This is a genomic window from Lamprobacter sp., assembly GCF_034860625.1.
In the GTDB taxonomy this organism is placed as follows: domain Bacteria; phylum Pseudomonadota; class Gammaproteobacteria; order Chromatiales; family Chromatiaceae; genus Lamprobacter.
This window is the reverse complement of the sequence record NZ_JAYESN010000010.1, coordinates 1-57,526: the sequence shown is the minus strand read 5'-3', so window position 1 is coordinate 57,526 and position 57,526 is coordinate 1. Positions and strand designations below refer to the sequence as shown.

Annotated in this window: 50 protein-coding genes (1 of these 50 cut by a window edge); 28 read left to right on the top strand and 22 right to left on the bottom strand. The window is 62.1% G+C overall.

Features of this window, described 5'->3' with window-relative positions:
- The 5 genes in view from VBE63_RS04495 to VBE63_RS04475 are tightly spaced (at most 11 nt apart) and all read left to right on the top strand, a layout consistent with a single transcriptional unit that may run on beyond the window.
- Positions 1–1,859 carry the 3' portion of a DNA methyltransferase gene (locus VBE63_RS04495; RefSeq protein WP_323681800.1) on the top strand. The gene continues 952 nt to the left of window position 1, outside the view, so 1,859 of the gene's 2,811 nt are visible here — the last part of the coding sequence; the start codon falls outside the window, past its left edge; it ends in the stop codon at positions 1,857–1,859.
- A 7-nt stretch (positions 1,860–1,866) separates the two neighbouring features.
- Entirely contained in the window at positions 1,867–3,537 is a 1,671-nt protein-coding gene (locus tag VBE63_RS04490) for an AIPR family protein (RefSeq protein ID WP_323681799.1), read from the top strand.
- An 8-nt stretch (positions 3,538–3,545) separates the two neighbouring features.
- Positions 3,546–3,758, top strand: coding sequence for a hypothetical protein (locus VBE63_RS04485; protein WP_323681798.1), 213 nt, complete (start codon positions 3,546–3,548; stop codon positions 3,756–3,758).
- On the top strand, positions 3,751–5,763 hold the full coding sequence (pglZ, locus tag VBE63_RS04480; protein WP_323681797.1) for a BREX-3 system phosphatase PglZ: 2,013 nt from the start codon (positions 3,751–3,753) through the stop codon (positions 5,761–5,763). The genes VBE63_RS04485 and pglZ overlap by 8 nt, the downstream gene beginning before the upstream one ends.
- 11 nt (positions 5,764–5,774) lie before the next feature.
- Complete coding sequence (locus VBE63_RS04475) at positions 5,775–6,527, top strand: hypothetical protein (RefSeq protein ID WP_323681817.1); 753 nt, start codon at positions 5,775–5,777, stop codon at positions 6,525–6,527.
- Positions 6,528–6,686: 159 nt separating this feature from the next.
- Here VBE63_RS04475 and VBE63_RS04470 read toward each other — a convergent pair whose 3' ends face one another.
- Both VBE63_RS04470 and VBE63_RS04465 read right to left on the bottom strand, forming a co-directional pair.
- Positions 6,687–8,426, bottom strand: coding sequence for a DEAD/DEAH box helicase (locus VBE63_RS04470; protein ID WP_323681796.1), 1,740 nt, complete (start codon positions 8,424–8,426; stop codon positions 6,687–6,689).
- 345 nt (positions 8,427–8,771) lie between these two features.
- Positions 8,772–10,607, bottom strand: a complete 1,836-nt coding sequence (locus tag VBE63_RS04465; RefSeq protein WP_323681795.1) for a DEAD/DEAH box helicase — start codon at positions 10,605–10,607, stop codon at positions 8,772–8,774.
- Between the two features lie 155 nt (positions 10,608–10,762).
- Here VBE63_RS04465 and VBE63_RS04460 point away from each other — a divergent pair, with 155 nt between their 5' ends.
- Positions 10,763–11,233, top strand: a complete 471-nt coding sequence (locus tag VBE63_RS04460; RefSeq protein ID WP_323681794.1) for a YaiI/YqxD family protein — start codon at positions 10,763–10,765, stop codon at positions 11,231–11,233.
- Positions 11,234–11,294: 61 nt separating this feature from the next.
- On the opposite strand, the gene VBE63_RS04455 is transcribed toward VBE63_RS04460, so the two are convergent.
- Both VBE63_RS04455 and VBE63_RS04450 read right to left on the bottom strand, forming a co-directional pair.
- Positions 11,295–12,068, bottom strand: a complete 774-nt coding sequence (locus VBE63_RS04455) for a lysophospholipid acyltransferase family protein (RefSeq protein WP_323681793.1) — start codon at positions 12,066–12,068, stop codon at positions 11,295–11,297.
- 115 nt (positions 12,069–12,183) lie between these two features.
- Positions 12,184–14,391, bottom strand: coding sequence for a primosomal protein N' (locus VBE63_RS04450; RefSeq protein WP_323681792.1), 2,208 nt, complete (start codon positions 14,389–14,391; stop codon positions 12,184–12,186).
- 204 nt (positions 14,392–14,595) lie between these two features.
- Here VBE63_RS04450 and VBE63_RS04445 point away from each other — a divergent pair, with 204 nt between their 5' ends.
- From VBE63_RS04445 to VBE63_RS04435, 3 genes are all read left to right on the top strand, one after another.
- Positions 14,596–15,192: an HNH endonuclease gene (locus VBE63_RS04445; RefSeq protein WP_323681791.1), complete on the top strand. Its 597-nt coding sequence runs from the start codon at positions 14,596–14,598 to the stop codon at positions 15,190–15,192.
- A gap of 24 nt (positions 15,193–15,216) precedes the next feature.
- On the top strand, positions 15,217–16,095 hold the full coding sequence (locus VBE63_RS04440) for a fructosamine kinase family protein (protein WP_323681790.1): 879 nt from the start codon (positions 15,217–15,219) through the stop codon (positions 16,093–16,095).
- Between the two features lie 101 nt (positions 16,096–16,196).
- Positions 16,197–16,796: a SixA phosphatase family protein gene (locus VBE63_RS04435; protein ID WP_323681789.1), complete on the top strand. Its 600-nt coding sequence runs from the start codon at positions 16,197–16,199 to the stop codon at positions 16,794–16,796.
- Positions 16,797–17,069: 273 nt separating this feature from the next.
- On the opposite strand, the gene pufA (VBE63_RS04430) is transcribed toward VBE63_RS04435, so the two are convergent.
- The 7 genes from pufA (VBE63_RS04430) to ppsR form a co-directional block, all read right to left on the bottom strand.
- A complete protein-coding gene (gene pufA / locus VBE63_RS04430; RefSeq protein ID WP_323681788.1) occupies positions 17,070–17,240 on the bottom strand; it encodes a light-harvesting antenna LH1, alpha subunit in 171 nt (56 codons plus the stop codon).
- A gap of 61 nt (positions 17,241–17,301) precedes the next feature.
- Positions 17,302–17,442 carry a light-harvesting antenna LH1, beta subunit gene (gene pufB / locus VBE63_RS04425; protein ID WP_323681787.1) on the bottom strand — a complete coding sequence of 47 codons (141 nt, stop codon included), beginning with the start codon at positions 17,440–17,442 and terminating at the stop codon, positions 17,302–17,304.
- Positions 17,443–17,543: 101 nt separating this feature from the next.
- Positions 17,544–17,765 carry a light-harvesting antenna LH1, alpha subunit gene (gene pufA / locus VBE63_RS04420; protein ID WP_323681786.1) on the bottom strand — a complete coding sequence of 74 codons (222 nt, stop codon included), beginning with the start codon at positions 17,763–17,765 and terminating at the stop codon, positions 17,544–17,546.
- Positions 17,766–17,816: 51 nt separating this feature from the next.
- Positions 17,817–17,960 carry a light-harvesting antenna LH1, beta subunit gene (gene pufB, locus VBE63_RS04415; protein WP_323681785.1) on the bottom strand — a complete coding sequence of 48 codons (144 nt, stop codon included), beginning with the start codon at positions 17,958–17,960 and terminating at the stop codon, positions 17,817–17,819.
- A gap of 630 nt (positions 17,961–18,590) precedes the next feature.
- Complete coding sequence (locus VBE63_RS04410; protein WP_323681784.1) at positions 18,591–19,829, bottom strand: geranylgeranyl diphosphate reductase; 1,239 nt, start codon at positions 19,827–19,829, stop codon at positions 18,591–18,593.
- A gap of 112 nt (positions 19,830–19,941) precedes the next feature.
- A complete protein-coding gene (chlG, locus tag VBE63_RS04405; protein WP_323681783.1) occupies positions 19,942–20,859 on the bottom strand; it encodes a chlorophyll synthase ChlG in 918 nt (305 codons plus the stop codon).
- Between the two features lie 172 nt (positions 20,860–21,031).
- Positions 21,032–22,474 carry a transcriptional regulator PpsR gene (gene ppsR, locus VBE63_RS04400; protein ID WP_323681782.1) on the bottom strand — a complete coding sequence of 481 codons (1,443 nt, stop codon included), beginning with the start codon at positions 22,472–22,474 and terminating at the stop codon, positions 21,032–21,034.
- Between the two features lie 483 nt (positions 22,475–22,957).
- On the opposite strand from ppsR, the gene bchF reads away from it, so the two are divergent.
- The 13 genes from bchF (at position 22,958) to bchJ (ending at position 38,473) form a co-directional block, all read left to right on the top strand.
- Complete coding sequence (bchF, locus tag VBE63_RS04395; RefSeq protein WP_323681781.1) at positions 22,958–23,467, top strand: 2-vinyl bacteriochlorophyllide hydratase; 510 nt, start codon at positions 22,958–22,960, stop codon at positions 23,465–23,467.
- Positions 23,468–23,475: 8 nt separating this feature from the next.
- Positions 23,476–24,777: a ferredoxin:protochlorophyllide reductase (ATP-dependent) subunit N gene (locus VBE63_RS04390; RefSeq protein WP_323681780.1), complete on the top strand. Its 1,302-nt coding sequence runs from the start codon at positions 23,476–23,478 to the stop codon at positions 24,775–24,777.
- Positions 24,778–24,799: 22 nt separating this feature from the next.
- Positions 24,800–26,389: a ferredoxin:protochlorophyllide reductase (ATP-dependent) subunit B gene (bchB, locus tag VBE63_RS04385; protein WP_323681779.1), complete on the top strand. Its 1,590-nt coding sequence runs from the start codon at positions 24,800–24,802 to the stop codon at positions 26,387–26,389.
- The gene (locus VBE63_RS04380) at positions 26,364–30,182 is read left to right on the top strand and encodes a magnesium chelatase subunit H (protein WP_323681778.1); all 3,819 of its coding nucleotides are present in this window, start codon (positions 26,364–26,366) and stop codon (positions 30,180–30,182) included. The genes bchB and VBE63_RS04380 overlap by 26 nt, the downstream gene beginning before the upstream one ends.
- Positions 30,179–31,174, top strand: a complete 996-nt coding sequence (bchL, locus tag VBE63_RS04375) for a ferredoxin:protochlorophyllide reductase (ATP-dependent) iron-sulfur ATP-binding protein (RefSeq protein ID WP_323681777.1) — start codon at positions 30,179–30,181, stop codon at positions 31,172–31,174. The genes VBE63_RS04380 and bchL overlap by 4 nt, the downstream gene beginning before the upstream one ends.
- 22 nt (positions 31,175–31,196) lie before the next feature.
- Positions 31,197–31,907 carry a magnesium protoporphyrin IX methyltransferase gene (gene bchM / locus VBE63_RS04370; protein ID WP_323681776.1) on the top strand — a complete coding sequence of 237 codons (711 nt, stop codon included), beginning with the start codon at positions 31,197–31,199 and terminating at the stop codon, positions 31,905–31,907.
- 2 nt (positions 31,908–31,909) lie between these two features.
- Positions 31,910–33,385, top strand: coding sequence for a BCD family MFS transporter (locus tag VBE63_RS04365; RefSeq protein WP_323681775.1), 1,476 nt, complete (start codon positions 31,910–31,912; stop codon positions 33,383–33,385).
- Between the two features lie 27 nt (positions 33,386–33,412).
- The gene (puhA, locus tag VBE63_RS04360) at positions 33,413–34,186 is read left to right on the top strand and encodes a photosynthetic reaction center subunit H (protein WP_323681774.1); all 774 of its coding nucleotides are present in this window, start codon (positions 33,413–33,415) and stop codon (positions 34,184–34,186) included.
- A complete protein-coding gene (gene puhB, locus VBE63_RS04355; RefSeq protein WP_323681773.1) occupies positions 34,183–34,881 on the top strand; it encodes a photosynthetic complex putative assembly protein PuhB in 699 nt (232 codons plus the stop codon). Before puhA ends, puhB begins: the two co-directional genes overlap by 4 nt.
- Positions 34,882–34,979: 98 nt before the next feature.
- Positions 34,980–35,483, top strand: coding sequence for a photosynthetic complex assembly protein PuhC (puhC, locus tag VBE63_RS04350; protein WP_323681772.1), 504 nt, complete (start codon positions 34,980–34,982; stop codon positions 35,481–35,483).
- Between the two features lie 15 nt (positions 35,484–35,498).
- Positions 35,499–36,290, top strand: coding sequence for a putative photosynthetic complex assembly protein PuhE (gene puhE / locus VBE63_RS04345; RefSeq protein ID WP_323681771.1), 792 nt, complete (start codon positions 35,499–35,501; stop codon positions 36,288–36,290).
- Between the two features lie 199 nt (positions 36,291–36,489).
- Positions 36,490–37,857, top strand: coding sequence for an oxygen-independent coproporphyrinogen III oxidase (hemN, locus tag VBE63_RS04340; protein ID WP_323681770.1), 1,368 nt, complete (start codon positions 36,490–36,492; stop codon positions 37,855–37,857).
- A gap of 13 nt (positions 37,858–37,870) precedes the next feature.
- Entirely contained in the window at positions 37,871–38,473 is a 603-nt protein-coding gene (bchJ, locus tag VBE63_RS04335; protein WP_323681769.1) for a bacteriochlorophyll 4-vinyl reductase, read from the top strand.
- Positions 38,474–38,585: 112 nt separating this feature from the next.
- Here bchJ and VBE63_RS04330 read toward each other — a convergent pair whose 3' ends face one another.
- Genes VBE63_RS04330 through argE form a run of 3 tightly spaced genes read right to left on the bottom strand, consistent with a single transcriptional unit; the run spans position 38,586 to position 43,460 of the window.
- Positions 38,586–39,776, bottom strand: coding sequence for a class I SAM-dependent rRNA methyltransferase (locus VBE63_RS04330; protein WP_323681768.1), 1,191 nt, complete (start codon positions 39,774–39,776; stop codon positions 38,586–38,588).
- Positions 39,715–42,144 carry a tRNA(Met) cytidine acetyltransferase TmcA gene (locus VBE63_RS04325; protein ID WP_323681767.1) on the bottom strand — a complete coding sequence of 810 codons (2,430 nt, stop codon included), beginning with the start codon at positions 42,142–42,144 and terminating at the stop codon, positions 39,715–39,717. The genes VBE63_RS04330 and VBE63_RS04325 overlap by 62 nt, the downstream gene beginning before the upstream one ends.
- An 11-nt stretch (positions 42,145–42,155) precedes the next feature.
- A complete protein-coding gene (gene argE, locus VBE63_RS04320) occupies positions 42,156–43,460 on the bottom strand; it encodes an acetylornithine deacetylase (protein WP_323681766.1) in 1,305 nt (434 codons plus the stop codon).
- A 280-nt stretch (positions 43,461–43,740) separates the two neighbouring features.
- On the opposite strand from argE, the gene VBE63_RS04315 reads away from it, so the two are divergent.
- The 4 genes from VBE63_RS04315 (at position 43,741) to galE (ending at position 48,545) form a co-directional block, all read left to right on the top strand.
- Positions 43,741–45,417, top strand: coding sequence for an RsmB/NOP family class I SAM-dependent RNA methyltransferase (locus tag VBE63_RS04315; protein ID WP_323681765.1), 1,677 nt, complete (start codon positions 43,741–43,743; stop codon positions 45,415–45,417).
- Between the two features lies 1 nt (position 45,418).
- Positions 45,419–46,840 carry a magnesium transporter gene (gene mgtE, locus VBE63_RS04310; RefSeq protein ID WP_323681764.1) on the top strand — a complete coding sequence of 474 codons (1,422 nt, stop codon included), beginning with the start codon at positions 45,419–45,421 and terminating at the stop codon, positions 46,838–46,840.
- Positions 46,841–46,869: 29 nt separating this feature from the next.
- A complete protein-coding gene (locus VBE63_RS04305; RefSeq protein WP_323681763.1) occupies positions 46,870–47,313 on the top strand; it encodes a hypothetical protein in 444 nt (147 codons plus the stop codon).
- A 212-nt stretch (positions 47,314–47,525) separates the two neighbouring features.
- Positions 47,526–48,545 (top strand): UDP-glucose 4-epimerase GalE, encoded by a 1,020-nt coding sequence (gene galE / locus VBE63_RS04300; RefSeq protein ID WP_323681762.1) that lies wholly within the window; start codon positions 47,526–47,528, stop codon positions 48,543–48,545.
- Here the strand turns inward: galE and VBE63_RS04295 are convergent.
- Positions 48,542–49,354, bottom strand: coding sequence for an HAD-IIB family hydrolase (locus tag VBE63_RS04295; protein WP_323681761.1), 813 nt, complete (start codon positions 49,352–49,354; stop codon positions 48,542–48,544). The two genes, galE and VBE63_RS04295, sit on opposite strands and share 4 nt — an antisense overlap.
- 142 nt (positions 49,355–49,496) lie before the next feature.
- Here VBE63_RS04295 and VBE63_RS04290 point away from each other — a divergent pair, with 142 nt between their 5' ends.
- Positions 49,497–49,685 carry a CPXCG motif-containing cysteine-rich protein gene (locus VBE63_RS04290; RefSeq protein ID WP_323681760.1) on the top strand — a complete coding sequence of 63 codons (189 nt, stop codon included), beginning with the start codon at positions 49,497–49,499 and terminating at the stop codon, positions 49,683–49,685.
- A gap of 125 nt (positions 49,686–49,810) precedes the next feature.
- Here VBE63_RS04290 and VBE63_RS04285 read toward each other — a convergent pair whose 3' ends face one another.
- From VBE63_RS04285 to VBE63_RS04270, 4 genes are all read right to left on the bottom strand, one after another.
- Positions 49,811–51,049, bottom strand: a complete 1,239-nt coding sequence (locus VBE63_RS04285; RefSeq protein WP_323681759.1) for a diguanylate cyclase — start codon at positions 51,047–51,049, stop codon at positions 49,811–49,813.
- Entirely contained in the window at positions 51,049–51,663 is a 615-nt protein-coding gene (locus VBE63_RS04280) for a hypothetical protein (RefSeq protein WP_323681758.1), read from the bottom strand. The genes VBE63_RS04285 and VBE63_RS04280 overlap by 1 nt, the downstream gene beginning before the upstream one ends.
- The gene (locus VBE63_RS04275) at positions 51,663–52,028 is read right to left on the bottom strand and encodes a response regulator (RefSeq protein ID WP_323681757.1); all 366 of its coding nucleotides are present in this window, start codon (positions 52,026–52,028) and stop codon (positions 51,663–51,665) included. The genes VBE63_RS04280 and VBE63_RS04275 overlap by 1 nt, the downstream gene beginning before the upstream one ends.
- Before the next feature lie 201 nt (positions 52,029–52,229).
- Positions 52,230–53,984 (bottom strand): alpha-amylase family glycosyl hydrolase, encoded by a 1,755-nt coding sequence (locus tag VBE63_RS04270; protein WP_323681756.1) that lies wholly within the window; start codon positions 53,982–53,984, stop codon positions 52,230–52,232.
- Positions 53,985–54,338: 354 nt separating this feature from the next.
- Here VBE63_RS04270 and VBE63_RS04265 point away from each other — a divergent pair, with 354 nt between their 5' ends.
- Positions 54,339–54,860 carry a hypothetical protein gene (locus tag VBE63_RS04265; RefSeq protein WP_323681755.1) on the top strand — a complete coding sequence of 174 codons (522 nt, stop codon included), beginning with the start codon at positions 54,339–54,341 and terminating at the stop codon, positions 54,858–54,860.
- Here VBE63_RS04265 and VBE63_RS04260 read toward each other — a convergent pair whose 3' ends face one another.
- The 3 genes from VBE63_RS04260 to VBE63_RS04250 form a co-directional block, all read right to left on the bottom strand.
- Entirely contained in the window at positions 54,861–55,196 is a 336-nt protein-coding gene (locus VBE63_RS04260) for a DUF3127 domain-containing protein (RefSeq protein ID WP_323681754.1), read from the bottom strand.
- A gap of 277 nt (positions 55,197–55,473) precedes the next feature.
- On the bottom strand, positions 55,474–55,671 hold the full coding sequence (locus VBE63_RS04255) for a DUF3782 domain-containing protein (protein WP_323681753.1): 198 nt from the start codon (positions 55,669–55,671) through the stop codon (positions 55,474–55,476).
- A gap of 253 nt (positions 55,672–55,924) precedes the next feature.
- A partial coding sequence (locus VBE63_RS04250; RefSeq protein ID WP_323681752.1) for an exonuclease domain-containing protein occupies positions 55,925–57,526 on the bottom strand: 1,602 nt, incomplete at its 5' end.

Sequence of the window (57,526 nt, the reverse complement as noted above, 5' to 3'; positions counted from 1 at the left end):
CATGGGTTTCATCATATGACAAATATATTAGTTCAACAATAAAGCAGGCGCAGCAGGTGCCTGTTCTTCTTAACTACTCTGTTGGCACAAAGACTTATGAAAAAAAGCCAGATACGTCCGACCTGAATACCCTAAGCAAAATTAATGACATTCATCTGCCATCCTGGATTCCTACTTATGAACTACCTAATGGCTACAATACTGCACAGCCGATCAGATCCCATGGTTTCACACATGTGCATCACTTCTATGACAAAAGGTCGTTAAGGTGGGCTTCTGATTTATTCGGCAAGTCTGGTCAAGCAAAATCAATACTCTTAATCCCGTTTTCATTATTGAATACAGTCACTAAGCTTTACAGGTATGTTGTTAAGAAACCAGATTACAAAGGGCAAGGAGGTGGTTTGTTGACGGGAACTCTATATGTTCCGTCGCTGATTAGGGGTCTGAGCGTTGCTTCATCTTTTAAGCGGTCAATATCAAGAATATCCAGGATTTTTTATGGGACGGGCGCATTTAGCGCCAATAGTAGATTGATTACCTGCCAAGCATCTCAAGCGGTGGCACTGCCATCTTGTTCTGTTGATTACTTATTTCTAGACCCTCCCTTCGGTGCAAACTTAAATTATTCGGAGCTGAATTACATATGGGAGTCATGGCTAAAAGTTAGAACAAACATTGAAAAAGAAGCCATCGAAAATAAGGTTCAAGGCAAGGGGACAGATGAATATCGAAAGCTAATGATAGAGTGTTTTGCCGAGGCCCATAGAATACTTAAGCCAGGCCACTGGATGACCGTTGAGTTTTCTAATACGAAAGCATCTGTCTGGAACAGCATTCAAACCGCTCTCACTGAAGCTGGTTTTATTGTGGCTAATGTGTCAGCCCTCGATAAAAAACAAGGTAGCTTCAAGGCTGTGACCACCCCAACAGCCGTCAAGCAAGATCTCGTCATCTCAGCTTACAAACCCAATGGCGGCTTTGAAGAGCGCTTCCAGAAAGAGGCGCAAACCGAAGAAGGTGTTTGGGATTTTGTTCGCACCCACTTGAAGTATCTGCCGGTCACGAAACAACAGGGAACCTTGCTGCAATTCGTCCCGGAACGTGATCCGCGCATCCTGTTCGACCAGATGGTGGCTTACTACGTTCGCAAGGGCTACCCAGTTCCCATCTCCAGCCAGGAGTTCCAGATCGGGCTTTCGCAGCGTTTCATCGAGCGTGACGGAATGTTTTTCCTGCCGGACCAGGTGGCCGAATACGACCGTAAGAAGATGACCTCGGGCGAACTCAAGCAGATGTCCATGTTCGTTTCCGACGAAGCATCCGCCATTCAGTGGCTCCGCCAGCTCATCAGGGAAAAGCCGCAGACCTTCTCCGACATCAACCCGCAGTTCATGCAGCAACTGGGCGGCTGGAGCAAGAACGAGGCCCAGCTCGACCTGCGCGAACTGCTGAACCAGAACTTCCTCTGCTACGACGGCAAAGGCCAGGTGCCCGAGCAGATCCACACCTACCTCTCCACCAACTGGAAAGAACTGCGCAACCTTCCCAAGGATGATCCGGCGCTGGTCACCAAAGCCCGCGACCGCTGGTACGTGCCCGATCCCAACAAGGCAGGCGACCTTGAGAAATTGCGCGAGAAGGCGCTGCTCAAGGAGTTCGAGGAATACAAAGAGGTCAAGAAGAAGCTCAAGGTCTTCCGCCTGGAAGCTGTACGCGTCGGATTCAAGAAAGCCTGGCAGGAGCGCGACTACGCCGTCATCGTCGCCGTGGCGGACAAGATCCCCAACAACGTCCTGGAAGAAGATCCCAAGCTGCTCATGTGGTACGACCAGGCCGTCACCCGGCTGGGAGGTTGAGCCAACGATGGACATCAATGCCAGTATTATTGATCAGCAACTGACTGGGCTGTTGGAGAAGCATTCCGACTGGCTTCCGGCAGGAGATCCAAACAAGAAACGCTCAGCCGCCTTTGTCTTGCTGTGCATCGCTAATTGTCTCGATATTCCGTTGGAAGAGGCGGTTGATCTGCTAACTGAGGGTGGAAATGATGCCGGAGTCGATGGTTTAGACATTGGCGAGGTTGAGGACGGCGAATTTCTGGTGACCCTGTTTCAAGGAAAATACAAGATCAACAACCTCGATGGTGCAGCCAACTTCCCTGAGAACGGCGTCCAGAAGGCGGTCAACACGGTCCAGACACTGTTTGACCCAGCCAAGGAGATCGACCTCAATCCCTTGCTGAAACCGAAGGTCGAGGAAATTCGCTCTCTGGTGCGGGATGGGTATATCCCGAATGTTCGAGTGGTGTTGTGTAATAACGGCGCAAAATGGACGGAACAGGCGCAACGCTGGATTGACCAGTCGGGGCTGCCCGAGAAGCAGACGCTTTGGATACATTTCAACCATAACTCAATCGTTGAGATTCTGCGCAGAGCAAAGACCGTTAATGACACGCTCAGGTTGGTGGGCGACGCGGTGTTTGAAAATTTTAACTTTCGCCGTGTGGTGATCGGTAAGGTTCAGGTTTCTGAAATTGCCGAGCTGTTTAACCGACATCATGATCAACTGCTGCAACGTAACATTCGGCGCTACTTGGGGTTGAACGAGAACCGAGTCAACGCAGATATCCACCGCACGCTAGCTGATCCAACGAGTCGCGAAAACTTCTATTTTTTCAACAACGGCATCACGATCATCTGCAAAAGTTTTCGTCACAATGCGCTACAGGGTGCGAACTATCAATTAAAATTGGAGAACATGCAGGTGATTAACGGTGGGCAGACTTGCAAGACCATCCAGCAGACGCTGAGCTCACCTGATTTGCTGGCTGATTTTGAGCATACTTATGTCATGGTGCGGGTTTACGAGCTGGCTGATGATGATCAGGGTTTCGTGACCGATATTACCTATGCAACGAATAGCCAGAATCCGGTCGATCTGCGTGACCTTCGCTCGAATGACGAGATACAAAAGAACCTGGAGTTGGGAATCAAGGATCTGGGGTTTGCTTACAAGCGCCAGCGTGAAGAAGGCGGTGGCGGTTCAAATGTGATTACTAGTTCGATTGCCGCTGAGGCAACCCTTGCGGTCTGGAGGCAGAGACCGCATCAAGCCAAATTTCGACGTAAGGAGCATTTTGGCAAGCTTTATGATCTTATTTTCCAAAATCTCAATGCCGCTCAGGCAATCCTTGCCGTCCTGATTTTTCGTGAAGTCGAAAACGAACGTAAGCGACCTTCAGATGTGGCTCCACCGTTATTCATGCCCTATGCATCCCACTATCTTTCAATGCTCATTGGCACAGCTTTACTTGATGATGAAGGGCTTCGTCTGGAGGACGTGACCCATCGTCACTTTACGCAACTTCAGGAGCGGCTTAGGAATCATGCGGCACAGTATCACACTCAAGCTGTGGCGAAAGTGACCGAAGCGCTGACGCAATGCTATGGAAAGCGAGACATTTCATTGCAGCAGCTCTCTGCAACCTTCCGGCGTGGCGATCTTCTTGAAATGCTTGGTGTTGACGGGGCTTGAGCTTGGAAGTGCTCTGGCACTACAGCAGCCTTCATAACTGCGCCTGCAAGGTCATCGAAGAACAGACCCTGTGGGGGCAGACGGTGTGCCGCGTCTGGTTGCCGAACCAGGACGCAGTGGTGCGCGTACCCCGTTCCGCCTTGCGGTCGCTAAGTGCCGACCTGCTGCCGGAGATTAGGCCCTTGCTATTGCTGCGCATTCTGCCTGCTGAAGATGGCTAGTTGGCGCGACCGCATTCTCGATGCCTTCGTGCCCCAGGTCAGCAAGCTGACGCTGGTGGCCGATCCGGACTGCTTGCTGACCGAGGAGCGCCTGGCGCTGGCGCTGCGCGAGCGCGGCTTCGAGCTGATCGAATTCGATGATCCGGTGGCCTTTCGCTACGCCTACGAGTCCAGCTATCGCGCACGCTGGGATCAGGGGGTACAGACTGATCTGGTGGTGATCCTCCGGTTGCAAGATGCCGAGTTCGAGCGCCTGCCCTACGATCTGCTGCAGGCCGGGCGGCCCCTGTCCTTCAATCTCGGCGAGCTGTTTCCGCGGCTGAGCTACCCGGTGATCGAGACGCTGGATCGCAGTCTACTGGATGCGCTCTATGCGGCTCAGGCCAGTGCGAGTCCGGATGATCGGCTGGGTGACAACGCGACCAAGGATTTCATCCTGCGGCATCTGTTCGGCGTCGCCGCGGAGCTGATCTGCAACGATGTCGACCTGCTGCGGGCGTTGCTCCGCTTGCACGACGGCCAGCGGGTGCTTTCCGCAACCCTGGCTCAGCGCTTGATTCAGTTGCTCGAGACGCGGACCGATTTCGAGTCGTGGCCACTTGCTGAGATCGTGCCGGATGCCGAGGCCTTCTTCGCCTTCCTGCAAGAGCGCTGGCCGGCCTTTCTGCGACAGCACGCCACGGCGGATCGCGTGCAAGATGCAGCGAGCACATCGCAACCGCCGGAAACCGGCTTCAGCTACGCTGGACCGACACTGCTGCCGTTCGACCATCAGGACATCCGTGTCTATATCGATGACCTCTTCCTGGAAGGGCGGTTGGCACCGGTCGCAGTCCAGGGCGCCCGTGTGGCGGCCGGCTCTTGGATGCGCAGCGGGATCATCAGGCCGGAAGCAGACGATGAGGCGGTCCGAATTGCTAGGCTCTTTGAACGCCTTGAGCGGGCACTCCCAGCGCCGGATTGGCGCCACGGAGATTGGACCGCCTGCGCGCTGAAGTGGGCGGAGCTGGCAGCCAAGGTCTACGGCGGTCAGCGCAGCGCGGATCAGGTTCGACTTGGTGCACTGAGCGAAGCGCTGAACATGGTCTTCGGTCAGTGGCTCCGGCAGCACTACGCCAGTCTGATCAATCTGCCGCCGACTCAGCCGGTGATGCTGCACCATGTGGCGCGGCATCTAGCGCGCCGACTCGAGGACGCGGACACCCAGCGGCTGGCGCTGATCCTGGTCGATGGTCTGGCGCTGGATCAATGGGTGAGCATCCGGCAGATCCTGCAGCAGCAGGACGCCGGCCTACTGACACGCGAAGCAGCGGTCTTCGCCTGGATTCCCACCCTGACATCGGTCTCCCGACAGGCGCTGTTCGCCGGCAAGCCGCCACTGTATTTCCCCGCCTCCATCCAATCGACGCATCGCGAGGAGGCGCTCTGGAAGCAATTCTGGGAGAGCCACGGGCTGTCGCGGCTGGACGTGGCCTATCAACGGTCGCTTCGCGATGGCGACCCGGCGCAGGTGCTCGACGCGCTGGTCCATCCAGGCAAGACTCGCGTGTTGGGGCTGGTCGTGGACAAGGTCGACAAGATCATGCACGGCATGCAGCTCGGTGCCGCGGGGATGCACAGTCAGATCAAACAATGGTGCCACGGAGGGTTCCTAACCAGCCTGGTCGGCAAACTGCTGGCTGACGGCTACGAGGTCTGGCTGACGGCCGATCATGGCAACATCGAATGCGACGGCAAAGGCCGACCGTCTGAAGGTGTGATTGCCGAGACTCGCGGCGAGCGGGTTCGTGTCTATCCCACGCCGGAACTCCGCGCTCAGGTGGCTGATGCCTTCCCATTTGCTCGCGAGTGGCAGCCGGTCGGATTGCCCGCGGGCTATTTCCCCCTGGTGGCCGGTGGCCACGACGCATTCGTGGAGCCGGGAGATGCCATTGTCGGTCACGGCGGGGTCGCCATCGAAGAAGTCATCGTGCCCCTGGTGAAGTTTGAAAGGAGGGCGGGGTGATGGGCGGCTCGATCAGGAGCCGGCACGAAGCCATTGGCATCAAGCAGGCGATCCGTTTCGAGTGGATGCAGAAAGCAGCCAACCTGCTGCTGGCGGGACTCGACGCTAAAACCATTCGCCAGGAGCTGCATGAGTTCCTCGCGGACCGAAAAGGCAACGGCTCCGACGGGGAACGCAGTGATCAGACCCGGACCTTTGTGGTCAACAACCTGATGAAGATCTGGGTCTCTCCTGACCCCGAGTTGTGTCCCTTCCGGGATGCCTCGCTGGCGTTTCTGCGGGAAACCCCGTCCATGGCTATGGCAGTCCACTGGGGGATGATCTCGGCAGTCTATCCATTCTGGTTCAACCTGGCCCGACAGACCGGCCGTCTGCTGGCCTTGCAGGATCAGGTGACCCAGACCCAGATCATCAACCGCCTGAAGGAACAGTACGGTGACCGGCAAACCCTGAGTCGCTACGCGAAATTTGTCATCCGCTCCTTTGTCGCCTGGGGAGCCCTGAAGGATTCTGAGGCCAAGGGCTGCTACGAGAAAGCCGCCCCGGTGAGCATTGCCGAGCCAAACCTGGCCATCCTGATGTTCGAGTCCGCACTCCTGGCTACGCCGGAGGCCAAGGGCACATTGGGACTGCTCCTGAACAACCCGGCGTTCTTCCCATTCCAGCTCCCTGTGATGACCGGTGATTGTGTCTCCCGTTGCTGCGACCGGATCGACGTGGTTCGCTATGGACTGGACGATGAGCTGTTGACGTTGAAAGCATAGCGACACAAGGCAAAGTTCAGCGATGCGGGCTATATCGAGATCATGAATCGCGGCACGGAGCTGCCGTAAAGTGGGCCCATGTCAGCCGAGACTGCCTCAGTGCCATTGCCGGCTCGGAGGCGTGACTCGGGTACTGCGGCTGGTCTCGGCTGAACTGCTCTAGTCGTCGCGACCACCGAGCAGCGCAGCGGTCTCCTGTGAGCGGCCCCGTCGCGGATGACGGTGGTTGCTCGGGCGGCTGGTGTCAGCGCCTTGGCGGCGGCCGTGGCCGCGTTTGGCGGCGGCGGAGCCGGGCCTTGGTGGAGTGCCAGCGCTGTCTCTGGTTGTGTCCGCTGCTCGCTGAGCCGTCTGCCCCGTCTGAACGCCCGCTGAGCGACGGCCGGCTTGGCCGTCAGCCCGGTGATGATTGCCGTTGGTCGCGCCGCGACCACCGTCGCTCGCTACGCTGCGGCCGCCTTGGCTGCGACGCTCATCGGCCCTGCCGTTGCCGTTGCCGTTGCCGGCACCCGCGCGGCGCGGTCGTTGTCCTGGGGCTGCGGCGGTGTTACGACCCTCTCCGCGACGGCCGCCGGCTGGCGACGGACGTGGCCCACTGCGACCATTCTTGATCGGCTCCGCCGGGATGCTGGGGTCGGGATCATAGCCGGGCTGGATGATCTTCGGCACCTCGCGCTTGAGCAGGCGTTCGATGTCGCGTAGCAGCCGGTGCTCGTCGACACAGACCAGCGAGACGGCCTGGCCCTCGCGTCCGGCACGGCCGGTGCGGCCGATGCGATGCACATAGTCCTCGGGCACATTCGGCAGCTCGTAGTTGACCACATGCGGGAGCTGGTCGATATCGAGCCCGCGCGCGGCGATGTCGGTGGCGACTAAGACGCGGACATCACCGCTCTTGAAGCCAGCAAGCGCGCGGGTGCGCGCACCCTGGCTCTTGTTGCCATGGATCGCGGCGGCGCTGAGGCCATCGGTCTCGAGCTGCTCGGCAAGCCGGTTGGCGCCATGCTTGGTGCGGGTGAAGACCAGCACCTGGCGCCAGTCGTTGGCGCCGATCATGTGACTGAGCAGCTCGCGTTTGCGATGCCGATCGACCGGATAGACGACCTGGTTGATGCGCTCGGCGGTGGTGTTGCGCGGCGCGGCCTCGATCAACTCGGGGTTGTTCAGCAGCCGCTCGGCGAGGCGCTTGATGTCGTCGGAGAAGGTGGCCGAGAACAGCAGGTTCTGGCGCGCATGATTCGGCGGCAGCAGTGCCAGCACCTTCTTGATGTCGTGGATGAAGCCCATGTCGAGCATGCGGTCGGCTTCGTCCAGGATCAGGGTCTCGACCTGGGAGAGATCGACTGTGCCCTGGCCGGCATGGTCGAGCAACCGGCCCGGCGTGGCGACGAGGATGTCGACGCCGCGGCGCAGTTGGTCGATCTGCGGGTTGATCTTGACCCCGCCGAAGATCACCGTCGAGCGCAGCGGCAGATATTGGCCGTAGGTCTGGATGCTCTCCTGGACCTGGGCCGCGAGTTCGCGGGTTGGGGTCAGCACCAGCGCGCGAATCGGGCGGTTGGTCGCGGCGGCGCGGCCATGGGACGGTCCGGCGGTCTGCCTAGCAGGTTGTTTGCCCGCTTGGCCGTGCGGCCGTCCGCTGGCTGCTCGCTGCGTTGCTCCGTCGGCGACCACGCCTTCGGCGCTGGTGCTGTGGCGCGAGGTGCCCGTGCTCAGCCGCTGCAGCAGCGGCAGGGTAAAGCCTGCGGTCTTGCCGGTGCCGGTTTGCGCCGCGGCCATCACATCGCCACCGCTGAGGATGGTCGGAATGGCCTTGGTTTGAATCGGGGTGGGTTGGGTGTAGCCCTGCTCGCGAACCGCGCGCAGAAGCTCGGCCGAGAGGCCAAGGTTGTCAAATGACATCGGGGTTTCTAACTCCAGATGGGCCCTCCCGTCCTCAATGAGGCGGGAGCCGGTCCGGGCTGGATTGTGGGGTGCCAGTGTGGCGATGCTTGCGGGTCAGCGAGTCGCCCTGCTCAGGGCGGTGATCCATGGTATGACGCCAATTAACGAGCGTCATGACCTTGAGAGCAATGGCCATCGGACGATGGGCCCCAGGGTGATAGCGGGGCGGTCGTCTCGAGATGAGCAGGGAAAGCAGCGAACGGCCCAAGCGAGTTTTCGGCAACCGCGGCTGTCATGGAACAGCTGGTTGCGAGCGGTGCCGACCGGTCCAGGCACCCGAAGCCGCTAAGTCTAACCCAAAACCTAGTCTGATGATCTGTTTTTCTTTCCAGGCCGCTTTGAGGGACGGCCGCGATCGGCCCCGGGTGGACCTGAGCGACTGGTCCTTGGTCGCTGCGGACCACCTGGCCCGCGGCCAGCCTCTGCGTCATCATCAGCGGGGCCGTTGCCCTCAGCCGGGGCGTTCGGGTCAAGCCGAGCGATCGCCAGCGGCCGGCCGCAGACGCGGACCTTGCGCAGGTCCTGCAGCAGTTCGCGCGGCATGCCGGTGGGCAGGTCGACCAGGCTGAACTCGTCATGGATGTCGATGCGGCCGATATGCTGGGCATCCAGGCCCGCCTCGTTGGCGATGGCGCCAACGATGTTGCCGGGCTTGACCCCGTTGCGATGACCAACGGCGATGCGGAAGCGCTCCATGCCCTGATCCGGCTGCGATGGCGGTCGGCGTTGCTGACGTGGCTGGTACCGATCAGCGTCATCGCGGCGCGGACCACGACCGCGCTCGGGACGTTCCTCGGAGCGCTCAGGGCGCTTCGGTGCGGTCAGCAGCAGTGGCTGATCGCCGATCGAGAGCTTGGCGAGGGCGGCGGCAATCTCGACCGCAGGGACGTCATGTTCTTCCTGATACTGCTCGATCAGTCCTTGCATGAAGCTGAGTTCGCCGGCTGCTAGGGTGTCGGTGATGCGCTGCTTGAAGTCGGCGATGCGCTTGTTATTGACGGTCTCAGTCGAGGGTAGCGTCAGCGGCTCGATGCGCTGGCGCGTCGCGCGCTCGATGGCGGCGAGCATGCGCCGCTCGCGCGGGGCGACGAACAGGATCGCCTCACCGGCACGGCCGGCGCGACCGGTGCGGCCGATGCGGTGGATGTAGGCCTCGGTGTCGTAGGGGATGTCGTAGTTGACGACATGGCTGATGCGCTCGACATCAAGCCCGCGCGCGGCGACGTCAGTGGCAACCAGGATATCGAGCGCGCCGCTGCGCAGCTGATCCACCATCTGCTCGCGCTGTTGCTGCGGCATGTCGCCGTTGAGCGCGGAGGCGGCCCAGCCACGGGCGCTGAGACGAGCGGCCAGCTCGGTGGTCGCGGTCTTGGTGCGCACGAACAGCAGCAGCCCTTCGAACGGCTCCACCTCGAGGATGCGGGTGAGGGCATCGAGCTTATGCATGCCGCTGACCAGCCAATAGCGCTGGCGGATGGTCTCGGCAGTTGCGGTCGCCGCCTTGATGCTGATCGACTGCGGATCATTCAGGTGGCGTTGGGCGATGCGCTGGATCTGGCTCGGCAGGGTGGCCGAGAACAGCGCAATCTGGCGTTGCGGCGGCGTCTGCTCCAGAATCCACTCGACGTCGTCGATGAAGCCCATGCGCAGCATTTCATCGGCCTCGTCGAGCACCAACGCCTGCAACGTATCGAGTCGCAAGGTACCCTTACGCATGTGGTCCATGATGCGCCCCGGGGTTCCGACCACCAGGTGCACGCCGCGTTTGAGCTGGCGGATCTGTCCGCCATAGTCAGAGCCGCCATAGATTGGCAGCACATTGAAGCCGCCGAGCGCGCTGGCATAGCGTTGACATGCCTCGGCGACCTGTAAGGCCAGCTCGCGGGTGGGTGTCAGCACCAGCACCTGGGGCGTGCGCTGGGCGAGATCGATGCGCGCGAGTAGCGGCAGCGCGAAGGCCGCGGTCTTGCCGGTGCCGGTGGGCGCGTGGCCGAGCAGGTCACGGCCGGCGAGCAGGTGCGGGATGGTCGCGGCTTGGATCGGCGAGGGCGTCTCGTAGCCAACGCTGTCGAGCGCGGTCAATAGGGCGGGCGGCAGCCCAAGCTCGGCGAAGCTCGGGGTGGATGAAGCGTCTGACATGTGGCAGGGCCTAAGGGCGGGAAGAGGAAGGCAGGTCGACGGGCGCATCGGCGCCACGCATGGGGCCTGCAAGTCGAATCAGCCCAACAGTGTAGCGCAGCTTGGCTGCCGAGCTTGTAACAATCGTCACGGGGTTGCTGTGGCGGGGAGAGCACATGCAGATCTGGGTTGATGCCGACGCCACGCCGAATCCGGTCAAGGTCATCCTTTATCGGGCTGCGGAGCGCGTGGATCTGCCGTTGACGCTGGTCGCTAACCAGCCGCTGCAGGTGCCGTCGCTGGCGCGGATCAAGGCGGTGCGGGTGGGCGCCGGCTTTGATGTGGCCGATGACTATATCGTCCAGCATGCGCGCGCCGGCGATCTGGTTATTACTGCGGACATTCCGCTGGCAGCGGAACTCGTCGCGAAGGGCTGTCAGGTCTTGAGTCCGCGCGGCGAGCTGTTTACGACGGAAACGGTGCGTCAGCGTCTCAATATGCGCGACTTTCTCGACACCATGCGCGCCAGCGGTCTAGATACCGGTGGGCCACCGGCCTATAGCCAGGCAGACCGCCAAGCCTTCGCCAACGCGCTCGATCGCATTCTGGCGCGGGCGAAGCCTGATGAGCCTGATGCCTCGCGATGAGGCTATTCAGGCTGTCGCCTATCGCGTTCAGCTGCGCCATGCTGACCATCGGGCGCGGATCTCAATCCGCGGCAACGGCGCGCAGCTCTCCCGGATAATGCTGGCGAATCCAGGCCTCGACCTCAGCCGAGATCTGCTTCGGCGACTTGCCCTCGGTTGCAATGGGCTTGCCGATGCGCAGTCTGATGGTCCCGGGCAGGCGCAGCAAGGAGCGGCTGGGCCAGCAGTCGCCGCTGTTGTGGGACATCGGTAAGACCTCGACTCCCGCGCGCGCCGCGAGCATCGCGCCGCCGAGGTTGAATTGGCCGATGGTGCCGGGCGATTGACGGGTTCCCTCCGGATAGATGACGACGCTGATTCCCTCCCGCAGCCGTTCTTGGCCGACGCGCAACAGCGTTTTGAGCGCCTGCGAGCCTTTCGAGCGGTCGATCGCGATCGGTCGCAACAGGATGAGCGCCCAGCCGAAGAACGGCACCCATAGGAGCTCGCGCTTGAGGATGGTGGCCTGTGGTGAGACAAGGATCTGGAGATAAAAGGTCTCCCACTGGCTCTGGTGGTTACTCATGACCACGACAGGCCGTCCCCTCGGGATGTTCTCCAGCCCTTCGACCCCGATGCTGACAGCATTCAGCCGCTGCAAGAGCGACATGGTGGCCCTTGACCAGAGATTGACGAACCAATAGCGCTGCTCGAAGGTTTGAAAAGGGGCCACGCTAAGCGAGATCAGGCTGTGGACGATGCCCATGAGGTTGTAGAGGCCGAAGAACAACAGGCTTAGGAGCCAGGTCTTGATGCTGATCGGGGGCGAGGCATTGGGGGACGAAGCGGTGGGCATCTGGTCCAACTGAGATCGGTGGTGGATGCTCGATTATCCCCTGGCATCTCGTCCGCTGAAAGGGCGATGCGTCCTGAGCTAAGCCACCCGGCCGCCGATTCGCTGTCGGCAGGGTTCACAGGCTCTCTTGCGGGTCGATGTCGATGCTCCAGCGCAACCTGCGATGGCCTTCATGGGCTCGGAGCGCGGGGAGCAACCGATCGATCAGCGCGTGCAGCGGTCCACGCTGGCTGCACTGCAACAGTAGCTGGGCACGGAAGCGACCGGCTCGGCGCTCCATGCTCGCCGGTGCCGGCCCCCAGAGCTCGACTGGTCCAGGCTCGAGCGCTAAGGCGAGCGCCCGCGCGTCGCGGAGAAAATCGAATCCGAGCTGCTCGGTGCGGCTATCGGCGCGCAGCAAGGCTTGGAAGCTGAACGGGGGCAGTCGAGCCTCGGCACGCTCGTTCAGTGCCGCGGCAGCGAAGGAGGAATAACCTTGCCGCAGCAGCCGGATCAGCAGTGGATGATCGGGATGCCGCGTCTGCACCAGTACAGTGCCCGGTCGCTCGGCACGCCCGGCACGCCCGGCCACCTGGATCAAGAGCTGCGCCATGCGCTCGGTAGCGCGAAAGTCACTGCCATACAGCCCGTGGTCGAGGTCCAGAATACCGACTAGAGTCACGCCGGGCAGGTGATGGCCCTTGGCCAGCATCTGGGTGCCGAGCAGGATCGGATAGGCGCCATCCCGTGCTGCGGCCAGCAGGCGTTCCAGTTCGCCTTTGCGGCGCGTATTGTCGCGATCGATCCTGGCCAAGGGGATGCCGGGGAAGCGTTGCCTTAGGCTGTCCTCGACGCGCTCGGTGCCTTGCCCGAGTGGCCGCAGATCGGGCGATTCGCAGTAGGGACATTGCACCGGCAGCGGACGCTGATCCCCACAGTGGTGGCAGATCAACTGGCCATGGCCTCGGTGCAGCGTCATGCGCGCATCGCAGTGCTGGCAGACGCTGATCCAGCCGCAGTCATGGCAGGTCAAGACCGGTGCGAAGCCGCGCCGATTGAGGAATAACAGCACCTGATTGCCGGCCTCGATCACCTCGGCCATGCGCGTCAACAAGGCGTGCGAGAGGCCGGTGATCAAGGGCTGAGCGCGGATATCGGCGAGCAGGAAGCGCGGTGCCTGCGCGCCACCCGCCCGGCGGTGCAGTTGCAGGTGCTGATAACGCCCGCGCTCAGCATTGCGCAGGGTCTCGAGCGATGGCGTTGCCGAGCCCAGCAGCACGGGGCATTGACTCATTTGGCCGCGGCGCACCGCAAGGTCGCGGGCCGAGTAGCGGAATCCATCCTGCTGCTTGAGCGAGACATCGTGCTCTTCGTCGACAATCACCAGGCCAAGCTCGGGCAGTGGGGTGAAGATGGCAGAGCGGGTACCGAGCACCAGGCGCGCTTGGCCGCAGGCGGCACGTCGCCAAGCGATCTCGCGCTCGCGCTCGGCGAGCCCGGAGTGCAGCACCACAGACTCGGCACTGATGCGGTGCGAGAAACGTTCGGCGAGCTGCGGCGTCAGGCCAATCTCAGGGACCAAGACTAGGATCTGCTGTCCCCGCTCGAGGGTGCTATTGATCAGCCGGATATAGACCTCGGTCTTACCGCTGCCGGTGACGCCATCGAGCAGAAAGCAGTTGAAGCCGCTGGCTTGGTTAAGGGTCTCAACTGCGCGCTGCTGTTCGTCGTTGAGCCTTGGGATCAGCATCGAGTCTGCGGCTGGATCGGGTCGTGCTGGTCCATCGGTGGGCTTCGATACCGGGCATCGCTCAATCAGGCCTTTTGCCTCCAGGGCCTTGAGTGCGGCTCGGCAATCGCCGAGCTGGCCACGCAGAGCAGCATCGTCGAGTCCCAAGGGGCGGGTCAGCAAGGCCGCCAGTGTTGCGGCTTGGCGTGGTGCGCGCGAGAGCTGTTGCAAGCGGCCGTTATCGCTCGCTGCTGTCGGTCGCCAGCCCTTGAGCGCTTGCTCGCTGCTCGGGACTGGGCGGCGCAGACGAGAGGGGAGGGCGCTGAACAGGGCCTCCCCGGGCGGGCAGCGATAGTAGTCGGCTGCCCATCGGATCAAAGCGAGATCGGCGGCCGAGAGCAATGGCGCTTGGTCAAGACAGCGTTCGATGGGCTTGAGCCGATCCGGAGCGATCGCTGACTCACTCCGGCAGCCGACGATGATCCCAACCCGGCGGCTCCGACCAAAAGGAACGACGACGCGCTGTCCGATGTCGTAGTCGCTGACATCCGGCGGGGGGAGATAGTCGAAGACCTCGGGCAGTGGTGCCGCAACGGCCACTTGAACGATTGCCAAGACAGGTTCTCTAGCAGCGCTCATCGCGCAGTGCTAGGCGCAGTGCTAGCCCGGAAGATGAATGGCGTGTCATTCACGATGAAGACATGACGCTTGGTTGATGGCTTGTCCGATAGCTTGCCCGAGATCGCTGAGCGTGTATTATTGCCGCGACGATCTGGTCGCTGTCGAATCCTTATCGATCCCGAGCGCGGTTTCCGAGCTATGTTGTCACTGAGCCAACAGATCCTGCGTACTGATCTTGCCGGTATGCCACTGGAGTGGATCGACTACAAGGCCGCCGCTCGACTCTATTTTCTCGGGCAGGTAGCCTATTCTTGCGGCAACCCGATGATCTTGCTACGCGGTGGCATCAACGCGCTCACGCGCCTGCGAAGCGAGCTGCAGATCCATTCGATCATCGCGACCCAGGGCACGCATCACGGACCGACCAAGTTCGCTGAGGATTATGTGCCGCCGTTGTCGAATCGGACCCTCTTCCAGCGGGACGACCACCTCTGTCTTTACTGCGGTGGACGGTTCTCGGCAAGCTACCTCTCGCGCGACCATGTGCGGCCAGTCAGCAAGGGTGGTCAGGATGATTGGAGCAACGTCGTCACGGCCTGTATTCGGTGCAATAACTACAAGGCCGGCCGCACCCCTGAAGATGCGGGGATGCAGCTACTGGCCGTGCCGTTTGCGCCGACCCATGTCGAATATATTTATCTCATGGGCCGTCACGTGCTGGCCGATCAGATGGCCTTCCTGCGCGCGCATTTTCCTCGCACCAGCCCATTGCTTCGCCGCTTGAGCGATGGCTGATCAACGCGAGCAGGTGCGCGTCTGATGACGGATTGGCAGGCCATCGTCGAGCAGATCAACGCCGTTTCAGGCCGTCAGTTGCAGCCAGGACGACCTCAGACCATCGGTGGCGGCTGTATCAATCAGGCCGTCGTTCTTGGCGAGGGAGATCAGCGCGTCTTCATCAAGCTGAATCGTGCTGATTTGCTGGCGATGTTTGAGGCGGAGGCTGCAGGCTTGGCTGAGATGGCTTCCACCCAGAGTCTTCGGGTGCCCGAGCCGCTTTGTACTGGCGTGCAGCGCGGCCAAGCGTTTATCGCGATGGAGTACATCGCGCTTGGCGGGCGGCGGGGCGATGCTGTTGCCGCTGGACGGCAGCTCGCCGAGATGCATCGAGCGACCCGGCCTCGCTTCGGTTGGGACCGAGACAATACTATCGGCTCAACGCCCCAGCTCAATACTGAGCGCGACGATTGGGTTGCGTTCTGGTCCGACCAGCGGCTGGGTTTCCAACTGAAGCTCGCGGCTCAGAATGGCTACGGGGGGCGTCTGCAACAGCGTGGCGAGCACTTGCGCCAAGGGCTTGCGGCACTGCTCGAACAGGCTCCGCCGGCGTCGCTCCTGCATGGCGACTTATGGGGCGGAAATATCGGCTACACAGCGAATGGAGAGCCGGTGATCTTTGATCCGGCTTGCTACTACGGTGATCGTGAGGCGGATCTGGCGATGACCGAGCTGTTTGGGGGCTTCGGCGGGGCGTTTCGGGCTGCTTATGAAGAGGCTTGGCCCTTGAGCCCCGGCTATTCGGTTCGCAAGCAGCTCTACAACCTGTATCACATCCTTAACCATCTAAACCTCTTTGGCGGAGGCTATCTCAGCCAGGCCGAGAGCATGATCGAGCGACTCTTGGCTGAGCTTGGCTGATCTTGGCTTGGCTTGGCTTGGCTTGGCTTGGCTTGGCTTGAGCGGGGCAAGGGTGTGGGGATGCGATCTCCTCGGCTGCAGGTTTCGCTCCTGTGACCATTATGTTAAAAGCTTGGGCTGGTGAGCGTTTTCTGTTCGCCAACGGAGTTCCCTTAGCCCAAGGCACGTTCTGGTACCTATCTTCTCCAATGGCTCGTGAGCTACTACTGCTGCGACACGCTAAGTCGGATTGGGACACTGATACGGGGTCTGACATTGAGCGCCCACTTGCCAAGCGTGGTAAGCGGGATGCGCCCCGAATTGGCGAATGGCTCTACCGGGAAGGTCTGGTGCCCTCTCTCATTCTGAGCTCGACGGCCGAGCGTGCTCGCGAGACAACCTTGCGTGTCTGCAAGGGACTCGACTACAAGAAACGTGACATCAAGTGGGAGCCGGCTATCTATGAGGCCGATCTCGAGACGCTGCTGCGCCTGCTTGCTGACTACGAGCATGCCCCAAGCACGGTGCTGATGGTTGGCCACAATCCCGGTCTAGAGGATTTGCTGCGGTATCTGGCGGAGGATGATCTGGATGAGCGCAAGGATGAGAAACTGCTACCGACAGCAGCCTTGGCTCGATTGGAGATGCCCGACGATTGGTGCTCGCTAGAGGCGGGCTCAGCGGTACTCTCAAGGGTGATTCGCCCGAAAGCGCTGAAATAGCCGCTGCCAATACCCGCCGAAATTGCCAAGGCTTGCATTGCATTGGCGTTCTGCCATCGCCTGATGTTGTGCGCCCCAAACGGCCGGCGCCGGCTCCCGAATCCCCTTCCTCTGTCTCATGGAGACATCTGGAAAGAGCCGCGGAGCCGGCGCTCAGTGCGATCGAGTGTTGCTGATCGCTGCTGATGCTCGGTGCTTGCCTGATGGCGGGCTGAGCCTTCAGCTTCAGCAGAGGCTACAGAGCAGCCCTGCTGTTACAGGTTGGTCCTGTATTCAACCGCCCCAGTACGCGCCGTAAGGGCTGACGGTGAACAGGAACGCATGGACCAGGATGGCCAGCAAGAATACGGACATCAGGATCGGAACCAGCCAAGTGGCGGGATTCAGGACGAGCCAGACTTTCCAATCGTCTTCAGGGTTTTTTGGGCGTGCGATTTCGGCCATTTCTCAGCTCTCTATGCGGATTCAGTAATTGTGCTTTGAAGCGGGTTTGATCAGCGACTGATCAGAACCAGGGCTTCCAAGCCAGTACGAGGATGTGAGCAACCGCCGCGATGCCGACGAAAGCGGTATAGGTGGTCTTGAACTGCTCATGAAACTCTTTGGCTTGATCTGGGGTCAGGCCCGAAAGGCTAGCGTCTGCCATTGAATGACTCCTTACGAGGTTTTAGTGCCGCGCCCTAAGGTTAACGGCGATGATCATGGAACAAGGATTGTTCGATGATGATTGATTCGACGAGCGGCTATTTACTCAGCTGCTGGAGCTGGAGCAGCTTCGGCAGCAACTGGAGCGGCGTCGCCAACCCAGTACTCGCTGTATGGGCTAACCGAGAACAGGAAGGCATGGATCAGGATGCCGAGCACAAACACTGACATCAGGATCGGCACCAGCCAAGTTGCCGGGTTCAGAACCAGCCAAATCCGGTAGTCCTGTTCTTTCGGCTTATAGTTCATGACGTCTTGGAACATGATTGAGTCCTCTATCGAGTTAGTTCAGGTGGTGCGCTTAGAGCTGGTTCTTCAGAACCAAGGCTTCCAAGCCAGCACCAGGATATGTGCGACAGCAGCGATACCGACGAAAGCGGTATAGGTGGTCTTGAACTGCTCGTGGAACTCTTTTGCTTGCTCAGGCGTCAGGCCAGAAAGACTTTTCATGTCAGCCATTTACATACCCTCCAAAGGGGCTTGTGACATTGGCCGCGGCGAGTGCTGCGGCGGGAATCGACCCGGCTTAAGGTGTCGAGTCGAGCTGAACGACCGGCGGTGCCGGGAAGGCGTTTCCGTCTGCCAACTCGTGTTTCCATGGCTGTCAGTTTAGTCTGACAGATATAAATGTCAACCCAAATGTACAGATTCCTTTGCGGTTTCTTATTTTTGCCCTGTTTTTGTGATTTAAGATTATGTTTATATTGATAAAATTAGGTTTTCGCTCTGGTGTCTCGCTAGCCTGACAGTGCGGAGATTGACAATCCTGGGGCGATCTCGGCTGATGTGAAGGGCCGTTGCCCAGGCTGCATTGACAGGCTCTTGTGGTGAGTTGGCCTGCTGCGAGGCGCTCGAAAAGACCTCGAGAACAAGATTAAGTCATTAAAAACAGCAGGTTGCCGGTTTTGTCCGCTGTTGGCTTCAGAGGTCGTGGAGATTTCGGTGGGGCTGAGCGCGCTGGATCGATGCAACGATCCCGATGGTTGCTTGGCTGATCTAGCGCAACCCTGATGGGGAGTGGTGAGTGGCGGAGGGGGGAGCGTTGCGCCCGCTAGGGGCGCAGAGCAGCGATTGGCGGTTGGCTGGGCGTTAGTCGACGCGTCGCGCAGCCTTCTGCCAGGGTGAGACGATCCCTAGCAGATGCGCCATGTCTTTCATGAAGATCCGCAGATGGGCGGCAGGCTTGGCGCGTACCAAGCGCTTATGCATATAGGCCTCCCAGGTCAGATGTTGGATATCGGGGTCATCGCAGAGGCTCACGAAGCGCTCGCGGCGCTTGTCGCTCTTGTACCAGAAGCGCTGCATGATCCCGAGAATCCAGAACACCCGGCCATGAGCCTTCATGAACCGCTTGCGGGCGCTGGCGAGCGCCTTGGCATTGCCGGTGGCCAGGAGCTCCTCGACCGCATCACCGGCGAGGCGGCCGCCGACCAAGGCGTAGTAGATGCCTTCACCGGAGGCTGGGGCGACAACCCCGGCGGCATCGCCAGCCAGCACCAGATCGCGATCGTTGTCCCATTTCTTCAGCGGGTGCAGCGGGATCGGTGCGCCCTCGCGGCGCAGGGTCTCGCACTGGTCGAGCCCGGTCTCCTTGCGCAGTTGGTCGACCGCGTCGTGTAACGAGAAGCCCTTCAGTTCGGTGCCGACACCGATGCTGGTGGTGTCGCCGTGGGGGAAGATCCAGGCGTAGAAGTCGGGTGAGAGCTTGCCCTGGTAGTAGACGTCGCAACGGGTGGGGTCGAAGTCGTGTAGGCCTTGACCCGAGGTCGGCGCAGGCGAGCGGACGATCTCGTGATAGGCGGCCACATGTGGAAGCTCCTTGGCGCCGGGCACGCACTGCTTGGCGACCGATGACATGGCCCCGTCGGCGCCGATCACCGCCCGTGCGCGCACCGTCTCGGTGGCACTCCGATCGCTGGCCTCGGCCGGCCGGAATTCGATCAGCGCGGTGCCGTCGGTATCGCGCAAGACCCGGGTGAAGGTGCCGTTGCGGCGCTCGGCGCCGGCGTTGGCAGCGCGCTCTCGCAGCCATTCATCGAAGGGCTCGCGATCGACCATGCCGACATAGCCGCCATTGATCGGCATGTCGACGTGGCGGTCGCTCGGCGCCACCATGCGGGCAGAGCTGATCTTGGCGACCAACTGCTCATCGGGGATCTCGAACTCTTCGATCGCCTTGGGGGGGATCGCGCCGCCGCAGGGCTTGATGCGCCCTGGGCGGTCGAGCAGCAGGACCTTGCGGTTGCGCTTGGCCAGATCAGTGGCGGCGGTCGCCCCGGCCGGACCGCCACCAACGATGACCACATCATAGGTCTCGGAATTTGCCATCAGTCTCACCTTTGGGGTTATTTGTTGTCGAGGGCTGTGGCCGCGGTATCGGCCAACCGCGGTGTTGCCTTGCGGGCACGCGGGATCTCTGCTCTTGGCGTATGTGCTTGACTCAGGATGCCGTGGCGATCACGGCGCGCGCTGCGAACGCGCTCACCATCATGCCGCTGACATAGACCGTCACGCCAAGCGCACTGAGCCAGGTGGCGCGGGCGACGGGGTCTTCCAAGAAACGGGTCATTAGCGTGATCTGTACCATCACCAGTGCCGCGACCGCTGCGGCGTGGACCGGTTGCATCCAGGAGAACAGCAGCCCGACGACGACGAGCTGCGGGATGATCATGACGAGGCAGGCGACCCAAGCGGCACCCCGCACGCCAAGCTGCACCGGCAGCGAGCGCACACCCATCTGTTTGTCACCCTCGATCGCCTTAAAATCGTTCAGGGTCATGATGCCATGCGCGCCCAATCCATAGAGGAAGGCCAGCGCGAGGATGCGCCAATCCGGCATCGCACCGCCGATCATCACCGCGGCGCCGGTAATCCAAGCCAAACTTTCATACGAGAAGCCGACCGCAGCGTTACCAAACCAGCCGTTCTGTTTCAGTCGCAGCGGTGGTGCGCTATAGGCCCAGGCCAGCGCTAAGCCGACGACGGTGGCACCGAAGACCCAGGGGCCAAGCACCAGCGCCAGCAGCAGTGACATCAGGGTCCAGATGATCGAGAGCTTGTAGCCCCAGTCACCCGGGATGCGACCCGAGGGGATCGGTCGGTTTGGCTCGTTGATCGCATCGACCTCGCGGTCGTACCAGTCGTTCACGACCTGACTGGTTGCGCAGAGCAGCGGGCCGGCCAGGATGACGCCGGCGAGCAACAGCAGCCAATGCTCGACGATCGAGGCGCCGGAAGAGACCACGCCGCAGGCGAAGGCCCACATCGGCGGGAACCAGGTGATGGGATGCAGGACCTCGAGGATGGCCGAGGGCTCGGGGCGGTTCGCCGAAGCGGCGGGGGTAGCCGGCTCTATCATGGGTTCAGTTGGTCGAGTCTAGGTCGGTTGGTTGCGAGCGGAAATCGGGAAAGTTTAGCCCGAAGCCCAGGGCAGGACCGCTGTGCTGCACAGGAACGCTGATCAGGGTCAAGCCGCGGCGAACGTCCAAGCATGCACGGGCGCGAGCGCGCAGCTGATTTAAGGCGATGCCTTAGGGGCTGCGAGCGGGTTGATCGCCGCCGCCTTCGGCTGCGGCGTCGCTCAGGCCATAACGCCTGAGCTTGACATAGAGACTCTGCCGGCTGAGGCCGAGCAGCTCGGCTGCGGAGGCCCGGTTATCGCCGGTGAGCTCGAGCGCGGCCTCGATGCAAAGCCGTTCGATCATATCGGAGGACTCGCGCACGACCTCCTTCAAAGGCACCCGTCCAACTAGCTCCGTGAGATGTTCGACGGAGCGCGGGAGAGCCTGCTCGCTCCCGCTTGCGGCGGAGACGCGGCGGTCGACGTTGCGGATGATGAAGCCGAAATTGGGCTGCTCGCCATTCTGAATGGCGACTGCCGAGATCTCCACCTCGCTACTGGCTCCGAAGTCGCTGCGGATCGTGGTTGCAAATAGCCGAACCGCGCCATGCTGGCGCAGGTTCGCAAGCAACACATTGAGGTCGACGCCAGGGCGGCCGAGCCAGCGGTCAAGGGATTCACCGCGAACCTGATCTTCGCTGTTAGCCTGAGTGAGATCAAGAAAAGCGGTATTTGCGTTCAGGATGCGGCCGTCCTGCGCCGTCACCACGATGCCATCGGGTGCCCGTTCCATGATCTTCGCCAGCCGCGAGCTGGGTTCGGACTTCTCCGCCGCGCCTTCCGCGGAGCGGGCGATCTGTGCGAGCCGGAGCAGGACGAGCGAGGTGTTCTCCTGACGAATCAGTGCCGCCGAGATGCTGAGCTCAATGCCATTGCGCAGGCGTGCGCGGATATCGCTGGCACGCCCAGCTGCGCGCACACCGGCAATCAGGGATTCGACCGCTCGCGTGCCGGCCTCGTCGAAACCCTCGGGGAAATGGCGTCCAACCAGACGCCTGGGATCGGACACAAGCAACTGGCTTGCGGCTGGGTTGGCCTCCACGACCTTTCCAGTCGTCGGGTCCATCACCAAGACCGCATCCGAAGAGGATCGGAACAGGAGGCGATAGCGGGTCTCCAGCTGGCGCAGCCGCCAGTAGTCGCGCTCCAGCGATTGCTGGGCATCGACCAAGCGCTGTTGTAGCGCCGCGAAACCTTGGAGATCGCGACCGATGGCAATCAGATGGTCGTGACTGCCGAGGCGGGTCGCGCAATAGCGCACCGGAACCTCGCCGCCAGTGCGCGAGATATGGGCGAGTTGCTGCCAGATAGGCGCGCCGCTGTCCTTTAAGGCATCGGTGATCAAGGTCTCGACCCGGCCACGGCTCTCCGCGGTGACCGTGTCGCTCCAGGAGCGACCGACCCAGTCATCGGAGATCTGTGCGCTGAGCTCGTCGTTGCCCAGGGCGACGTCGCGGATCATCCCCTTTTGGTCGAGGATAAGGGCGATATCTGACGCCGCGGCGATGAGCGTAGCGACACGGTCGGTATCAACTTTTCCGAGGGCGGCTTGCGGTGCGTCAAACGGCTTCACAATCGCCTGCTCCAGGCCGCACACGGCCTGACCCAGGGCCTCGGCCAGCCCAGAGCCTGATCAGTGTCCTCCACGCAACGAACCCTGCGATGGCGCCCGCGCCAGCTCGCTTCACGTCATCACCTCGGCTCCCCCCTCTACCGCAGCGGGGTGGTTTGCGCCCGTCGAGCCCGAAGGGCCTTGATCAAAACCCATTGTTTTTTGTGGGAAATGATCCGCGACTTGCGCGGCGCTGCGGGCAACATTCGACGTTTCGCGCCTTGCGGTGTGTCGTTAGCCTCGCGTTTTGACCGGGGCAGGATTGACCGAACACAGAGACAGCACAACGCGCACGCCGTTGACCCCTTATTAGGTAGTCGCGAGGCGTCGATCTGTCAAGTATTCTTTACGTTAAGCTGAGTTGACATGTTTGGGGATGCAGACTAGATTCCTTATACGGCGGCACTTCCCAAACACTGCACGAGGAGGCTAATGCGTCAGCCCGTGAAAAGGCATGACCAGCATCAACTGCTGTATACGCCAGAAGAGCGTCAACGGCGCGATGAGACCCCTTGGACCCTGGTCCAAGGCATCTTGGCGCCTTTGCAGTTTCTGGTGTTCCTGGTCAGCTTGGTGTTGGTGATCCGCTATCTGGCAACGGGCGCGGGCGAGATAGCCGCGACCGTCTCGGTCGTGATCAAGACTTTGATCCTTTACTTGATCATGATCACGGGATCGATCTGGGAGAAGGTCGTTTTTGGTAAATACCTCTTTGCCCCCGCGTTTTTCTGGGAAGATGTGTTTAGCATGCTGGTGCTGGCGTTGCACACGGCCTATCTGGTCGCGGTCTTCGGTGGCTTCATGGATGTCAGGGGGCAACTCTTGCTCGCCCTGGCGGCCTATGCCGCCTATGTGATCAACGCGACTCAGTTCATCCTCAAGCTGCGGGCAGCACGTCTGTCAGCACAACGTCTGGATGCCGAGCAGGCCGCTTCCCTGGGGGCGAGCGAATGACAGGCGCGATGGGTTTATCCCCCACAGCGGGCGAAGCAGTCACCTGCGGCCATTCTGGCGTCGCCTCGGGTCGGGTTTCGGTGCGACAGGAGCAGGGCCAGCGCCAGGTCTTTTGCGGACTGGCTGGCATCGTCTGGCTGCATCGGAAGATCCAAGACGCCTTCTTTCTGGTCGTTGGCTCACGCACCTGCGCGCATCTGCTGCAGTCGGCCGCCGGCGTCATGATCTTCGCTGAGCCGCGCTTTGCGACCGCCGTGCTCGATGATCGTGATCTGGCAGGCCTCGCCGATTGCAATGAAGAGCTGGATCGGGTGGTGACCGAACTGTTGGCGCGTCGGCCTGATATTGGCACCTTATTTTTGGTCGCCTCCTGTCCGTCGGAGGTGATCAAGCTTGATCTCGATAATGCCGCAGAGCGTCTGGCGCGTCATCAGCAAGGGCGTGTGCGGGTGCTCGCCTACAGTGGCAGCGGTCTGGATACCACCTTTACTCAGGGCGAGGATACCTGCCTGACCGCGTTGGTCCCGGAGCTGCCCGAAGCGCCTGCGGGCACCGATGCACTGCTGGTGCTGGGCACGCTACCGGATGTGGTCGAGGATCAGTTCCGGCGCTTGTTCGATGCGCTCGGAATCCCATCGCTCTCCTTCCTGCCGCCGCGACGCGGAAGCGAGCTGCCGGCGGTCGGTCCAGGTACGCGGCTACTTGCAGCGCAGCCCTTCGTCGGTGGCACGGCTGCGGCCTTGGTCGCACGGGGGGCGACGCTCCTCGAAGCCCCCTATCCCTTCGGGGTGGAGGGCACGCGAGCCTGGCTGGGTGCCGCGGCGTCGGCCTTCGGCGTCTCAGCTGCACGGGTTGAGGAGGTCACGGCACCGGCTGCCGCTCGCGCCGAGCGCGGTCTCGAGCGGTACCGTGCGCAGCTGGCTGGTAAGCGCATCAGTTTTCTGCCAGATTCCCAGCTTGAGATTCCGCTTGCGCGATTCCTGCAGCGCGAATGCGGGATGGAGTTGGTCGAGATTGGTGTGCCCTATCTCGATCGGCGCATGATGGGGGTCGAGCTCGACTGGCTGCCATCAAACGTACGCTTGACCGAGGGACAGGACGTGGAGCGCCAGCTCGACCGTCTGCGTGAGGATCGGCCGGATCTGACCGTCTGCGGTCTCGGTCTCGCCAACCCACTCGAGGCCGAGGGGCTGACCACGAAATGGTCGATCGAGCTGGTGTTCTCACCGGTGCACGGTTTCGACCAGGCCGCCGACCTGGCCGAGCTCTTCGTGCGCCCACTTAACCGCCGCACGCGGCTCGCGTTCTGATCCGCCGGTCCGAATCGATAGCATGCAACTGACTGTTTGGACATACGAAGGCCCGCCCCACATGGGCGCCATCCGCATCGCTGCCTCGATGCAGGGCGTGCATTGCGTGCTGCATGCGCCGCAGGGTGATAGCTACGCGGACCTGCTGTTTACCATGATTGCGCGCAGCGCCAAGCGCCCACCGGTCACTTACACGAGCTTCCAAGCCCGCGATATGGGGGCGGATACGGCCGAGCTGGTACGCAGGACATTGCGGGAAACGGTCGAGCGTTTTCAGCCGCGCGCGCTATTGGTCGGCGAGGCCTGCACCGGCGAGCTGCTGCAAGATCAGCCGGCGGCGCTCGCGCAGGGGATGGGGTTCGATTGCCCCGTGGTGCCGCTTGAGCTGCCCGCGTTTACGCGCAAGGAGAGTTGGGGTGCCAGTGAGACCTTCCTCCAGTTGGTGCGCAGTCTGCTGCGTGGCCAGCCACCGCGCCTGCGCGATCCGGTTGCTGAAGGCCGGCGTCCGCGCGCCAACCTGCTCGGCGCCACGGCGCTCGGCTTCCGTTGCCGCGATGATATCGTCGAGGTCACCAAGCTGCTCGAGAGTGCTGGGGTTGATGTCAACCTGAGCGCCCCGGCCGGCGCCTCGCCGGAGGATCTTCGGCGTATCCCGGATGCCGACTTCAATGTCTGCCTCTATCCCGAGATCGCCCAGAGCACCTGTGTCTGGCTCGAGCGGATGTTCAAGCAGCCTTGGGTCAAGGGGGTTCCGATCGGGGTTGGCGCGACGCGCGATTTCTTGGTCGAGGTCGGCGAGGTTGCCGGCATCGATACCAGCGCTGCGATTGCCGCGGGCCGCACCCGCCTGCCCTGGTTCTCGCGTTCGGTGGATTCGACCTATCTGACCGGCAAACGCGTGTTCATCTTCGGCGATGCCAGCCACGCAATCGCCGCTGCGCGGATCGCGACTGAAGAGCTGGGCTTTGAGGTCGTCGGGCTCGGGAGTTACAGTCGCGAGTTTGCGCGCGAGCTGCGTGCTGCCGCCGAAGGCTATGGTGTCGAAGCGCTGATCAGCGATGACTATCTTGAGGTTGAAGCCGCGGTGCTCGATCTCGCGCCGGAGTTGGTGCTGGGCACACAGATGGAGCGCCACATCGCTAAGCGCGCGGGTATCCCCTGTGCGGTGATTTCAGCGCCTGTGCATGTGCAAGATTTTCCAGCGCGCTATGCCCCGCAGATGGGCTTTGAGGGCGCCAACGTGATCTTCGATACCTGGGTCCATCCGCTGATGATGGGCTTGGAAGAACATTTGATCACGATGTTCCGTGAAGACGAGGAGTTTCATGACGAGGCGGTTGCCTCCCACCTCGGGTCCGGCAGTGTTTCCGCGGCGAGCGCGGATGCGGGAGCCCGAAGCCCGGCCTCGACTGGGCCAAGCACGAGCGCGGACGGCATTGGGGCTGATGCTGCGCCCGTTTGGGAGCCAGAGGCAGAGCTGGAACTGAAGAAGATTCCCTTCTTCGTCCGTGGGAAGGCCCGTCGTAACACAGAACGCTTCGCCGCCGAGCGCGGTGTCGCCAGAATAACGGTCGAGACACTTTACGATGCCAAAGCCTACTTCGGTCGTTGATACGACACCTGTCAACGTTGTCATTGTCACGCTGGATAGCCATCTGGCCGGTGCGGTCGAGCGCGCGCGTCCGGCCCTGAAGCAGCAGCTTCCGGGGTTAAATCTCAGCTTGCATGCCGCCGCTGAATGGGACGATAACAAGGACGGACTCGAGCGCTGCGGCGGGACCGCGCGAGCGGACGACCTCTGTGGTCGCTGCCATGCGAATGGCGAATGCAAGCTGCAGCGTTGCCGGGCCGATATCTCCAAGGCCGATATCGTCGTCACCACCATGCTGTTCATGGAAGACCACATCAAGGCCGTGCTCCCCGCGCTGCAGGCGCGGCGCGACCATTGCGATGCGATGGTCGGCTGCATGTCCGCTGGTGAGATCATGCGGCTGACCCGCCTCGGCAAATTCAGCATGGATGGCTCGCAGACCGGTCCGATGGCGATTCTGAAGAAGCTGCGTGGCAATCGCGACCCGCAGAGCAAGAATGCAAGCGATGGCGCTCGCCAGATGGCGATGCTGCGTCGCATCCCGAAGATCCTGCGCTTCATCCCAGGGACGGCGCAGGATGTTCGGGCCTATTTCTTGATGCTGCAATATTGGCTGGCGGGCTCGGATGAGAACGTGGCCAACATGATTCGACTGCTGCTCGACCGCTACGCCAGTGGTCCGCGTGAGGTCTTCCGCGGCAAGCTCAAGGCCGCGCCGCCGGCTGAGTATCCCGAGGTCGGCGTCTTTCATCCACGGATGAAAGGGCGCATCACCGACCAGGTCAGTAAGCTGCCGGCGAAGAAAGGTGCGACCGGGACCGTCGGCCTACTGGTGATGCGCTCCTATGTGCTGGCCGGCAACACCGGCCATTACGACGGTGTCATCAAGGCACTCGAGGAGCGTGGCTTGCGCGTGATCCCGGCCTTTGCCAGCGGGCTGGATGCTCGGCCCGCGGTCGATCAGTTCTTCTTTCACAACGGCAAATGCGTGGTCGATGCCGTGGTCTCGCTGACCGGCTTCTCGCTAGTGGGTGGGCCGGCCTACAACGATGCTGCCGCGGCCCAAGAGGTTTTAGCGCGGCTTGATGTGCCTTATCTGGCTGCGCATCCGGTCGAGTTCCAGACCCTGGAGCAGTGGCAGGCCTCGGAGCGCGGGCTAATGCCGGTTGAGGCGACCATGATGGTCGCGATCCCCGAGCTTGACGGCTCCACCGGTCCCATCGTCTTCGGTGGTCGCTCGGCCGAGGCGGGGGTTGATCGCACCCGCGACATGCAGCCCCATCCCGAGCGCGCAAAGACCTTGGCTGCCCGTGTCGCGCGGCTGATCAAGCTGCGCCAGACGCCAGCCGCCGAGCGCAAGATTGCGATCGTGCTGTTCAACTTCCCGCCCAATGCCGGCAATACCGGTACCGCGGCTTACCTATCGGTCTTCGCCTCGCTGTATCGCACTCTGCAGGGGCTGAAGAACGAGGGCTATCAGGTCGAGGTGCCGGAAGACGTTGATGCGCTGCGCGAGCGCATTATCAATGGTAATGCCGCGCAGTACGGCGCCCATGCCAACGTCTTTACCCGGATTCCAGCCGATGATCACGTCCGTCGTGAGCCTTATCTGGCCGAGATCGAGGCCCAGTGGGGACCCGCGCCGGGTAAACAGCAGAGCGATGGCTCCGCGATCTTCGTGCTCGGTGAGCAGTTCGGCAATGTCTTCGTCGGTGTGCAGCCGAGCTTCGGCTACGAGGGCGATCCGATGCGGCTGCTGTTCGATAAGGGCTTCACGCCGACCCACGCCTTCAGCGCCTTCTGCCGCTTCTTGCGTGAGGACTTCGCCGCCAATGCGGTGTTGCACTTCGGCACCCATGGCGCGCTCGAGTTCATGCCGGGCAAGCAGGCTGGCATGTCTGGCGCTTGCTGGCCGGATCGGCTGATCGGCGATCTGCCGAATCTTTATCTCTATGCCTCGAACAACCCGTCCGAGGGCACCATCGCCAAGCGCCGCGCCGCGGCAACCCTGATCAGCTATCTGACCCCGCCGATCGCGAATGCGGGTCTCTATCGTGGCTTGGTCGATCTCAAGGGATCGATCGAGCGCTGGCGCAGCTTGGCCCCGGATGCTGCAGACGAAGAGCGCAATGAGCTCGCCGCGCTGATCCAGGCCCAGGCTGCCGAGCTGGATTTAGCGGCCATGGCCTCCGATGAAGAGCCAGAGTGGGATGCCACTGCTGGCGAGCGCATCCAGCGTCTCACCGATGCGCTGCTCGAGCTGGAATACACCCTGATCCCGCATGGCCTGCATGTGGTCGGTCAGCCGCCGACACCGACCGAGCGTCTGGATATGCTGATGGCGGTGGCCGAGTCGCGTATCGATCCCGACCATCCCATCGACCTCAAGCGCGGTGCGCTGGAGGCGCTGGTCAATGGCGGCGCTCCAGCGCTGGCGCTGCAGAAGGGTGGCATGGAGGTCACCGAGGCCAGCCTGAAGCTGATGGAAGATCTGGCCGGCTACGACAAGCTGCTCCACGAGGATCACGAGATGCCCGCCATCATGCGTGCGCTCGAGGGGCGTTTTGTCCGACCCGCGCCTGGTGGTGATCTGCTGCGCACGCCCGAGATCCTACCGACGGGCCGTAATCTGCATGGCTTCGATCCGTTCCGCATCCCCAGCCCGTTTGCGGTGCGCGAAGGTGCGCGTCACGCGCAGCAACTGCTCGATCGCCATATTCAGGATAACAATGCGATCCCCGAGTCGATCGCCTTAGTGCTCTGGGGGACCGACAACCTGAAGACCGAGGGTGGGCCGATCGCGCAGGCGCTCTGGCTGATGGGCGCCAAGCCCCGGCTCGATAGCTACGGGCGGGTCTGTGGCGCCGAGCTGATGCCCTTGGAGACGCTCGGGCGTCCGCGTATCGATGTCGTGATGACGCTCTCGGGCATCTTTCGTGACCTTTTGCCATTACAGACTAAACTCTTGGCTGAGGCCGCCTATTTGGCTGCGGTTGCTGATGAGTCAGTGGAGCAGAATTTTGTCCGTAAGCACACGCTGGCTTATCAGCAGGCTCATGATTGCGATCTGGAGACTGCCGCGCTGCGCGTGTTCAGTAATGCCGACGGCGCCTATGGCTCTAATGTCAATCATCTGATCGATAACAGTGGTTGGGACGAGGAAGACGAACTGGCCGAGACCTATACCCGCCGTAAGTGTTTTGCCTATGGCCGCGCCGGAGCACCGGTGCGTCAGGCCGAGCTGCTAAAGAGCGTGCTCAGCGATGTGCAGCTCGCCTACCAGAATCTCGACTCGGTCGAATTGGGCGTCACCACCGTGGATCACTACTTCGATACCCTCGGCGGCATCAGTCGCGCGGTGAGTCGCTCCAAGGGCGGCGATGTGCCGGTCTACATCGGTGATCAGACGCGCGGCGATGGCAAGGTACGCACGCTGGCCGAACAGGTCTCGTTGGAGACCCGCACCCGCATGCTGAACCCGAAATGGTACGAGGGCATGCTTGAGCACGGCTACGAGGGTGTGCGCCAGATCGAGGTCCATGTCACCAACACCATGGGCTGGTCCGCCACCACCGGCCAGGTCGCGCCCTGGGTCTACCAGCGCATGACCGAGACCTTCGTGCTCGATGAGGAGATGCGCGAGCGCCTCGCCGCGCTGAATCCGACCGCCTCGGCCAAGGTCGCGCAGCGTCTGATCGAGGCCCATGAGCGTAACTACTGGGCACCCGACGCCGAGACCCTGGAAGCCCTGCGCCAGGCCGGTGAAGAACTCGAAGACCGCCTCGAAGGCATTACCGAAGGAGTCGCTGCATGACCCTCGATGATCTGCCAACCACGATCTACGGTGGCGGCAAGCCGGCGGCAGCGCCTGCTCAGGGCGACTGTGATGCACCCGACTGCGGTGATGCTCAGCGCGGTGTGCCTAGGGGCGCCGACCCCAGGCTCGATGGCGAGGGCAGCGTGCAGGTGCAGCTCGACCCCAGTGAGCGCATCGACAAGGCGTTGGTGTTTGCGGTCTACGGCAAGGGCGGCATCGGCAAGAGCACGACCAGCTCCAACCTCTCGGTCGCCTTCTCTAAGCTTGGCAAGCGGGTGGTGCAGATCGGCTGTGATCCGAAGCACGACAGTACCTTCACGCTGACTAAGTGCCTGGTGCCGACCGTCATCGATGTGCTCGAGTCGGTCAATTTTCACCCCGAGGAGCTGCGGCTCGAAGACTTCGTCTACGACGGCTACAACGGCGTGATGTGCGTCGAGGCCGGTGGACCACCGGCCGGCACCGGTTGCGGCGGCTATGTCGTCGGCCAGACCGTGAAGCTGCTGAAGCAGCATCACATCCTCGATGACACCGATATCGTCGTCTTCGATGTGCTCGGCGATGTCGTCTGCGGTGGCTTTGCCGCGCCGCTGCAGCATGCCGACCGCGCGTTGATCGTCACCGCCAACGACTTCGACTCGATCTTCGCGATGAATCGCATCTCGACGGCGATCCTGGCCAAGGCCAAGAACTATAAGGTGCGCATCGGCGGCGTGATCGCCAACCGTAGCGACGAGACCGATCAGATCGATCGCTTCAATGCCGCGACCGGTCTCAAGACCATGGCCCATCTGCCGGCGCTGGATGTGATCCGCCGCTCGCGGCTGCGCAAGGCGACCCTGTTCGAGATGGATGCCGATGATCCGGATGTGGCGCATGCCCAGCAGCAGTACCTGCAGCTCGCAGAGACACTGTTGGCAGGCCCCGCGCCGCTCGAGGTGACGCCGATGCGTGATCGCGATCTGTTTGATTTCCTGGGCTTCGATTGAGCGCCGCGACCGAGTAACCATGATGCCCAACCTTTCGTATCAAGAACGCCGTAATCAGGTCGAGTCCTACTTCGACCGCACCGCGGTTGAGGCCTGGAAGCGGCTGACTTCGGATGCCCCGGTGAGCGGCATCCGCGCCACCGTGCGCGCCGGCCGCGATCGGATGCGCGCGACCTTGCTGGATTGGCTGCCGACCGATCTCAGTGGCAAGCGCCTGCTCGATGCCGGCTGCGGCACCGGTCTGTTGTCGGTCGAGGCAGCACGGCGCGGCGCCGAGGTCTACGCGGTAGATCTCTCGCCGACACTGATCGAGCACGCGCGTAAGCGCTTGCCGAGCGATCTGCCGGGGCGCATCGAATTCGCGGTCGGCGACATGTTGGCACCCGAACAAGGCGACTTCGATCACATCGTGGCGATGGATAGCCTCATCCATTACGAGCTTGAAGACGCGCTGGATGTGGTTGCTGGCTTTGTCGAGCGCGCGCGCACCTCGGTGCTGTTTACCTATGCACCACGCACACCGGCACTGGCGCTGATGCACGCCGTCGGTCAGTTCTTTCCCCGCAGTGATCGCTCGCCGGCGATCATCCCGATCCCTGAGTCGATGATGCAGGCTCGTCTCCGAGCGTCGGCTTGGTTTGATGGTTGGGAGATTGGCCGCAGCGAGCGGGTCGCTAAGGGCTTTTATACCTCGCAGGCGCTCGAACTGCGCCGCTGCACGGAGATCAACTAGCGATGTCGGCCTCGATGGGTGAGCTCAAGCGCCTCTTTTATCAAGAGGTTCTGCCGAAGTTTTTACCGTTCTCAGATGCTGCAACCAAAGAGTTGCCGCTCGGTCGACTGCTCCGCTTGGCGTTGTTTCAAGCCTCGGTTGGCATGATGATGGTCCTGCTGTACGGGACCCTGAACCGTGTCATGGTGGTCGAGAAGGGCGTGCCGCCCTGGCTCATCGGATTGATGGTGGCGCTCCCCGTGCTGGTCGCCCCGTTCCGGGCGCTGATCGGCTTCAAATCCGATATCCATGAATCGGCCTTCGGCTGGCGTCGGGTGCCTTTCATCTGGTTCGGCACCCTGATGCAGTTCGGCGGCCTAGCGATCATGCCGTTTGCGTTGCTACTGATGGCCGAAGGTGGCAGCGTGCCGACCTTTGTCACCTGGCTCGCCGCTGGACTCGCCTTCCTGATCGCCGGCGCCGGCCTGCATACCACGCAGACTGCTGGTCTAGCCCTCGCGACCGACCTTTCCACTGAGGACAAGCGTCCGCGGGTCATTGCGCTGCTCTTTGTGGTGCTGAACCTCAGCATGTTGGTGGCGTCGCTCGCGTTCGGCGCACTACTCAGCGGTTTTGACGAGATGAGCGTTGGTCAGGCGAATGGGCGCCTGATCGGCGTACTGCAGGGCACGGCGCTCGTGGCCGTCGCGCTGAATATGATCGCGCTCTGGAAGCAGGAATCGATCAATCGCGAGCGCGCTGAGCAGATCAAGGCCGATCGCGCGGCCCACAAGGCGCCGCCAAGGTTCCGCGAGACTTGGGCGCGCTTCATCCAAGCCGGTGATGCGGCACGATTACTGGTTGCACTCGGACTCGGCACCGCTGGGTTTCAGATGCAAGACATCCTGCTCGAGCCCTACGGTGGTCAGGTACTCGGTCTAACGGTCTCGCAGACCACGCGCCTGACGGCGATCTGGGCCTTTGGCACGCTCACCGCCTTTGGCCTGTCCGGTTATCTACTCGCTCGCAGCGTCGACTACTACCGGATCTCGGTCGCGGGGGCGCTGGTCGGTATGCTCGCTTTCGTCGCGGTCATTGCCGCCGACCCACTCGGCTCGCCGCTGCTATTCCGCTTCGGTGCACTGCTGATCGGTTTCGGTGGTGGGCTGTTTGCGGTTGGCACCCTAACCGCTGCGATGAACCTGGCCGATGCCGAGGGTAGCGGCCTTGCGCTAGGGGCTTGGGGCGCGGTCCAAGCCACTGCTTATGGTCTCGCGATGTTCCTCGGCGGCACGATCCGCGATCTCGTGACCACCATCACCTCCTCGGGAGCCTTCGGCGAAGATCTGATTCAGAATCAAGCCGTCGGCTATGCCTTTGTCTATAACCTGGAGATCTTGCTGCTCTTCGCCACACTGATCGCTATCGGACCGCTTGCCCTCAAGGGCGGTCATGCTGCGCGGTCTTCCTCGAAGTTCGGATTGACCGAGCTTCCCTAAAGTCACCTTGCCAACGGAGGTTATCCGATGCCCACTGGTGCGATTACCAACTACATCGATGTTGCCCAACTCACACTCTTAGTGTTCTGGTTCTTCTTCTTCGCGCTCATCTTCTGGATTCGTCGTGAAGATAAACGTGAAGGCTACCCGGTTGAGTCCCAACGCTTGCGCAGCGTGAAAATGATGCAAGGCTTCCCGCCGATGCCGAAGCCGAAGACCTTCCTGATGCCACACACCGGCACCAAGGTCGTCAAGCCTGGTCCAGAACAGCCACAGTACAAGATCAACGCCGAGCCGATCGCTCCGTTCCCGGGTGCGCCTTTGGCACCGGTTGGTGATCCGATGAAGGCCAATGTTGGCCCTGGCTCCTATGCGATGCGTTTGGATGAGCCGGATCTGACCGAAGATGGTCGGCCGAAGATTGCCCCGATGCGGCTTGCCAAGCACTTTGAGGTCGTGGACAAAGATCCTGATCCTCGTGGTATGCCCGTGAAGGGTTGTGACGGCGCGCAAGGCGGTGTCGTGAAGGAGATCTGGGTCGATCAGTCCGAGCCGCAGATCCGTTACCTCGAGCTCGAGGCGGCGGGTGGCAAGCGGGTCTTATTGCCGATCACTATGTGTGTGGTCAAAGGCAAGAAAGGCTATGTGGACGTTAACGCCATTACCGGTGCTCAGTTCGCCGGCGTGCCGACCCTGAAGAGCTATGACCAGATCACCATGCGTGAAGAAGATATGGTCACCGCTTACTACGGCGGCGGAACCCTGTATGCCACTCCAGAGCGCGCGGAGCCGTTTCTGTGAGTGAGTTTGCCTTCGAGCCGGTTCACGGCTTGCCGGAGAACCTCCCCCCTGGGGAGGCGCTCCGTTGGCAGGGCGCGCCACACTGGCGCGTTTTGGCCAGGCGTGCGTTCTATGTCCGCACCGTCGCCTTCTACTTCGGGCTGCTCATGCTGCTGCGCTTTGTCTATATGATCAGCAGTGGGGCAGGTCTGAAGGAGGCGGTGTTGGCAACGCTCTGGTTGGCGCTGCTGGGCGGGCTGGCAGTGGGGATTTTGGCGCTGCTGGCCTGGCTCTACAGTCGCTCGACGGTCTATAGCATTACCGACCGACGGTTGGTGATTCGATTTGGCGTCGCCTTGCCGATGGCGGTCAATATCCCGTTCAAGATTGTCGAGAGTGCCGGCTTGCGGACCTATCCGGACCGATCGGGTGATATCCCGCTGGTCCTGACCGAAGGTCAGAGCGTCAACTACTTCATCATGTGGCCCAACGTGCGTCCCTGGCGGTTCACGCAAGCGCAACCGATGCTGCGCAGCATTCCAGAAGCGGCCAAGGTGGCGGACCTCTTGGCGGAAGCGCTGCGCTCGGCGATCGCTGAGAATGCGGAAGCGGTCGAGACGACCCATGCCCAGGGGATGGATTCCAATCCTGAGTCCAAGGCCCCCGTCCAAAGTCCGGCAATGGAGCCATCCGCGGCTGAGGCTGGCGGTCAGTGATCGCTTACCGGTGCTTCTACAGGTGTTGAGCGGGATGGCTTTTCACCTTCTATCTTGCGCTCAATCTTGCGCCCAATCTTGCGCCGAGGAGTACAGCGATGAGCGACCCATTTGAGGGCCGCCCCTTCCCGCGCGGCGTGTTGATCGGCGCGGCCTTGCTGATCGCTTTCGTCATCGCAGCGGCCGCAATGGTCCGGCTGACGGGGGTGGGTGGTGTCGAAATGCCCTTCGCGCCAGTGGTTGAGGCCCGTGAGCTGGTCTTCGAGGAGCTTGGTGGGGGCCTGACCATGGCGACCTTGCCGGGGCCAAACGGCGCCGATCGCGACGCTGTGGTGGGTCTGATGGAGTCTGGGGTCGATGGTTTCGCGATGGGGGTGATGCGGGGCATGGTACGTGATCGTAACGCCCGTGATCTGCCGCTCGATGCCCCTTACCAGCTCGCGCTGCTGGAGGATGGTCGCTTGGTGTTTCGCGATCCGAGCGTCGGCACGGAAATCGATCTTCGTGCCTTTGGTCCGACCAACATGGCCTCGTTTTCTAAGCTCCTGCGCGCCGAGCCTAAGCCACTTGCCGATGTGGTTGCCACGGACGCTGGCGACTGAGGGGTCAACGTCTGGATGTCGAGCTATGCCCTAGCGATCGGCTACGCGTTGTTCCTTTGGTGGTTCAGTACCGGCGTTATTCTTTATCTGAATGGTCTGCCACCGCGCACCTATCGCGCTAGCCTGATCGCTGCAACAGCGTTGATGATCCTACTGGTCGGGGTGATTTTTCTGGTGCGCGACCGTCACGACCTCTGGGGCGCCTATCTCGGTTTCACCGCTGGCGTTCTTGTCTGGGGTTGGCTCGAGATGGTCTATTTCATGGGCTTGGTCACCGGCCCGCATAAGCAACCTTGTCCTCCTGGCTGCAGAGGCTGGCGCCGGTTCCGCCTCGCCCTCGGCACCAGTATCTACCATGAGCTTCTATTGCTCCTGATTGCTGCGCTGCTGGTCGGGGTAACCTGGGATGCGGCTAACCAGGTTGGCACCTGGGCCTTCGTGATCCTCTGGCTGATGCGCTGGAGCGCAAAGCTGAACCTCTTCTTAGGGGTTCCAAACCTAAATGAGGACTGGCTTCCGGACCATGTGCGCTTCATTACGAGCTATCTGCGCAAGCGGCCGATGAACCTGCTGTTTCCGGTCTCGGTCAGCGTGGCGACAGTGGTCATGTCGTTGCTGGTTGAGGCGGCGTTGGAACTGTCGACCACCTGCTTTGCAGGGGTCTCGTTGATCCTTGCCGCAACCCTACTCGCGCTAGCCATTCTTGAGCATTGGTTCCTGGTGCTGCCGCTCGCCGATGCGGCACTCTGGCGTTGGGTGACCACCTCGGGCGATCGAGCGAACTCGGGCCGAGTTGGAAATCGGTAGATTAGAATGTGCTGGATCAGCCTGCGCGTTGATGTGCGTCAACGCCTCAACGACGCCGCTTCACTAAGTTTACCGGCACGGCGACGCAGTCGGTGTCTCCGCGTCCGCAGAGGTCAGATCCGGATCGATAACGAACATGCGGATCAAGGAGCTGTGTGGCTATGCTTTCCTTCGCCCCCCGCATCACTGAGGTTATCTCATGTCGAACTTTGCGCCAACGGAGGTGTCGCCACAACAGTTGGCCCGAATCGCTGAGCTGGGGCCGCGCTACGCCCAATCTGCCAGTATGCCAGCGGACTGGATCGATAAGCTCGATAGCGCAGAGTATGCGAAAGCCCTGAGCAGTATCGCCCAGCATCCAGACGAGACCCTCTCGCTTTACATCCATATCCCGTTTTGCCCCGGACGCTGCCTCTACTGCGCCTGTAATACCACGGTCACGCACGACACGCTCTGGATCGACCGCTACCTCGACGGCCTGGATCGAGAGATGGCCCTGGCTGCCGAGCAGCTCCATACCGATCATGATGTGCTGCAGTTGCACCTGGCTGGCGGCACGCCGAACTACCTGAACGACGCCCAATTGACGCGGTTGACCGAGATCATCGAGCGCCGTTTCCGCATCATCCCCGATACCGACCTCTCGATCGAATGCGATCCTCGCCGCGCCTCGGCGGGTCAGCTCGATCTGCTGCATGCGCTAGGCTACCGGCGCGTGACCTTTGGTGTTCAAGACCTGAACCCAAAGGTTCAGCGTGCGATTGGACGCCTGCAATCGATCGATCTCATTCGCGATGTCTACGCGATGGCGCGCGAGACCGGCTTCGATGCCATTGGCTTTGATCTTATCTATGGCTTGCCCGAGCAGACCGAGGCGAGCTTTCAAGACACCTTGGACGCGATCGTCGAGCTGGCTCCAGATCGCATCGCCTGTTTCGGCTATGCTCGCACCACCGCCCGAGGAACCCATCAATACGCCATCGACGCGCATCGTTTGCCTTCGGCGACAGAGCGACAGGTGCTGTTTCATCGCGCCGTCAACACCCTGACAGCGGCTGGTTACGCCTGGATTGGGCTGGATGCCTTTGCGCTGGATACCGATGAGCTTGCGATTGCGCAGGAGGAAGGGCGGCTGCGCCGGAACTGCATTGGCTACACCGGCATCGAGACCGACCACATGCTGGGCTTCGGTAGCGCAGCGATTGGCGACGTTGGTGGCTTCTGTGTACAAAACGAGGTCGATATCAACACCTGGACGGCGCGGGTCGAGCGCGGCGAGCTGCCGGTCGCGCACGGACATCGGGTGAGCGACCGCGACCGGCGTCGACGTGATGCGATTGAGCACATGATCTGCAACCTTGAGCTACCGGCCGAGATCGCGGCAGGCTGCCTCGACGATGAATACGCGCGGCTTGCCAGCTACGCCGCCGACGGCCTTGTCCAGATCGAACCTGATCGCTTGCGGATCACCCCCTCGGGACGCTACTTCTTGCGTACCCTCTGCAGCGAGCATGGTGCCTACTTCGAGTGGGATCGCTCTCGCTGGCACTTCTCGCGCTCGCTATGAGAGCCCTCTCGACATGAGCCCTCTCGACAACAGCAAAGGCGTTGTCCGTATCGGTCCTAACGCCATCACGCGGATCGCCGAGGCACTGATGGCAGCGCGTGGCTCGGCCGATGAGGTGTTCGCCGCGGCCGGGCTCGGGCACTATCTCGCTGATCCGCCGGAGACGATGGTCGACGAGCGTGATGTCACCGCACTGCAGCAGGCGCTCCGGGCCGAGCTAGATGCCGAAGCCGCCCGTTGCATCGGCCATGATGCCGGCCTGCGTACCGGTGACTATCTGCTCGCCCACCGTATCCCCAAGCCAGCCCAGCGCATCCTCAAGCTCCTGCCGCCGGGAGTGGCGAGTCGCATGCTGCTCAAGGCCGTTGGCAAACATGCTTGGACTTTCTCCGGTAGCGGGGACTTCAGCTATACCATTGGTCGGCCGGTGCGTGTGCGCATCCAAGACTGTCCGCTGTGCCGTGGTAGCCAAGCCGATGTACCGGTGTGCGATTTCTACCGCGGTGCCTTTGAGCGGCTGTTCACGACCTTGGTCAACCGCCGGACCCAGGTCACCGAAAGCCAATGTCAGGCCATGGGCGCCGACGCCTGCATCTTTGAGATGCGTTGGCCCTAGCGCGCCCATGTCATCACGCTGACTGGGGCCGGACGAACAAGCTTTCTCGTCTCGACTTCCCGATGATCAGCCTTACAGCGGGCCCGAAATCGGGAAGCGCTTGATGAGGGGTTTAGTCCAATGCCCGCAGTACCAGCATCTTCAGGTAGGCGGTCTCTGGAATCGCTGGATGGATCGGGTGATCCGGTCCCTGGCTGCCGGTGAAGATCAGCTGCAGCCGGCGTCCCGCCCGCCGCGCCGCCTGCTGCACCGTCTGTAGAAAGTCCTCGCGTCCCATGTGGAAGGAACAGGACGAGGTCAGCAACAGCCCGCCAGCCTCGAGCACCTCGAGTCCAAGCCGATTCAGCCGCTGATAGGCACGTTGTCCCTCGGCCTCATCGCGGCGACGCTTGATGAAGGCTGGCGGATCGAGGATCACCATCCCAAAGCGGGCCTGGTCATCGCGCAACGCCCGCAGCGCATCAAAGGCATCGCCTTGTAGGCTGTTGACGCGCGCTTGCAGACCGTTCAGCGCCGCGTTGGCGTGCACCGCTGCGAGTGCGCTGGCGGCGCTGTCGATGCAAGTGACCGAGCGCGCGCCAGTAACGGCAGCCTGTAAGCCCCAGGCACCGAGATAACAGCAGCAGTCGAGGACCGCGCCGGTCGGCGCGAGACGATGCAGTTGCTGCCGGTTGTCGGCCTGATCGAAGAACCAGCCGGTCTTTTGACCGAATTGTGGCGAGACCTGGAAGCGTAGGCCGCCCTCGCTGAGCTCGATCTCCCCCTGATCCTCGCCGAGCACCCAGTCGATCCCCTGCTCCAGCCCTTCTTGCTCGCGCACGGCGGTGTCATTGCGCAATAGGATGCCTGTTGGGCGGACCACTTGCTCGAGTGCCGCAAGCAGGTTGCCGCGCTCGCGCTCCATGCCGGCGGTGGTGATCTGCACCACCAGCAAGTCGCCATAGCGATCGACGATCAGACCGGGCAGGGCGTCGCCCTCACTATGGATCAGCCGGTAGAACGGGGTTGGATAGAGCTGTTCACGTAGTGCCAGGGCATGATGAATACGCTCGACGAACAATGAGGGGCTCAGCGGATGCTCCCGCTGGCGGCTGGTCATGCGCACCGCGATCAACGAGCGTGGATTCGCATAGCCATAGCCGAGCCAACGCCCGCGTTTTGAGAACACTTCCACGGGCTGGCCGGGCTCGAGCGGCTTCAGCGGTGTCCGATCGGTGTCGATCTCATTGCTGTAGACCCAGTCATGTCCCGCTAACAGACGGCGTTCCTGGTCTTTCTTCAATTGCAGCTTGGTCGGGGTCATGGGCTTGAGGGCTCCTATTGTTGTGATCAACCTGATCCTGATTGCCGATTGAGCGTAGCGCGGTGACGGCCTCGCGCAACTGCCGCAAGTGCTCGGCGCGGCCACTCAGTTGAAGGGCGCGGACCACCGCCTCGACGCGGCGTCGTTGCAGGATGCTCAGGATCAACAGATCACGCTGCCGCCTTGAGAGCCGGCATTTGATCCCGCTGTCTGTCGAGACGGCAAGCCGGTCTCGAACCAGACGCTCGAGCGCAGGAAGCGCGACCTCAAGACTAGCATGAGCATTGGCGAAGGCATCGATCTGCCGCTGATCTGCTGCTGCGGGCGGTCCAGGCGAGCGCGGGCATGCTTGTTGCAGCAGGGCTGCGATCAGCGCTGGTTCGGCGTCTTGCAGCGGGCCGGTGAGCAGGACGGGCAGGTCAGATCCCAAGCGTTCGCGCGCCTGCTCGATCAAATCGGCGCCGTCTGGACTCAGCGCTTGCAGCACGACCGCCGCGCGAGCGCCACTGGCAGCATTGCGATGTGATCCCAGGTGCAACGGCGCCAGTCCACAGCGGCGCCAGAAGGCGAGCAGTTCAGCGCTGGCGCCGAAGCTTGCGCCGATCAGGTCGAGCCCATCCGCGCCTGCTTGCTCCGCAAGCGACTCGATCAGGCGCTGTCCCAATCCGCGCCGCCGCACCGCTGGATGCACGGCAATGCGCAGGATGCGGGCAAAGCCGAGGCGCGGTGCCTCAGGCAATCCGGCGTGCGCCGAGAGGGTCTGCGGCAGTAGGTGTCCAGGTGGCCGGCGACGGCCCTCGAAGATGGGTTGGATCAGAGCGGGCTCCAGCCTGCCTTCCCGGGCAATCAAGGCGGTTGCCAAGACGACAGCCCCAACGCTTAGGGTGGCGACTTGGAGATTCGGACCATCGAGCAGATGACGCAGGTCATTGGGCCGGGTTTGGTAGTGACCGAGCACCAGCAGCCCGAACAGTTGGCGAAGGAAGGGTTCGTTGGTCGCGAGCTGATCGCGCTCGTGCAGCCTGAAGCGCACCGCGGCAAGATCGGCGGCGACGACCTCTGCATCCGATGCCGGCTCCGCATCGAGCAGCAGTAGCTGATTGATCCACTGCTCGAGGCGATCGCCCTGCCGCCAGCGGATCGGGGTGTTGAGTCGCAACGCTCGCCAGCCTGGTGTGCGCTGGTCGAGCAAGGCGCGAAAGCGGATATCAAAGCCGCGTCCGCTTCCCTCATAGCCATGCACCGTGGTCGCGAAGCAGACCCGTGGGTAGTGCATCAGCAGTTGTTCGAGCAGGGGCGCGGGAATGCCAGCGGCCTCGTCGATGAACAGCAGGTCTGTATGTGGAAGGGTCGCGAGCAGTTGATCGGGCGCCTGAAAGCGGAGCAAGGCTTCAGTTAGGGTCTCTGTCGCGGTTTCTGCTGTACCTCCTGTCAGGACCCCTGTGACGGCCCCTGTCGCGCTGCCTGCGGTTGCCCGCAGACTGGCTCGTGCATGTGTGAACAAGGTTTGGATTGCACTGCGCCGCGGGGCGGTGACGATGATCCTTGAGTGCCGCGAGGCGATCAGGCGACCGGCAGCGATGCCGAGCGCGGCGGACTTGCCCCGTCCGCGATCAGCGGTGAGTACCAGTGGTCGTCGTGCCCGGCCTGCAGCCAGTGCGCAGATCGCTGCGACCGCTTCGGTCTGATCGGGGGTCGCAGGCTGTGCCGCTGACCGATTGATCCTGTTGTCCCGGCAAGCGTTTGAAGGATCGAATGACCGATCAGGTCGCTCCGCCTCGGCAAAGGTCTGTAGCAGTCGCGCCAGGCGGCTGATAAAGCGCCTACCGACCTTGGCGGCGGAGTCGGGGTGCGGAGCAAGACGTGCGGCCTCAGGGTCTACCCAGCGCGGCCAATCGGCCAGTGGCGGGGCGAGCAGCAGCAGCGAGCCGCCACCGCGCAGGCTGCCGACGGCGGCCCCCAGCGCGTCCGCGTCGAGGCCGCTCCAGAGGTCGACGATCAGCAGGTCGCACTCACCACCCAGCAGCCGCTGAATCTTGCTCGGAGGTATGGCATCGATCATAGAGCGGAGTGCGGTGTTGCTTGCTCCGGTGCTTTCGCCCGCCTTCGCCCTGTGGCTCAGTTCAGAGGCCAGGGCGGACATCACTGCGGATATCGCCTCTGGGATTGGGGCCTGACTCATCCAGACCGCCCGCTCCGGCTTGCATTGAGCAATCAGGTTGGCAGCGGCGGGCAAACCAGCGGCGCGCTCGCAATCGAGGAGCAGTAGCCGACGCTGCGGCCAGCCGTCGCCGCGGGGGGTGTCAATCAAAGCCTGTTGGATATCGCTCTCCTTCTCTCGCCAGTTGGCCAGTTGCCCAGTTGGCATGGCAAGCCCCGTCAGTCATCGACACAAAAGCGCTGAATGAGCTGGCGCAAATAGCCGAGCATCGGCGGGATACGGTCTAGCGCAAGATACTCGTTGGGTTGGTGCGCCTGTGCGATGTCGCCGGGACCGAAGACGATGGTCTCCATGCCGAGTGCATTGAGAAAGGGCGCCTCGGTGCCGAAACTGACGCTCTCGGCGTGATGGCCGGTGAGCGCTTCAGCGGCCTGCACAATGGCAGCGCCGGTTGCCGTCTCGGCGGGCGGGATGCTCGGAAATAAGGGCTCGATCTCGAGCGCGAGCTCGCGCCGCTCGGCGATGGGGGCGATGATCTCCCGCAGCTCAGCGCGCAACTGCTCTGGCTCTTGATGTGGCAGCGGACGGATATCGAGGTGCAGCTCGCAATGGCCGCAGATGCGGTTGAAGTTGTCGCCGCCATGGATGTGGCCGACATTCATGGTCGGGTGATCGATTGCAAAGGCTGGATCACGATGCCTGCGTTTCAGCTCATCACGCCAGGCCAAAAGGGCCGTCAGTACCTCGTGCATGCCTTCTAGGGCGTTGTTGCCCAGGCTGGGATCACTGGCATGGCCACTGCGACCAGTGAGCCGAATCGCCTCTGCCATCACGCCCTTGTGCGCGCGCACCGGACGCAGATTCGTCGGCTCGCCGATGATGGCATGGCGGCCGAGGGTGCGCCCGGATTCGACCAATGCGCGTGCACCGTGCATCGCCGACTCTTCATCCGCGGTGGCGAGCAGAATCAGCGGCCGCTTCATATCCGCAGGCCTGAAGCCACGCGCGGCCTCGATCGCCAGCCCGAGGAATGACTTCATATCGGCGGTGCCGATGCCATACAGACGCCCATCGGCCTCGGTCAGTCGCAAGGGGTCATAGCGCCAGAGGTGCTCGTCAAAGGGCACGGTATCGGCATGACCGGAAAGGACCAGGCCGCTGAGCGCCTCGCTGCCGAGCTTGCCCAGACCCGAGGCGGCCAAGCCAGTGCTGCTCATCGGGGTGCTGCCCATGCCAGAGCTGCCTGGCTCGGTGCGGCTACCAGACCCAGTGCTACCAGACCCGCTGCCACGCGGTCCATGACCACCCAGCGTGGCAACGAGATTCGCCTTCTCGGGCTGGCCGGGAAGCGGCAGCATCTCGACCCGGAAGCCGGCGTCTTCGAGCCAGCCGGCGAGCAGGTCGAGCACCGGACGGTTGCTCTGATCCAAGTGCGGATTGACGCTGCTGACCGAGGGCACCGAGATCAGGCCCTCTAGCATCTGGCGAAGCGGCGGGGCAGTGGTAGCTGAGCGCTGAGACATGGGGACTCCTGGACGGTTGGATGGTTGAGCCATCCCGATACCAGTAAGATGCGGCGAAATCACCCGCGGCTGCAAGCCTGGCCTCCGCTAGACTGGGTTCCCACTAGACTGGTCCCTACTAGACTGGTCTCCACTGTACCGACAAGCCGCAGGGCTCAGCATTGCGTTTCCCTTGAACCGGCTCATTCCCTTGAACCGGCTTAGGCCGGATGATTGGCTGCTGAATGACTAGGGTCATCAGGGCGATGACCGCAGTGGCAATCGTCTAGAGATCCCATTCATGCTCCTCCCATCGACCGCAAAATCCGATCTCGAGGCCGTGCTCGGCCGCTACCGCTGCCTGTTTGATCGGGATGTCGACGGGTGGGATGCCTTCATCGCGACCCTGATGCGACCACTGCCGACCTGGATCTGGGCCAATCCGCTGCGCATCGATGGGCAGCAACTGCTCGAGCTGATCGCGGAGGAGGGGGTTAGCGCCGAGCCGGTGAGCTGGTTGAATCCCTGGTGGTCGTCGGTGGCACAGCGGGTTTCCGCGCCTGATCCCCTGGCAGCGCCTGCGGCTGCCTTGATCACGGCAGCCAGCTCGATCGCGCTGCGGTTGCCGCCTGGCTTCAAGGCCGGTCAGCGTTGGTGGTATTGCGCTGGCCTGGCCCATGCTCAGGAGGCGGTGTCGCAGTTGCCGGTGATGCTGTTGGATGTGAGACCCGGCCACCGCGTGCTCGACCTCTGCGCGGCGCCCGGCGGCAAGACCGCGCAGCTGGCGTTAGCGCTCGGTAACCGTGGAACCTTGCTGGCGAATGACTTCTCTGCCGAGCGCATTGCCGCGCTGCAAGGCAACCTGGATCGGCTTGGCGTGCTCAACGCGAGTACTACCCGCTCTGATGGCGGCAACTATCCCGCAGCCGCCGGCGCCTTCGATCGCATCCTGGTCGATGCCCCCTGCTCGAGCGAGGGCACGCTGCGGCGCAATCCGAGCCTGGCGCAGCGCGGCGGGTACGGGGCATCCCGGACGGGTGGCGATGCGCTTGGCCGCAATGCGCCTGGCCGTGCATCTGGTCGTGCACCTGGTCGTGCACACTCCGGCATTGGCCCCGAGCGCTCGCAGCGGATGGCCGGCCGCCAGCGTGCACTGTTGCGCAAAGCGGTGCAACTGTGCCGGCCCGGCGGGCGCATCCTCTACTCGACCTGTACCTTCGCACCGGAAGAGAACGAGCTGATCGTTGCCGAGGTTCTCGATGAGCAGAACGGCAACCTGGAGTTAGTATCTTGCCAGGTTCCGGGCCTGCTGACCGGGGCTGGCGTGACCCACTGGCAAGGTCGTGACCTCGACCCAAGCCTGTCGCGCTGTCTGCGCGTTTGGCCGCATGCGAATGATACCGGAGGCTTTTTCGTTGCAGTGCTGCAGAAGTCTGCATCAGTCGCTAGCCTGGAAGTTCGCTTGAATAGCGATGATCCGCGTATCGGCTCGACCGAGGTTGAGCCCGCTCGATTGCAGTTGGAGGTCGATGATGATCACTGGCTGCAGGGGCTGAGCGAGCATTATGGGCTGCCGGCAGCAGCGCTGGCTAGCTGCCGGCTGCATCGCCAGACTCGCCGTGGACTGCATCTGGTTGCCGCTGATCACCGGCCGTCAGCAGTACCGCCGCCACAGGGCAGTGGTCTGTTCGCCTATCGCACCAACATCCGTCCGCCGAAGCTCACCACTGGCGCGGCGCTGCTGCTCGGCGCGGCCGCGACCCGCCAGACCCTCGAGCTGAGCCCCAAGCAGCGCGATGCCTATCTGCGCCGCGAGCTGATGCGCCCAAGCCCTGAGCAGGTTAATGACTGCAGACCAGGTCAGGTGATGGTGCGCTACCGCGGCTTTACCCTTGGGGTTGCGGTGCTGCATCGCTCCGGCGATCTCGAAAGCCTGTTTCCGAGCCGGTGGAGTGGTTGCTCCGCTGGAGGAACATGAGATGACATCCAAGAAGCCCCAAATCCCGCTCATCTGGCATGCCGATAACAACAAGACGGTCAGTGAGGATCTGAGCGAGCGGAATCGAGCCGTCGTTGACGAATTCGCCCGGCTGATCAAGGCCGGCGCCCGCGAAACCGTGCTCAAGGCGGTGCGCCGGATGCCACCGCCAAGCATGGTCTCGCTGTTTGTGCACCTCCCCCTGAAACGCGCACGCAAGCTGACCAGCTGGCTGGATCAGCCGCAGCTGCGCATCATCGCCGAGCTGAATCCCTCGTTCCGGGCCGCCTTGCTCGATGATGTCGCGGTGCAACGGCTGATCGATGTGCTCGACGGCTTCGAGCCCGAGGAGGCCGCCGATGCGCTCGACGATCTTCCCGACGAGGTCGCCGAACAGGTGCTGCCACGGCTGCGCGAGCGCGAGACCATCGAGACGCTGCGCGGCTACGGCGAGGAATCCGCCGGTAGCATCATGAGTCGCAAGTTCGTCGCGGTGCCGGTCGACTGGACCGTTGGCCAGGTCACCGCCGACATTCGCGCCAATGCCGAGGCGATCGAGAAGCTCTATGCGGTGAACGTGGTCGATGCCGAGCAACGTCCGGTCGGCTATCTGCGTCTGCGCGATCTGCTGCTGGCACCGAAGGAGACGCCGGTCGAGCAGATCATGCAGACCGATTTCGTCGCCGTTGGCCCGGAGACCGATCAGGAAGAGGTGGCGCGCTTCGCCGATCGCTATGAGCTCTCGGTGGTGCCAGTGGTCGATCGCGACGGGCGTCTGATCGGCCGGATCACTCCTAAACAACTGCGCCGCGTGCTGCGGGAAGAGGCCGAGGAAGACCTGAACCTGATGTCGGGCCTGCCCGCCGACTCGCGGCCGGATCAACCGATCCGGCGCATCATTCGCGGGCGCATCCCCTGGCTGCTGGCCGGATTGGCTGGGGCGACGCTGTCGGCGGCGGTGGTCGGTGCCTTTGAGGAGCAGCTGGCAAAAGCGGCGATCCTAGCCAGCTTCATCCCGATCGTGATGTCGATGGCCGGCAATGCCGGTATCCAGGCCGCGACGGTTGCGGTTCAGGGCCTCTCGAGCGGGACCGTGACCTTTGCCGATCTGGGATGGCGCCTCGGTAAGGAGCTGATCGCGGCGTTGGCCAATGGCGCCATTGCGGCCTCGGTCTTGATCCTGCTGGTGCTGTTGGCGACGCAGTTCATCGAGGTGCAGCATCCGATCATCCTGGCCTTGACCGCGGGGCTGTCGCTGCTGTCGGTGATCCTGGTGGCGGTGCTCGTTGGTGCGAGTATCCCGATCCTGCTTGAGCGCGTCGGCATCGACCCGGCGATGGCCACCGGTGTCTTCATCACTACCGGCAACGACATCATCTCGGTCGCCTTGTTCTTCCTGCTGATGATGACGTTCTACCTGTAGTGGATCGGCGAGCGTTCAGCGAGCGATTGATGAGCGAGCATCGACGTCGATCGTCGCTGCGGTTACGGCCGCGTCGCTCAGCTGTGCTGGCGTTGATGCTGGTGGCGACCCATCTGCTCGCAGCAGGCGTCTTGCTGCTGATGCCGCTGGCGCTGGTGCCGCGTGCGTTGTTGCTGCTGCTGGTCGTGCTCAGCCTCGGCTATGGCCTGTGGGCACAGTGCCTGGGGCTGGCGCCCTGGTCGCTCCGGGAAGCGATCTGGTCCGAGCAGGGCTGGCAGCTCCGGTTTCGCAATGGCCAACAATGCGAGGCGGTGCTGTTGCCGAGCACGCTGATCTCGGTCCCTTTGGTGATCCTGCACTTTCGGGTCGGCTGGCTGCGCTATCCGCAGATGATCCTGACCCAGGAGGTCATTGCGCCAGAGCGGCTGCGGCAATTGCGGGTCCGCTTGCGGTTACAGCGTTCGGCGACCTGAGAGGCTGCCTGGGCTCCGCATCGTGGCGGCTCTCTACTTTCTACTTGCCGATGATCGCCTTAGACTGGCGCTCAAATCAGGAAGAGGTTGCTGGACAGTTTCTAAGCTGGCCAGCGCTGAGCCTGTGCGTGCTGGCTCCTTTATACTGCCGGCTTTGTGTTGATTCAGTCGTCGATTGGCTTGCAATCGGCGCCATTGCTGCGGGAGGCGCTATGAAGGTCTTGGTCACCGGCGGGGCGGGCTATATTGGCAGCCATACCTGCGTTGAGCTACTGGCGGCCGGGCATGAGCTGGTCGTGGTCGACAATCTCTGCAACAGCAAGATCGAGTCGCTACAGCGAGTGCGTGAGATCAGTGGCCGGTCGTTGGACTTCGTGCGTGCCGACTTGCGTGATGCGACCGCGCTCGATGCCTTGTTCTCCTCGCATCCGTTCGATGCCGTGATCCATTTTGCGGGCCTCAAAGCGGTCGGCGAGTCAACCGAGATCCCGCTCGACTATTATGACAACAATATCGGCGGTACCCTTGCGCTGTGCCGGGCGATGGGCCAGGCAGGCGTCAAGCGCCTGGTCTTCAGCTCCTCGGCTACCGTCTATGGTGAGCCCGAAAGGGTACCGATTCGCGAGGATTTTCCGCTCTCGGCGACCAATCCTTACGGACGAACCAAGCTCTTCATCGAAGCGATCCTGAGCGACCTGTATCGCGCCGATCCGGGCTGGGACATCGCGCTGCTGCGCTATTTCAACCCGGTGGGCGCGCACGCGAGTGGGCGCATCGGTGAAGACCCGAACGGCATTCCGAACAACCTGATGCCCTACATCGCTCAGGTCGCGGTTGGCAAGCGCGAGGCGCTGCAGGTCTTCGGTGATGACTATCCAACCCCAGATGGCACTGGGGTGCGCGACTACATCCACGTCGTCGATCTGGCGCTGGGCCATCTGGCCGCGCTCGAGCGTCTACAGGATGCGCCAGGGCTGCTGACCTGTAACCTCGGCACCGGACAGGGCTACAGCGTGCTCGAGATGGTGCGCGCGTTCGAGGCCGCGAGCGGCCGCCCGGTGCCTTATCGGATCGTCGGGCGGCGACCGGGCGATATCGCCAGCTGTTACGCTGATCCTACCTATGCCCGAACCGAGCTTGGCTGGCAGGCCGAGCGCGGGCTCGAGCAGATGGTCGGCGATGCCTGGCGCTGGCAACGTGAAAATCCAGATGGATATCCAGATGAGGGTTAGGCCTCGGCCAACACCCCATAATGATGCGCGCCCTCGAGCACGCCGCTCGTGTAATAGCCGCTCATCCCTTTGAAGCCACCCTTGGCGAAGTAGGCGCGCAGGCCGGGGTTCTCGGCCATGGCCTCACGCACCTTCTCGACTAGCTGCTCATCGGCATTGCGCACCAGCACGCCTGAGAAACCCGCCGTGAGCGGGAAGACGTCGTTGCCGCTGTCGCCGCAGAAGACGACCTCCTGCTTGGGCACGCCCATCTGCTCGGCGAGGAACTCGAGCGCGGTCTGTTTGGTGGCCGCCTTCGGCAAGAAATCCAGTAGGCCATCACCGCTCTGCGAGTCGAAGCTGTAGATCGCGACCTCATCGAAGCGGTCTTGAGTCCGCTCGGTGACCTCTGCCATGACTGCATCCTTGTTTGCGTGATCGACATAATAGCTTTGCTTGAAGGGGCTTAGATGCTCGGCCTCCTGCTCACGCAGTCCGTCGAGGTCAGCAACAGCCTCGCGAACCGCTGCAGCGTCCCAGCGCGGGCAGACCTGTTTCACATGTTCGACCCAGGCCTGATCGATCTGCCATTGGCCGTCCTCGAAACGACGGATGGAGGTTCCAACATCGCCAATCAGCACATTGGGATGGCGGATGCCGAACTCGCGGATCGCGGCTTCGGCCAGGCGGAGGTTGCGACCGGTGACATAGACGACGAAGATCCCTTGGCGCTCGGTCTGTTCGTTGAACAGCTCGATGGCGCCGGGGTCTGCCGGCCAGCTCCCATTCGGTAGCAGGGTGCGGTCGAGGTCGGTTGCAAGCAGTTTCATGGTCGGCTCTCCGTATGGGGCGCTTGTGGATCAGGTCGGGAACAGATTGAGCACCGCAGCGCAGTGATAATGTCCATTTCGACAGATCGGCTAGGATGAGTCAAACCAGCACAAGACGGCTAAGCGTCGCCCAGAGGTTCCCATGCTGACAGAGATTCAGGTGCAATGTCCCTACTGCGGCGAGCAGATCGATGCCCTGGTTGACGGCTTAGCTGGCAGTCATCGCTACATCGAAGATTGTTCTGTCTGCTGTCGGCCAATCGAGTTTGAGGCCGTGATGGATGCCAGTGGCGACCTAGTCCGGTTGGCTGCTCGGCGTGATGATGATTGACAGAGGATTCTATCAACCGCAGGTGGACACAGGCAGGCTGTTGAACAAGCGTTGCAGGCTGATTGGCTGCGGCGTCTCAGGCGGGTTTACCAAAGCGCTGCCAAGTGTCGGCTGCTTGTTGCTGTTCAGTTGTCCTCGCCAGCCGCTGAGTCGGCTAGACGGACGCGATCGCGGCCTGCTTCCTTGGCCTGATAAAGGGCTCCATCGGCGCGGTCAAGCAGCGCATCCGCGGACTCGTTGGGGACATGGAAGGCCACGCCGAAGCTGGCGCTGAGCTTGCCGATCGGCGGCCAGCTTTGCGTGCTGATGGCCTGGCGCAGCTTTTCGGCGGCGGCGGTGGCCTCCTGCGCATTGGTCATCGGCAGCAGCACGACGAATTCTTCTCCGCCCCAGCGTGCAAGCTGGTCGCTTGAGCGTATCTGCGATTGGAGCAAGCTGGTAAATTGCTTCAGGATGCCGTCACCAGCCAAATGGCCATGGTTGTCGTTGATCCGCTTGAAGTGATCGATGTCGCAGAGGATCAGGGAAAAGTGCTGGCCATAACGCGTTTCGGCCGAGAGGGCTGCCTGCAGCAGTTGGTCGAACTTCATGCGATTGTAGGCGCCGGTGAGGGTATCGCGCTCCGAGAGGGCCTGAATCTCCATCTGCAGGCTGATGTCCTGTAACACCAGATACTGCTCGTCACCTTCTTTGTCTTCGAGCCCGCGCGCCTTGCGCACCCGTACCCAGAGGGTACTGCCGTCGGCGCGCTGCACGGGGCGTTCCGGAAGCTTGTCATCGGCGGCGATTTCGTCGACGTCGAGCTGGCCAAGGCCGAGTGTGTCAAGCGAGGTGCCGCGCAGGATCTCGGCGGTCCAGCCGCTGGCTTGCAGCAGTGCGGAGCTGGCGCGGGTGACGCGCCCCTCGGTATCGACGCCGAGGGTCATCACGTTGTTGTCGATCAGCTCAAGATAGCGCCGCGAGACGTCTGCCGCCTCGGCGGCGCGGGCTTCAGCCTCCCGCGTCGCGGTGACATCGTCGATGACGATAATGGCGCTGTGTGGCGCATTCTCGTTGGGCAGAATGCGGATACGCTGCTGCATGTAGGTGAAATGCGAGTCGATGATGCGGTCTAGCGCGACCGGGAAGAGGTAGCCTTTGCGTGGCTGCAGGTACGACGGCGATTGCAGCTGGAGTGCCGCTTTCACGCGTCGCTTCAGGGTCGCGACAGGACAGGCTGGAAACAAGGCCTCCAAGCGTTGACCGATGGCCGTCTCTGGGGCGATCTCGGCGTGCTCGGTCATCCAGCGGTTCCAGGCCATGACGGTCAGCTCTGGATCGACGACTAGGAGCCCACTGGAAAGATGATCAGCGATGGATCTCATCAATTCGGTAAGCCGTCCAGCATCCGGTTGAGGGTGCGTCGAATCCACTCGAAGCTTTGTCCGTGGGTGAGGATGAAGATACGCCCTTGGATTTGCTGCTCGGCGAATTCGATGAGGGTCTCGATCTTGATGACGTGATCGAAGACGCCGATTGATGCGCTCCGGTTGGCATCAGACAGCAGGCTGAGGCGGTGCAGCTCGGGCTCGCTGAGCGTGACTCGGGCATCCATCTGCGCACAGAGCTCGTTCATCATGGCGGCGGTGACGATGTTGCCCAGTTCGAGCAGCAGGTCAGCGTCATCGCTGTCGTCTGAGTCGAGTTGTGATTGCAAGTAGGCGGTGATGTTGGTCGCAGACGCCTCATCGAGCAGGAAGACCACCTCTCCGCTGAAGTCGCCCATAAAGCTCTGCCGTGCAAGGTAGCAGCTCGTCGACAATGCACAGGCCTGTTGCAGTAACTGGCGGAAGTGATCGCGATCGATCACTGCGATCTGCGGTGGGCGCATGGTGGCAAAGGCGCCCATGATGTCAGCAACGCGAGCGGTGGCCTTGCCGTAAGCGACGTTGATGAGTTCGCCTAGACAGTCGATCTGATCCTCGCCCAGTTGCTGCATCAAACAAACCCCAAGCGTTGCAGGTTGTTGCGTAGCTCAACCTCGAGCTTCGATTTGTCGATAAAGCCGTTGGCTCCACTGGCCATCACTTTCGCCACGGCGCCGGCCTGGATATCCGCGGAGACGACGAGGATCGGAGTGTCGAGGTCTTGCGCGCGAATCGCATCCAGGGCCTCGAATCCGCTCATCACCGGCATGGTGAGATCGAGGAAGATAAGATCGGGGCTATGCTCGCGCCAGAGTGCGATGGCTTCCTCCCCATTCACGCCTTGATGGATCTCTGCGTTGTCACGCAGGGAATCGGGAAGCAGGCCAATGAGGATGCGCCGAGCCATGCGCGAATCGTCGACAACCAGCATCTTCATAGCAAAATCGGTAGGTACCTGGGCCGTTAGTGTTTGGCAATAAAGCTCAAATATTGAAGTATAGCAACAGCCATCGGCGATGCTGCTGTTTCAGGCAAGGCTGCCGCGCCGTCAATCAAGTCGCATCCCTTTCTTTGCCTGACCGATCGGCTCGGGCTGACCGGCCAGGACGAATCGGCTCGCAATCGCGCCACCGTTCAATCAGCGCTCGAAAGCGAGTCGTTGCTCCTCTCCGCCGCCATTGCTGGCGCTGACGCGAAAGCTGCTATTGCGCAGGTCAGCGTCGAGGGTGGCGAGGCTGTCGCCATGGTGCCAGCTGATGCGGAGATGCTGCTCGTCGGTTGGATGCACCTCAAAGTGGCCCTGAAAGGCCGGGCAGGTGTTGCGCAGCTGGATGAGCTTGAGCTGATCGCGGACAACTAGGCGCTTGAGTCCAGCCTCGACATCCTCGAGCGAGAGGTTGGTGCGATTGATCTCCTTGTGCCCTGCGGCGCCACCACGATCCGCAGCCTGGTAGTCATTCTTGCCGGCGAACAGGTCGAGATACCAGACCTGGGGAATGCCCGGCATGAAAAGCTGGATGGCCCGCGCCATGAGCAGTTTCTGCTCGTCCTCGCCGAGGGCGCTGAAGAAGGTGGCATTGATCTGGTAGTAGGCGATCTTGCGTCCATCGGGACCATAGAGGTTTTTGACCCGTCCGCCGCGCTCGGTGACGCGCGCCATGGTGGCTTCGATCTGTTCTTCGTCGAGCAGTCCTTCGCGGAAGCTGCCGGCTTCGGCCTTGCCGCGCAGGTCAAGCAGCGGGATGCCGTCGTGGCAGCCGAGCATGTTGATGGTCTGCAGGCCCTTGGCGCGGATCTCCTCGATCCAGCGCAGCAAGGCCTGATTGGTGCCCCGCTCGAGGGCGTCGATGACCAGGCCAGGGAAGAAAAAGTCGTAGATCGGGAAGCCCTTGCTCGCCACTTCCTCATGCAGCCCGGTGCCATATTCGGCGTGGATCTCGGGAAAGACGATGAGGTCGTTGGCCTCGGCGATGCGCTTCAGCCGTTCGAGATAGTCCCAGGTGCCGGGTCGGTTGAAGAAGTTGGGCTCGCCGGGAGCTTTGTGCAGATAGGCGAAAGCGTCGAGTCGGATGATCTTGGCGCCATAGTCGCGCAGTCGGCGCAAGGTCTCCTCATAGAAGCTCCAGACCTGCTCCGAGCGCGCATTGAGATCCATTTGCCCGAGATACTGGCGTTTGCGGTCGATGATGCTGAGGATGGCGTCCTTGTGCTCCGCATAGCCGTCAAGATCAATTGCCATTGGGTCGGCCTTGGCCGCGATGGCTTGGTTGATCAGCGTCGCCACCTTCGGGGCGTCCTCTGGGCTGAGGCCGTCGACCTCGGCGAGATCCTCGGGCAGAATCTCGCCGTAGCTGACATCCTGATAGAAGGTGTTCCAGTACAGACGATCCGAGCCATCTGGGAAGCGCACCTTGAGGATAGGCAGTCCGGGCTTGCGCATAAACAGCTTTTGCAGATACTCCTCGGTCGGAATGATCGAGCCGTCTGGCCCGAGGGTGCCGTGCTCGTGCCAGAACTCGTTCCAGTCGACGAAGAAATCCTTGTAAGGCGAGTCGTTGCCGCGTTCAATCAGATCTTGGAACTGATGCGATTGCACCGAGAGGTGATTCAGCACCAGATCGAGCTTGAAGTTGATGTTGAGCTGATGCAGTTCGGCGAGATCCTCGGGGGTGACCAACTCCTCATTGAGGCCATAGTCGATGATCGAGAAGCCTCGATCGAGGTCGCTATTGAAGAAGGTCGGCAGGATGTAGAACAAAGAGAAGGTGTCTTTGAACTCTCGCCGTTTCAGCATGGCGACAATGTCGGCGAGCTTGCCGCCAATGCTGTCGGGGTAAGCATTCAGCATGACGCCCGTTGGCAGCGTTTGGCTGATAGGCTGTTCTTGAGACATAGATCACTCGTATCGTTGACGGTCGGCCTGAAGGGGGTGTTTGCCGCGTCAGCGCGTGCGACAGTTAGCAGTTCGGCGCTTGTTGCGAAAATGCACGTTACGAAGCAGAGTAAAGAATTTTCGGGTCAGAATGCAAGAAGCCCCGGCACCACTCCCCAGGCTCTTCGCCGAGGCCGTCTGTCGCAGCGTTCAACGGTTGTTTTTGGCCCGCAGAAGTGGGAGGCGGGAGGTGATTGGGTTGATCAGGCACCCTAAAGGCAGTGATGAGTCAATGACATTGAGCAAGGGCAATCGAAAGCGACATCCGAGCGTTTGCTCGTCAACAGCCGTCCGAGCCAGTTTGGAGCGGCTGCGATGAGAATGCGTCCGGTGACTGCCTTCCTGCTGGCCCTTGCGTCCGTTGTGATGTTGCTCGCCGGAGTGGCGGTGATCCACAGCCGCTTCGATGCCAGCACCGGCGCTGGAATATTGCTTGATGGCGACTGGGAGCTGCATCATCTGGTGCAGTGGGGGCCCTACAAAGGCTGGCGCTTTCAGTACCAACTGACCCTCAGCGAGCAGGACGGCCGTCTATACGGTGAAGGCGTGACGCTGGCGGTGAATGACCACAGTCCAGGGCCGCGGGAGCAGACCAGTCTGCAGGTCGTTGACGGGGTGCGCGAGCACGGTCAGATCATTGCTTGGATTTTCGAGCGCAATGGCGATCGTGCCGGGCGTGGCGCCATCAAATGGCGCGTCGTCGATGAGCATCGCTTGGTAGGCGCCTTCGCGACCACCTTCTATCGGGGAGCCTCAGTCGCGCAACGGATTAAGGTGCCGAGTGGTAGCGGTAAGCGCGTCGGTCATGGACAAGCCGCCACTTGTGGGGGGTGCTGATCAAAACGGTGGATCATCGTCGTAGGCCGGTGGCTCGTTGTCGGCAAGCCCGATGTTGCCTGGCCCGCCGGCCTCGGCTGGTGCGACCCGCCAGGCCTTCACATCGGTGTACCAGCGACCGTTGAACTCACGGCTCTCGAGGTCGAAGCTGACGGTCAGCTCCTGCCCCTCGCGGATGCCGAATTGATCGATGCGGTCGCCCCAGAGCATGAAGCAGACCTGCTTCGGAAAGTCGCCGGGGAGTTCGATCACATACTCCTGCTTGCGCCAGGGCCCACGTGCCGAGGTGCCGTTTTTCTCCGGCAATACCTGCGTGATCTTGCCTGTCATCTCCATCTTGTTCGTTGCCTCCGCGATGGTGTTTCTTGTGTCAGGCCCACATGGTACCAGCCCTGCTGCGAATCAGGCCCTCGCATCGCCCTGACAGTCGGGCCTGACCAGCCGCTCTGCGGCCAGATCAGCCTCCTAGACCTTGACAGGGTCTGAACCTCCAGCGAGTCGCCATAAGAGTCGATGCCCAGACGCTCGGCCACCTTGTAGGCTTTGCGCTCAACAGGTACATGCCGCCCTCGTCGATGGAGGACTTCAGCTCGCACAGGATCAACAGCCCGTTTTAGATGATGACATCCAGCTCGATCTGCTCGGGCTTGCCAAAGACCTCGCCGGAGTCATCGTAGCCGTTGTAGTTGATCACCTCGGCGCCGAAATTGTCTTCCAGAATGCCGGCCAGGGCGTCCCGAAAGGCCTTCTCGGACTGGATGCCCCAGCGCGCGCCCAGGACAGCCCATGCTGCGGTCCATTTTTTTTCCATCCATGGCTAGCACGGCGTCGTTGAGCTGGCGAATTTCAGCTTGGTTTTCATGCCATTTGCGATTTTGCTCGTCCCATTTGCGGGTTTGCTCGTTGCCGTCACGCAGGTAGGCTTCCCAGCGCTCGTCCGCGCGCTGATTGGCGGAGCTTCTGGTCATCCGCGTTCGTTATCCGCCTTTGGGCTTGCCGTCGTTGCCGCAGCCGCCGATGAGCGTGCGCCTGGCTGCGCCGGCATGATGTCGGCGGCACAACGCTCAAGCGCGATCGGTCGCGCGGTCGAATGGGTCCGGGGCGCCCGTTAACTGCTCGATCTCCTCGGCCAAGGCTTTTGCCTCGGTCTCAAGGTCGGCGATCTCCGCTTCAATTTCGTCGCTCATTTGCAGGGCGATCTCGTCGAGGAAGTCCGGGCGCTCGGTGCTGAGGCGATAGAGTTCGTAGTCGTGGCTCTCGCGCAGGTCGGAGAGTTCTTCGAGCAGGCTCAAGATGCGTGCCTGCAGACTGTCGTAGAGCTGGCGGAGCTTGGCTAACTCGGCTTCGTCGCTGAAGTCGAGGCTGCCCCAACCCTGGCGTTGTAGGAAGCCGGTTGGGTCGTTGGCGATCTCGCGCATCCGTTCGATGTCGCCCTGATCGCGCGCCTGGTTGACGCTCTGCATGAGGCGCTCATAGGTGTCCTGCTGCTCCGGATCATGCGCGAAGCGGTCGGGATGGTAGAGGCGCACGAGCTTACGCCAGAGCGTCTTCAATTCTTGGCGTTCCTCGTCGCTGAGATCCTTGTTCTCGGCGGCCTCGGCGGCGGCTTCCTCGTACTCACGCTCGGTCTCATCGCGGGCCTGTTCGTACTCTGGCCGAACCGTCTCGGCTTCCTCCTCGCCCTCGGTGAGTAAGGTGTCCAGATACCGACGCCGATACTCGATCTTCAGGCGCAGATGGTCGCGGCGTTCGTAGTGGGTGCGCAGGCGCTCGAAGAGGCTCGCGCGCACGACCTCGACGGCTTGGTGCTCCTGGGTGTATTCGGCCGTGAGATCGGCTAACCGCTCGCGGGCGGCGGCGATCACCTGTTGCAGACGCTCGCGTTCGGGGTTGCGGTAATGCGCCAGTGCGGGGCCGGTCCCCTGGCCGGATGAGATGGCGATGATCGGCGGCTCGTGCTCTGGTTCTTCGTCGAGCGCCGCGAGCTGTTCGAGATACCAGCGGCCCATCTGGGCGCTGCGGGAGTTGCTGGATGAGGCTAGCCACTGGAGCCAGGCCTGCAGGTCTGGATCGGTTAGCGCCTCGCGGAAGGCGCGGCCCTTGTGCTTGCCGAAGGCGATGCGCGAGGGATACCAGGGGGCTTGGGTGAAGGTGGTCAACGCCTCCCGGGTGTTGAGGCCGCGCGCCTCGGCCAGCGGGCGCAGGACGTTCTGCAGTAGATCGACGACGGTCTCGACATCGCCCAGGGCGGTGTGGGCACCGCGCGCGGGCAGGCGGTAGAACTGGCGCAGGGTCTGCAGCTTGTGGTTGCCCGCGGGCACGGGGTCGAGCAGACGCTGGGCGAGACGCAGGGCACAGAAGCCGGGGCGGCTGATCGCATCGAGGCCGAGGCGTGCCCATTCCGGCAGCAACACCGAGTCGAGGTCGTAGCTGAGGTTATAGGCGACCAAAGGCCGATCACCGGCATAGTCGGCGAAGGCGGCATAGACCGCGTGCGGTGCTTCGCCGTCACGCTCGAGGATCTCGCGGGTGTAGCCGTTGACGCGTGAGGCCTCGGGCGGGATCTCGATGCCGTGGTTGAGCATGCGCTGGAACGGCTCGCCCTCTGGCTCCCAGCCGCGCATGCGTTGGGCGGCGAGTTCGACGACGTAGATGGGAGCCTTGAT

Coding starts and splice junctions, on each gene's coding strand:
- VBE63_RS04460 (WP_323681794.1), top strand. CDS start 10,763: ATGCAGATCTGGGTTGATGCCGACGCCACGCCGAATCCGGTCAAGGTC.
- puhC (WP_323681772.1), top strand. CDS start 34,980: ATGAGCGACCCATTTGAGGGCCGCCCCTTCCCGCGCGGCGTGTTGATC.
- bchL (WP_323681777.1), top strand. CDS start 30,179: ATGACCCTCGATGATCTGCCAACCACGATCTACGGTGGCGGCAAGCCG.
- argE (WP_323681766.1), bottom strand. CDS start 43,460: ATGTCTCAGCGCTCAGCTACCACTGCCCCGCCGCTTCGCCAGATGCTA.
- VBE63_RS04275 (WP_323681757.1), bottom strand. CDS start 52,028: ATGAAGATGCTGGTTGTCGACGATTCGCGCATGGCTCGGCGCATCCTC.
- VBE63_RS04295 (WP_323681761.1), bottom strand. CDS start 49,354: ATGAAACTGCTTGCAACCGACCTCGACCGCACCCTGCTACCGAATGGG.
- VBE63_RS04390 (WP_323681780.1), top strand. CDS start 23,476: ATGGGTTTATCCCCCACAGCGGGCGAAGCAGTCACCTGCGGCCATTCT.
- VBE63_RS04280 (WP_323681758.1), bottom strand. CDS start 51,663: ATGCAGCAACTGGGCGAGGATCAGATCGACTGTCTAGGCGAACTCATC.
- bchB (WP_323681779.1), top strand. CDS start 24,800: ATGCAACTGACTGTTTGGACATACGAAGGCCCGCCCCACATGGGCGCC.
- chlG (WP_323681783.1), bottom strand. CDS start 20,859: ATGATAGAGCCGGCTACCCCCGCCGCTTCGGCGAACCGCCCCGAGCCC.
- VBE63_RS04455 (WP_323681793.1), bottom strand. CDS start 12,068: ATGCCCACCGCTTCGTCCCCCAATGCCTCGCCCCCGATCAGCATCAAG.
- VBE63_RS04470 (WP_323681796.1), bottom strand. CDS start 8,426: ATGTCATTTGACAACCTTGGCCTCTCGGCCGAGCTTCTGCGCGCGGTT.
- mgtE (WP_323681764.1), top strand. CDS start 45,419: ATGACATCCAAGAAGCCCCAAATCCCGCTCATCTGGCATGCCGATAAC.
- pglZ (WP_323681797.1), top strand. CDS start 3,751: ATGGCTAGTTGGCGCGACCGCATTCTCGATGCCTTCGTGCCCCAGGTC.
- VBE63_RS04260 (WP_323681754.1), bottom strand. CDS start 55,196: ATGGAGATGACAGGCAAGATCACGCAGGTATTGCCGGAGAAAAACGGC.
- pufB (WP_323681787.1), bottom strand. CDS start 17,442: ATGGCAGACGCTAGCCTTTCGGGCCTGACCCCAGATCAAGCCAAAGAG.
- VBE63_RS04490 (WP_323681799.1), top strand. CDS start 1,867: ATGGACATCAATGCCAGTATTATTGATCAGCAACTGACTGGGCTGTTG.
- VBE63_RS04380 (WP_323681778.1), top strand. CDS start 26,364: ATGCCAAAGCCTACTTCGGTCGTTGATACGACACCTGTCAACGTTGTC.
- pufA (WP_323681788.1), bottom strand. CDS start 17,240: ATGGCCGAAATCGCACGCCCAAAAAACCCTGAAGACGATTGGAAAGTC.
- VBE63_RS04465 (WP_323681795.1), bottom strand. CDS start 10,607: ATGTCAGACGCTTCATCCACCCCGAGCTTCGCCGAGCTTGGGCTGCCG.
- VBE63_RS04435 (WP_323681789.1), top strand. CDS start 16,197: ATGTTAAAAGCTTGGGCTGGTGAGCGTTTTCTGTTCGCCAACGGAGTT.
- VBE63_RS04440 (WP_323681790.1), top strand. CDS start 15,217: ATGACGGATTGGCAGGCCATCGTCGAGCAGATCAACGCCGTTTCAGGC.
- pufA (WP_323681786.1), bottom strand. CDS start 17,765: ATGTTCCAAGACGTCATGAACTATAAGCCGAAAGAACAGGACTACCGG.
- puhE (WP_323681771.1), top strand. CDS start 35,499: ATGTCGAGCTATGCCCTAGCGATCGGCTACGCGTTGTTCCTTTGGTGG.
- bchM (WP_323681776.1), top strand. CDS start 31,197: ATGCCCAACCTTTCGTATCAAGAACGCCGTAATCAGGTCGAGTCCTAC.
- VBE63_RS04270 (WP_323681756.1), bottom strand. CDS start 53,984: ATGTCTCAAGAACAGCCTATCAGCCAAACGCTGCCAACGGGCGTCATG.
- pufB (WP_323681785.1), bottom strand. CDS start 17,960: ATGGCTGACATGAAAAGTCTTTCTGGCCTGACGCCTGAGCAAGCAAAA.
- VBE63_RS04305 (WP_323681763.1), top strand. CDS start 46,870: ATGAGCGAGCATCGACGTCGATCGTCGCTGCGGTTACGGCCGCGTCGC.
- hemN (WP_323681770.1), top strand. CDS start 36,490: ATGTCGAACTTTGCGCCAACGGAGGTGTCGCCACAACAGTTGGCCCGA.
- VBE63_RS04365 (WP_323681775.1), top strand. CDS start 31,910: ATGTCGGCCTCGATGGGTGAGCTCAAGCGCCTCTTTTATCAAGAGGTT.
- VBE63_RS04290 (WP_323681760.1), top strand. CDS start 49,497: ATGCTGACAGAGATTCAGGTGCAATGTCCCTACTGCGGCGAGCAGATC.
- galE (WP_323681762.1), top strand. CDS start 47,526: ATGAAGGTCTTGGTCACCGGCGGGGCGGGCTATATTGGCAGCCATACC.
- bchJ (WP_323681769.1), top strand. CDS start 37,871: ATGAGCCCTCTCGACAACAGCAAAGGCGTTGTCCGTATCGGTCCTAAC.
- VBE63_RS04285 (WP_323681759.1), bottom strand. CDS start 51,049: ATGAGATCCATCGCTGATCATCTTTCCAGTGGGCTCCTAGTCGTCGAT.
- VBE63_RS04410 (WP_323681784.1), bottom strand. CDS start 19,829: ATGGCAAATTCCGAGACCTATGATGTGGTCATCGTTGGTGGCGGTCCG.
- VBE63_RS04255 (WP_323681753.1), bottom strand. CDS start 55,671: ATGGAAAAAAAATGGACCGCAGCATGGGCTGTCCTGGGCGCGCGCTGG.
- VBE63_RS04330 (WP_323681768.1), bottom strand. CDS start 39,776: ATGACCCCGACCAAGCTGCAATTGAAGAAAGACCAGGAACGCCGTCTG.
- VBE63_RS04325 (WP_323681767.1), bottom strand. CDS start 42,144: ATGCCAACTGGGCAACTGGCCAACTGGCGAGAGAAGGAGAGCGATATC.
- VBE63_RS04265 (WP_323681755.1), top strand. CDS start 54,339: ATGAGAATGCGTCCGGTGACTGCCTTCCTGCTGGCCCTTGCGTCCGTT.
- VBE63_RS04315 (WP_323681765.1), top strand. CDS start 43,741: ATGCTCCTCCCATCGACCGCAAAATCCGATCTCGAGGCCGTGCTCGGC.
- puhA (WP_323681774.1), top strand. CDS start 33,413: ATGCCCACTGGTGCGATTACCAACTACATCGATGTTGCCCAACTCACA.
- VBE63_RS04445 (WP_323681791.1), top strand. CDS start 14,596: ATGTTGTCACTGAGCCAACAGATCCTGCGTACTGATCTTGCCGGTATG.